Raw genomic sequence first — 57671 nt, 5'->3', positions numbered from 1 at the left:
TGCTCCACCTGGCGAACTGGGCCGAGTGCCTCCGCACGCGTGGCGTGCCGAACGCGCCGGTCGAAGCGGGCATTCGCGCCGTCCTCGCCGCGCACCTGGGGAACCAGGCCTATCGCACGGGCGAAGTCGTCGAGTGGGCCGGCTGAGTTGTGGCGGAGAATCGTGTTTTCGATTCTGATTTCAAACGTCGATGATCACCTGCGTAATCACGGTCTCCTTTGGGAGGGGCCGCACGGTTGGCGGCTGTCGCCAGCCTACGATCTCAACCCGACGCCCCTCGATATCCGGCCTCGAAGCTTAAGTCTCGCCATCAACGATCAGGAACACACGGCATCGCTGGACCTCGCTTTTGAAGTCGCCGAGTATTTTGGACTAGGCGAGAAAACCGCTCGGCAAATCGCGAGCGAGGTTGGCACTGCTGTCGCCACATGGCGCATCGAAGCTCAGCGTCTGGGCATCCGAGCGAGCGAAATTGACCGCATGAAATCGGCTTTTGAGCATACGGAGTTGCGAAATGCGACCAAGCACTCCTAGTTGCCGCCAACTGGAAGCGGTGACTTGAGCGGACTGCTTTTGTGAGAGATCAGCGAGCTTGAGGCCGCAAGGACCGGAAGAGAAGAGCGTGCTATTCGCTCACGGTCCCGCCACATTCTCCTCGCGCGGCATGGGGCGCAGGTAGGGTCGCATCCGTTCGATCGTTCGGGGGCCGATGCCGCGCACGCGCTGCAAATCGTCGTGATCGAGGTAAGGTCCGTCGACCTCGCGTGATTCGATGATGCGCCGTGCAAGTGCCTCGCCGATGCCCGGCACCTGGGCCAGCTCGGGCCACTCGGCCGAATTCAAGTCGACTTCGAATCGTGCGTGTCGGGGCTCGGCCCGTTCGATATCGATCAGGCCTCCTCGGTGTCCGCCGTGGGCCAGCCACCACGCGGCGATCCCCACGAATCCCGCCAACAAGAGCACGGCCACGCCCAATTGATCGGCACGTCGCAACCAGGGGGGGCGTTGATCGAGGGCGGGCTCAGTCATGGCGAAATGCCAGCGGACAAAAAAGCACTCCAGAAGCGACTGCTCCTAGTGTAACGCCGCGGCAGATTTGCACCACTTGGCGTGCGGCGCTACGATGACGATCGTCGGGACAAGTGGACCGTGTCGCCCGCGGTAGCGAGAAGAGGCCTTTCGTGTTCGGGCCCGTCTTTCGGTCAGAACTGATGCGCACGGCGCGGCGCCGCCGTCATCTGGTGGTGCGCGCCGGGTACGGCGCCCTGCTGCTGGCGGTGCTCGGCATCTCGTATCTGAGTGCGTTCCATACGCCGGGCGTCCATTATGCAGCGGCGCCGCCCGGCCTGCGTGCGCAGATTACCCTCGGACAGATGGCGGAGTTTGCGCACTACTTCACTCTGAGCTATGGAATGCTGCAGCTCTTCGTCGCGCTGTTGGTGACACTCTCGGTCACCGCCGGTACGATTGCCGAAGAACGTGACCGGCGCACGATCGAGTATCTCTTCGTCAGCCACCTGACCGACAGCGAGATCGTGCTCGACAAGCTCTTGGTGCGGCTGCTGCTCGTCTTGAGCCTGCTACTGGCGGCCGTGCCCGTGCTGGCACTTTCCATGCTCTTCGGGGGAGTGGATTTGTCTGCTCTGTTCGAGTTGGGAGTCCTCACGACCGGCACGATCGTGGCGACGGCCAGTGGTTGCGTTTACGTGTCGGTGACGACGCGCCGCGGCCGCGATGCGTTCTTGCGCAGCCTGCTGCTTATCGTCGCGGGGCTGACCGTGCCGGGCATGGTCTACCAGGCCCTATACAACTCAAACGTCGTGCTGCCAGGGTGGATCGACGAAACGCTGGTCCAACTTCGCGACATGAATCCCTTCGTCTACTTGATGCGGTCCGACATGCGCTACCAGGGAGGCGGCAGCACCAGTTGGGATTCGTTGTACGAGTTCGTGCGCAACACGGGCGCGCTCAGTCTCGTCTTTCTGGGCATGGCCGTCTGGCAGGTGCGGCGCGCCCACTTGAAGTCTGTTGCGGTGCCCGGCGCCAGCAAACGCCGGCCGCTGCGACTCTTTCGGCCGCCGCAGATCGGAAACTATCCCCTGCTCTGGAAGGAACTATTCGCCGAGCGATTCATCCAGCGCGAGCATCGTTGGTCGACCTGGATCGCGCCGGTGGGATTAGCCTTCGTGGCTCTGACGATCGTGGCCTATTATGGGCTCTGCCGGGCAGGTTTTCGCGATCTGCAAGAGTACGACTTTCTCGAAGGAGCGGACACGATCAAACTCTTGCTCGGTTGCCTGTTCATCCTGCTGGCCGGAGCGCGCGGCGCGATTTCCATTGCGCACGAGCGCGAGCAAGCGACCTGGGACACCCTGCTGACCACCTCGCTCGAGGCCCGCGAGATCGTGCTGGCCAAGACCTTCGGCTCGCTCTTCGTCCTGCGAGGCATGCTCGGCGTGTATCTCGTTGTCTGGTGGCTCGAATGCCAGTTGCGCCCCGACGAATGGCGGCGTGGGCTCAACATGCTGGGGACCACCTTGCTCTTGGGCCTGTGGATGGCATCGCTGGGCGTGCTCATCTCCCAACGCGTGAAAACCTCGACTTGGGCCATCACCACCGCGGTCGGCGCGACACTCATTCTCGCGGGTGGATATCTCCTGATCGCGGCCCCTCTCGTCTCGTATTTCATACACCACGATGGTTCCGAGATGGTTCTCGCCGGGGCGATGGTGTATCTCGAAGCGTTCTGGCTGTGGTACTCACCCCACCGCTACCAACATCGCTTCGATCCCATCGCGGTGTATCAACTGGGCGTCCTGGTCTATGGACTCGCGACCATCGCCGTGACGGCGGTCTCGATCCAGGGCTTCGAGCGCATGGCGCGCGAGTTGGGACCGAGACGATTCGTCATCCCCTCGCGAAGCGAGCCCCTCGCGGCGCCGACCGCAGGCAGTTGAAAAGCCCACGTGCCCTGCTGGCGCGACGCGCATGTCGCGGCACACGCGGCCCTAGTATGCCGCTACGCCACGTACCATGACGGTGTCGGTCAGATCGATCTCGCCGTCGCCCAGGCTGTCGATTTGGAGCGTGCGGCCAAAGACATAGCCCGTCTCGAAGCGCAGGCTGTTGCCGATCGAATTCTTGCGTTCGATGCCGAGGATGACGCGCCAGTCGTTGTAGGTGAAGCGATCCGATTGGCCAGTCGTGTCGGTGAAGGCCCAGCGTCCACCGCCGAACTCACCTCCGACGTAGCCCCACCACTCGCCCCCCGTGCAGGGATCGGGCAGGCCGAAGCGCTGCGCGATGCGCGGCTGCGGCAAGACCAACTCGAAGCGGGTCTCCTCGCGCGGAATCCACACCACGCCGCCAACCGGCAAGACGCTAATGTCACCACGGTTCACGTAGACGGCGCCGAGGATGATCTTGCTCGTCGGCGTCCACTCGATCGCCGCCAGACCGCGCCCCGTCAGACGGAAACCATTGTTCGTCGTCGATTCGAAGTCGCTGTATTGTCCAGGCGTGATCGAGATGTCCATGCCGACGCGCGGCGTGAGCTGTCGCAAGTAGCGGATGTCGAGATAGGCGTCGTAGACGTTCGGCGGCAGCTCGACGATCGCCGGACCGTCGAGGTAGTGTACGCCAAAGCCGGGCGTCAGAATCAGCGGCGTCTCGCGCTTGAAGAACGGAAATGCCAGGCTTCCGCGCAGCTCGAGGTCATTCATACCGAAGGCCCGCTCGCCACCGCCGCGCGCCAGATACGTGCCGCTGAATCTGACCTGCTGCAGCACGCCCTCTTTCGTGCCCGAGGGACGCGCCGGCGTGGATGCCGCCGGAGCGTCCACTTCGTCCTGCACGTCGAGACCGGGCTCTGCCGCGCTGGCAAACGCGGCGCCGAACACCTTCGCCGGTTGGCCGGTCGCCGGATCGATTCGATCATAGTCCTCGATCATTGCATCCGGCGGGGGATAGGCGATCGGCCCGCTGAACGTGGGGCTCGCGGCGGTGACCGGCGGCACGGGGTACCATTCCGGAGTCGCCGGCGGAGCATAACGCAGACCGTCGACCGGCGCTTGTGGCCGCCGCGCCTGCGCCGCGGCGGCGGGTGGCAAGGGACGAAGCGGCGACGAAGGAGGCGGCAAGGGCACGACGGGAGATTGCGCGCCTGTTCGTTCGCCTGGCACCAGCGTCACCATTCCCAACAACACCAAGGCAGCCAGGCGCCTGCCACGTGTCGGATGGAAACGACCTCGCGCGATGCGGACGTGCATGGAGTGTCCGTGTACCGGGCGCGAGTTGCCGTTAGTAAGAGACGCCTGCCCGCAACATCACGGTCTCGTTGGGCTTGAAGTCGGGGGTCCCGTCGAGGTAGACGAGCTCGCGATTCCACACGAAGCCGACTTCGAACCAGCCCTTCATGCCCGTGTGGCCCAGGAACTCGGTACCGATGAAAACACGTAGATCGTTGTAATCGACCGACGTCTCGCTGAGATCCTGCCGTTGGATGGCCCACGTGCCGCCGCCGTACTCCCCCCCCACGTAGAGCCACACATCGGTGTTGCCCCAGGTCGTGATCCGATTGGCCAGCTTGGGGTTGGGGAAGAGGATTTCCCAGCGCATGTCGGGGCTGGGTGTCCAGATGACACCCCCCGCCGGAAGAAGCTTGATCTGCAGACGATTGATGTAATCGATGCCCGCCACGATGGCGAACTGCGACGAGAGCGTGAAGATCGCCAGACCGCTACCGCGAATACGAATGGCTTCGCTCTGGTATTTCGACCAATCGCTGTAGTAGCCGACGCTCATGCGCAGATCGCCCGAGAGCCACTGCGTGACGACCGGCTTCCAGCCCGCCTCGATGAAGGCGTCGTAGGTGCGCGGCGGCATGTCGGGGGTGCCGGGCCCCTGCGAGACAGGGCCATCCCAGTAGTGGACGGCGAAGCCGGGACGAATGAGCAACGGCGCGGCGTTGTAGAGGAATGGAATCGCCAGGGCGCCGGAGAGGGCCAGATCGTCGATGCCCAGTTCCGAAACGCCATTACCGTTCAAGAAGGCATATTCGAAGCGAATGTCTTGGATCAGCCGCTGGGGTTCGCCCAGGGCCATCGTGCCGTTGGGCTGGATGAACCCCTGCTGCGGATAGAGCGGGGGTGGGGCCGCTTGCTGGGCGGCGTACGGATCCCACGCCGGATTCACCGGCTGAATCGATCCATCGAGCGAAACGGCCGGGGGCGTGCCATACGTCATGCCTGGCTGAGCAAATGTTGTCCCCGGCTGCGCGAAGGTCGTGCCGGGCTGCGAATAAATCGTCGGCGGTGGCGGCGCCGTGTAGACCGGCGCAGCGGTCGCGGGAACTCCCCCCGGGCTCGAGACCACCGACGGGAACTGCACGCGTTGCGCGTACACCGTCTGCGTCCCGGCCAGAAGCATGGCCAGCCACAGCAGCGCTCGCGGCGAAGAATGGTACGTTCGCAAGTTTCCCTCGCGGTTCGGTGGCCGCACGGGGATCGGTTCGGGCGACGCGCCCTTGGAAACGGGGCGTTGGGATACCAGGGGGGCCCAAGCCGGTCAAGACCGGTTCGCCCCACGGCGCGCTCCGCTACCTCGTGCTAGCAAGGCGAAGATCGGCCGTAAAACTAAGCGCCGAACAGGCGCGGCAGCACGCCCGACCAGAGAAGGAGATGCAGCGCCAGATTCGAATAAATGCCGGCGATCCAGTCGTCGGACATGATGCCCAGTCCATCAGGCAGGCGTTCGAGTTGTCGGGCCGGCGGGGGCTTCACGATATCGAACACACGATTGAGCAAGAACCCCGCGGCGATCACCTCCCAGCGTTCGAAGGGAATCGCCAAGAAGGTGATCGGCATGCTGACGATCTCGTCGAAGACGACGTAGCCCGGATCCTTCAGCCCGCCGAGACGCCGAGCCGCGGCGCTGGAGAGGGGGATGCCCGCAAGACACAAGGCCACGATCACGGCTCCCTGCAGCGGCAACCCCTGCAGCATCGCGATCGCCCAGGCCAGCGGCAGCCCCCACAAGGCCCCAAATGTCCCCGAGGCGAACGGGGCAAATCCAAAGTAGGAACCCGAAGCCAACCAGAGCACCCAGCCCCCCTGGCGTGCCACTTGAGAAAGACGTATCTCGATCGGAAGATCCTTGGTCATGCGGGGCATGCTACCCGAGCCGCGGCGGGGGTGTCCACCACGCCGACGATCCCGGAAACCGCTTGGATAAAAAGACTTGGTCCGCCGTTTTAGGGCCTCTGCGGTCGATTTGTCCGCGCGAACTCGGGTAGGAGGGAAGAGGTCCTATCGATATATTCGTTTGATCTTTCCCATTCCAATGACGATAATGATGCTAATATTAGTAATGAATGGCCTCGTTGCCGCGGCGATCTGTGACCGGGCACGGACCGTTCCTGCCTCAGGCGCCAAACCATGAGTGACGAGACGAAGCTGAGTCCGGTCGAGGGGTTCAAGACCGAAAGCCAATACCTCCGTGGCACGATCGCCGAAGAACTCACCTTGCCGAACGAGCCGTTCAGCAAGGTGAGCGAGCAACTGCTCAAGCATCATGGCACGTACCAGCAAGACGATCGCGACAATCGCGCCGCGAGTCGCGCCGGAGGCAAGAAGGCCGAGAAGGCCTACATGTACATGGTCCGCACGAAGATTCCCGGCGGCAAGCTGACCAGCTCGCAGTTGCTGTCTGAATTGGATCTCGCGGACGAAGTCGGCAACAGCACGCTACGGGTCACCACGCGCCAGGGTCTGCAGCTCCACGGCGTCTTGAAGACGAATCTCAAGCGCACCATCGCGCGGATCAACGAGGTGCAACTTTCCACGCTGGCCGCGTGCGGCGACGTCGAACGCAATGTGATGTGCTGCCCGGCGCCACATCATAACGATGGCGTCCATGCCGAAATGCAGGCCCTGGCCGAGCGTCTGGCCGAGCATCTCGCGCCGCGGACCCGTGCCTATCACGAGATCTGGCTCACCGATCTCGAGACCGGCTCGGAAGAACGCGTCGCCGGCGGCCCCGAAGGTTATGAAGTCGAACCGATCTACGGCCCCACCTACCTGCCGCGCAAGTTCAAGACCGCGATCGGGCTGTGCGGCGACAACTGCATCGACATCTACACGAACGATCTCGGGCTGCTCGCCGTCTGCGAGGACTACAAGATCATCGGCTACAACCTGCTCGTCGGCGGTGGCTTGGGCGTGACGCCCAGCGCCGCCAAGACGTTTCCCGCGCTCGCCCAGCGCATGGCGTTCGTGACGCCCGACCAGGTGGTGGACGTGGCCACCGAAGTGATCAAGGTGCAGCGCGACTTCGGCAATCGCTCGGACCGCAAGGTAGCGCGACTCAAGTACCTGATTCACAATTGGGGGATCGAGCGTTTCAAGGCGAAGGTCGAAGAATACTACGGCCACAAGCTCGCCGATCCGCACCCGGACGACGTGTGGGGATTCGACGACCACCTGGGCTGGCACGAGCAAGGGGACGGCCGCCTGTTCTACGGTCTGAACATCGAGAATGGCCGCATCAAGGACGAGGGTGATTTCCGTCTCCGCACCGCGCTCCGCGTGCTGTGCCACGAACTCTCGCCCGGCATTCGCCTCACGGCGCATCAGAGCATCCTCTTTACCGATCTACCGCCCGAGAGCCGGGGCCGCGTCGAGCAGATCTTGACCGAGCATGGCGTGCCGCTGTCGAGTCAGATCTCGCAGGCGCGTCGCTGGTCGATGGCCTGCGTCGCCTGGCCGACGTGCGGTCTCTCGATCACCGAGGCCGAACGAGCGCTTCCCAGCGTGATCGATCAGATCGAAGTCGAACTCGCCAAGCTCGGTCTCTCGAACGAAGAGTTCACCATTCGCATGACCGGCTGCCCAAACGGCTGTGCCCGTCCGTACAACTCCGACATCGGCCTGGTGGGCAAGGCGGCCGGCAAGTACACGATCTTTGTCGGCGGCCGCCTGTTGGGGAATCGTCTGAACACGATCTACCGCGATCTGGTGCCCGAGGGAGAAGTCGTGGCCGCGCTCGTGCCGATCTTCACGTTCTTCAAGCAATCGCGCGAGCCGAACGAAACGTTGGGGGACTTCTGCCACCGCGTCGGCACGAAGGCCCTGCTCGATTTCGCCGGCGTGACCGAAGAAGAGGCGACCGGCAAGACTCACGCCCATGCGCCGCACATCAACGGCAATGGCGCGAACGGTACGAATGGTGCCGCTGCCAAGCCGACTTCGGCCGAAGCCAACTAGTACGCCGTCCGATCAAGGAGGATCGCACGATGCCGCCGTTGTTGCCGTGGATGCGTTATCTGCTCCGCTTCGTGGCGGTGTACAACGTCTTGGCCGGCCTCTCGATGCTCGTCTTCTACCACGAGGCCTACAAGCTGATGGGCCTCGAGCAGCCCGAAGTGAAGATGCCGCTGCAACTGGTCGGCATTCTCGTGGGGCTCTTCGGCGTGGGCTACTGGCTCACCGCGTCGAACCCGATCGAAAATCGCAACGTGCTCATGCTCGGCTTCTGGAGCAAGCTGCTCGGCTCCTGCCTGGCAGCCTATTACGTGCTGCGTGGGAAGCTCCCCCCCGAGTTGATGATCGTCGTCTTCTTCGCCGACATCATCTACCTGGCGCCGTTCTACATCATTCTGAAACGGCTCTATCGGCTGGCGGCGCAACGCCCCGCGTAGGCAGGCACGCCGTACCTGACAAGAGCGAAGGGGCAAGTTCAATCCCTTCGATGGGACTCAGCCAACACCGGGTGCCACTGGCTCCGCCAGTGCTCTGCCAAGTCGAGCAACCGTATGCCAAGTCTGCAACGGCAGCCGCGCGCCAGGCTCGACTCGAACAATCGAAGAACCTCCTCACTTCAATTCACCAGACACTGGCCGTGCCAGTGGCACCCAGAGCCGAGCCGCGCTCGTCCGATCAAGTGTTAGGTACGGGGTACCTGACCAGAGCGATTGCCAATGTCGAGAACGCGTTTCCAACCGTGCGTCGACTGTTCTGCTTGGCTCCCCCCGTGACATAACGCACAATGGTGGCCACCCACCCTTGGAGCCCACTCCACATGTCCCCTTCGCGTCTTTGCGTCTTCGCGGTAATCCTGCTTCCCACAATCGCCCGCGCTGGTGAGCTGCCCGCCCAGTTGCAGGACTCGCGGGCCAAGATCATCAAGCAGATCGAAGAGGGGAATCTCCCCTCGCTCGCCGTGGCCGTCGCGCGCGATGGCAAGATCATCTGGGAAGAAGGCTTTGGCCTCGCCGATCGCGAGTCGGGACGCCAGGCGGACGAGCACACGATGTACTCGCTGGCCTCGATCTCGAAGCCCATCACGACGACGGGACTGATGATCCTCGTCGAACGAGGCAAGGTCGACCTCGATCGACCGATCGACGACTACCTGGGGGGCGCCAAGGTGAGCCCGCGCGTCGGTCATGCCGCCGATGCCACCGTGCGGCGCGTGGCCAATCATACGGCCGGCCTGCCGCTGCACTACCAGTTCTTTTACGTTGATGAGCCGGGGGGTCCGCCATCCCCCGCCGAGACGATCGCGCGCTATGCGAACCTCTACACCCCGCCCGGCGAGCGTTATCAATACTCGAACCTGGGTTACGGCATGCTCGACTACGTCATCCAGCAGCAGTCCGGCAAACCGTATGCGCAGTTCATGCGCGAAGAGGTCTTCGCGCCGCTTGGGCTCGATCACATGTCGATCGATATCCCCGAGGGCATGGAGGATCAGACCGCTACTCGTTACGCGGGCAATGGCGATGCCCTGCCCTTCTACACCTTCGATCATCCCGGCGCGTCGGCGGTCTTCGCCAGCGCGCACGATCTGGTGCGCTTCGGCATGTTTCACGTCAAGACGCCCGTCGACGGACAGAGCGCCATCCTGAGCGAGCAGGCCATTGACAAGATGCAGCGTCCCACGGCCGCCACCGATCCGGGACGTGGACGCTCGGGCTACGGCATCGGCTGGGGTACGTCGCGCAACCGACGTGGCTACACGCTCGTCTCGCACACCGGCGGCATGCCGGGCGTGGCCACGATCCTGCTGATGGTTCCTGCCGAAAGACTGGTTGTCGTGGCGCTCGCCAATGGTCCGACGAATCTGCCGGGTAATCTCGCGCATGCGATCGTCGATCAGTTGTTGCCCGACGAGGCCGACCCCGCGAAGCAATCGCCCGTCGCGCCTGAAGAAAAAGTAGCCGCCCAGGAAGAGCCGGCCGATGCGAACGGTGGTGGCGATGGAGAGGCCGCGAAAAAGAAGGACGCCAAGCAGCCGGAATGGGCGGATCTCGCCGGCGAGTGGAAGGGTGAGGTTGCCACGTATCAAGGAGCGAAGCCGCTACGACTCACCATCGACGCCGAAGGCAAAGTCGAGGTGCAGTTGAACGATGCCGCAGCCGCGCCGCTGAGCGAGGCAAATCTGCGGAACGGCGTCCTACGTGGCGACATTCTGGGCGAGCTCGGCACCGACGATTCACGACGCCTGCCGGGCAATATCTTCCTCGAGTTGCGACTCGTCGAAGGCAAGCTGCAAGGCAAGGCAATCGTCTTCTCGAACAACCGTCCCCGCGGCGGCAATGCCCTCACCCACTGGGTGGAGCTTACTCGCTGACAAGCGCATTAAAGCGCACTCTCAGTAGAATTTAACGCCAAGACACGAAGGCGCAGAGACGCCAAGAGTCTCACCAGCCGAGTATGTCACGCCTGACAATAGTCCGTTGTGTCGTCGTGTCGTTGTGGTCCATTGACCGTATTTCTTACCACGACGGCACTACGATACTAAGAATTGCCTTCCTTTGCGCCTCTGCGTCTTTGCGTTGAATCCTTTTCCTCAAGGCTTCGCGGCCTCATTTGGCGTAGCTGCCTTTTCGAGTTGCTCGACGCGTTTTTCGAGCGAGCTGTTTTCTCCCTGCAGCGTTTCGACTTCGCGGCGCAGGCTCGAGACCGTGCCGCTGTCGCGCAGCTTGGTTACCGCCTGATCGATCGCCGCCAGCGTGCGCGGGTGTCCTGGAATGGCTCGCGTGGCGAGTAGCGGCTCGATCGCGCCACGATCTCCTGTTGCACCCAGGGCAATCGCGGCGGCGCGGCGGATGTAATCGCGCGAGTCGTTCAATTGCCCGGCGAGCAGCTTGGTCACGGCCGGATCGCCGTTGCCGGCAGCGGCCAGGGCATCGAAGATCGCCGCCCGGCGTCGCGGAGTGCCGGGATTCTCGAGCAACGCCTTCAAACGCGGGAGAGCATCGACGGCGTCGGCTGCTGCCAACGAATTGCAGGCGGCGGCGAGAATCACCTCGCGGTCGCTCGTGCGATCGAGCGCCGCCAACAGGTCGGGCCGGCAACGGTCGGGATCGACCTTGGCCAATGTGGTCAAAGCATCGGCGGCGACGTAGTACGAGGGATCGTTCGCGATACGGTCACGCAGCGCGTTGTTGGTCGTGTCGCCGGGGAAGTCGACCAAACCCTTCATCGCCGCGCGTCGAACGTTCGAGCGGGCATCATCCTTGGAGCTCGCGACGAGTGCGTCGCGCACGGCATCGCCCGGGAAGCGTGCCAGCGACTTCACCGCCGCCTCGCGCACGCCCCAGAAGGCGTCTTCTTTCGCCGCCGCCATCAACGCGTCGCGTGCGTCGCTGTCGGGGCGATAGTCGGCCAATTGCTCGGCCGCCTGGGCGCGCGGCACGGTGTTGGGATCGTGCTTGAGTTGATCGAGCAACTCCTGCTTCGACTTTTTGAAGGTGAGCTTCTTCAGGATCCAATCGCGCGGATCGAACACGACGCGGCGCGGACGTTCGGGCAGCGAGAAGGTGAACGTCTCCTCGGCCTTGGCCACGGTGACCTTGTGCCGCGTCGAGCTGTCGCCCACGACCAGATCGATCTCGACCGGCATGCGAAATAGAGGCGTCAGCTCGTCGACTTTCTGCGTCTGCTTGACGGTCACGCGCACCAGCTTGTCGGCCTCATCCCAGTTGTACGAAACCTCATATTCCGGGTGGCCGCCGCGATGGACCCACTGGTCGAAAAACCAGTTTAGCCCCTGCCCCGTCGCCTCTTCGATCGCCACGCGCAGATCGGCCGTTTCGACGACGCCGTACTCGTGCTTTTTCACGTAGTGGTTGAGGGCCCGCCAGAAGTCGTCGTCCCCCAAGACGTAGCGCAGCATGTGCAGCACCCGTCCCCCCTTGGGATACGAATGGCGGTCGAACATCTGGATCGACTCGGGATAGCGGTACGTGACGATGGGCCGGCGATAGCGGCCACTGTCCTCGCCAAAGTATTGCTCCGCTTCGTCGCGGCGTTCCCAGGTGGCCTCGTCCCAGCCGAGATCCTGCTCGGTCCAGAGCGTGGCGAAGTAGGTGGCAAAGCTCTCGTTCAGCCAGAGCTCGCCCCAATCCTTGCAAGTCACGAGATCGCCCCACCAGTGATGGACCAGCTCGTGGGCGACGAGCCCATCGCTCGAACGATCGAGGTGGGCCTGTTCATCGTGCAGCGTGTCGAGCGTGAGCGTGGTGGCCGAGGTGTGCTCCATGCCGCCGCCGAATTCGTCGCAGCAGATCTGCGCGTACTTGGGCCAGGGGTAGCGGTAACCGATCTTCTCGCTGTAGTAGGCCATCATCGCCGCCGTCTTGCCGAACGAACGTTCGGCATCGGCCACGCGATCGGGAGGCACGTACGAGATGATCGGAATGCCGTCCCACGATTGTTGCACCGGCTCGAAGCGGCCCGCCACGACCGACATCAAATAGGGGGGATGCGTCTGCTCCTGCGTCCAGTGGGTCGTCTGCGTGCCGTCGTCATTGTGCTTGGTGCGGACCAGCGTGCCATTCGACAGCACGAAGAGATCCTCGGGTACCGTGGCGATGATCTCGCTTGTCACGCGTTCGTTGGGCGAATCGAAACAGGGAAACCAGCACCGGGCATCGTCGGGCTGGCAATGCGTCCAGACGAGCTTGCCTCGTTCCGGTTCGTGCCGGTCGGGCAGGACAAAATGAATGCCACGTTTCGGCTCGACGACGCGATAGTCGATCACCAGCTCGAGCGGCTCGCCGCGCTGGAACTCGCGCCCCAGCTCGATGCTGACGCTCGTCTCGTGCTGTGCGAACTTCAACTCCTGCTCTGCCGATTCCGATCCTAACAGGGCCACGCGCTCGATCTGCAACAGCTCGGCATCGAGCTCGAGTTGACGGAGCGCGGCGAGGGGCCGCAGTCGTTCGGTCGCCCGGCCTTGGACCGTCTTGGCGTCGAAGTCAAATTTCAGATCGAGCCGAATGTGCTCGGTATCGAAGGGCCGGCTGCGGACGGAGCGGGGCTCGCGGACGAATGGCTTGAGACGCTCTTGCGCGGGGGCTTCCCTGACGCCGGAAACCAGCGACATAAGAATCAGGCCGACAATCCAAACCGGGCGAAGGGGAGTGTAGCTCATCAACATGCGACCACGTGGGGATGGAGGGAATAGATGGAGCGTGGCAGGCAGGGATGCCACGGGGGGCCGTTGGTAAAACGGCAAGCGAGTGGCCAACTCGGGCAGCGGCACCTGCGGCAACGCAACCAGGGTGCGAAACCACGGCCGGGCACGGGCGGCTCCATTACTACCCACCGGCCGCGACGAGGCAAGTCTTTCTTGCCAGATTGGACCGAGAAGGCCGAGAAATCCCTGCTCCACACGCGGTAACTAGCGACGCGTGGACGGAGTGGCCGAAGGGCCGCGTGCGGTCTCGGCCGCGGCCGAGTTCTGAGCGGCGCTCGTGCGCGACAAGAGACGAAGCTGGTCGACTCCGCGATACACGGTGAAGCCCGCCGTCGACGTTCGACCCGCCGGTTCGACGATCCACTCCGGCAGTTGCGCGAGCTGCTCGACCGTGGGGGCCTCGACCACGGGACGGTCGAGCGCCAGCTCGAGCATGAGTCTCGTCTCGATCGGCAATCCTACGATGCCAACCTTCTCGTGCTCGACGTCGACCGCCGCGGCCAGCGTATCGATAGCATCCCAACGCCGGAAATAGTCGATGGCCCGGGGCATGTCGATCGCGCCCCAGTAGCCAATCGCCACCGCGAGATGAAACACGACGAGATAGGCCAGGATATTCATGCGATGTCGCGCGATCGGCTCGAGCGCATACCACAGGCAGACCGCCAGCAGCGGCGCGAGCGGGACGAGGAAGCGCCCCCCCGTCTCGAAGGGCCACGTCATGTAGAGCCCCAGGTAGAACGGCAAGGCCAGGGCCATGATGTCGCAGCGTGCGCGGACCATCCGCCACCAGCCGAACGCCACGAGTCCCGTGACGGCAACATAGAGCGGCATATTCGCGTTCAACCAACTTCCTGAGCGCGAGTAGGCCTTGAACATGCCGGGCACGACGACACGGCCAATGTCGCAAATGCGCATGCGAACACATTCAACAATCTGCGTGGCAAGCGAGCTGTCGGCAACGACGAACCCGTCGAGATAGGTATCCTCACCCGCCGAGGCCTGTACGTCGTTCTGCACGACGATCCACACGGCCAGGGCCGCCGGCAGACAGACCACGGTCAACAGAATCGCGGCGTGGGAAAACGATACGTGCCGACGCCCTAGATCGATCAACAGGGCCGTGCCGAATCCCGCGGCAACCGCCACGCCGGCTTGGCGCAAAAGACAAGTCGCCAGCAGCAGTGCCGCCGTTGGAACCGCGCGCCACAGCGCTGCGCGCAGCGAGGGGGCGGCAAGGGTCCATTGCATGGACAGCACGGTCCATACCACGGCGCAGAGAAAGGGCATTTCGCTCAGCGTGCGGCGATAGTGAATCCAGACGAGCACGTTGACAAAGGCGAACGCGGTCACCAGCAAGGCGCCTTCACGCACCGTCTGCCTGGCCCAGACATACACGCCCCACAGGGCAACCAATGCCAGACCGAATTGCAGCAACGAAATCGCCAGGAAGGGACGATCGCCAAAGAGGAACGCCGGACTGATCAGCAGGCTATAGCCGGGCGAATAGTAGAGCTGCTCGCGACCGAGGTTCGTCATTCCCTCGCCCGACACGAAACTGCGCGCCATCGAAAGGTACGACCGCGCGTCGGGGGTCGGATGCCACCAGGGGCCCACCTGCATCGCCAGGAGGACGATCAACAGCGTCAACCACGGCCAGGGGTGCGCATTCATGCGCAACAGCGCGATGCGCGTACGATCGGCCAGCGCCGGTCGAGGCGTGGAAACTGCCAGCGGATCGGCCGGAATAGATTCGTTCGGTTCGACGGGCATCGTGGTTCCTGTGGGTCGAGCGGGGCGGACTATAGTCGCCACGGCTCCCCTGAAAAAGACGAATCACGCAGCCTTGGCCAACGTGTGTGACTGGGGGGAATACGTCGATTAGAATTACCGGTGCTTGCTTTGCTGTCCCTCGCCCCCCCTGGACGCTGTCCGAGAGTTGATCGCCGATGAGATCCTGCTCGCTGATGCCCGTATTCCGCCCGGTTGTTGTTCTGTTTTTCCTCGCATGTGCTCTGAACAGCCTTTCCGGGGCGATGGCGGACGAAAAGCCACGTCGCCTCTTGTTGATCGGACAGGGGCCCGACGGGCATCCGCCAACGACCCATGAGTTCATGGCCGGGCTGAAGGTGATCGAAGCCTCTCTGGCCGGGGTACCGGGGCTCGAGATCACCACCAGCTTCGCCGAAGAACCCTGGCTCGAAGGCCCCGACCTGCTCTCGAAGGCGGACGGCGCCCTCTTGTACCTGTCGCAAGGGGCCCAGTGGATGCAGACCGGTCCGCGCCGCTACGACGCCCTGTCGAAGCTGGCGGCGCGTGGCGGCGGCCTCGTCGCGCTGCATTGGGCCGTGGGGGGCAAAGAGGCGCAATACCTGCCCGGCTATTTGCGCCTGTTGGGGGCCGCGCACGGCGGCCCCGACCGCAAGTATCAGAAATTGGAAACCGACATCGAGGTGGCAGACTCGTCGCATCCCGTCACGCAAGGCATCGAAAACTTCCGCCTCTATGACGAATTCTATTACCAGCTCAAGCTGCAGCCGCCGGCGGAAGCGATCGTGCCGCTGCTCCGCGCCCGGATCGATGGCGAGCCGCAGATGGTCGCCTGGTGCTGGGATCGCCCCGACGGTGGTCGATCGCTCGGCTTCGGTGGCCTGCACTTTCACAAGAACTGGCAACGGGAAGAGTACCGGCGTCTCGTCGCACAGGGCATCCTTTGGACGTTGAAGATGCCCCTCCCCGAGGCGGGATTGATGCTCGATCTCGACGAATCGATTTACGCCTTGCCCGAGGCAAAGCAGGACGACGCCAGACAGGATTAACCTTGCCGCGTTGTCCCGTGAGGACGCGATGACCACCAGCGGACGCCTGCGGACGATTGGCTTCGTCGTCTTGTTTGGTGGCGCGTTCGCCCTGACAAGGGTCGGGCAAACGCGGGCCGAAGAGTCCACGCCCGAGGCGACGACCGCGTCGATCGCGCCCCCCAAGTTCGTGGCCTCGTTCGGCGAACACGGCACGGAAGACGGCCAGTTCCTCTCTCCGATTGGACTCGCCTTCGATCGAGACGACTTTCTCTACGTCACCGATGCGCAGCAGAATCGCGTGCAGCGTTTTACGAGCGAAGGAAAATTTCTCGACAAGATCGACGTGGGCTTCTTTCCCAGCGGCATCGCCCTCGACGGCGAGGGATTGATTTACGTCGCCGTGATGATGGATCACAAGATCCGCGTCTATCGTCGCGTGCCTGCTATGTCGGAAAAGAGCGACGTGCCCAGTGCCTATGAGTTGGTGCGCGAGTGGGGTGGCAAGGGGACCGCGGCCGGGGAGTTCGATCAACCCGGGGGGCTGGCCTTCGACCGCGCAGGAGCGCTTGTCGTGTGCGATCAGGTGAATCACCGCGTGCAGCGATTTTCGCCTGAGGGGAAGTTCCTCAACCAGTGGGGCGAGTATGGCGACAAGCCAGGACAATTCGGCGCGCCGCAGAACCCCGTCAATCGCGTCGGTGGCCCTTGCCTGACGGCCGTGGACCCCGACGGGAACATCTACACCACCGAACCGACGCTCGGCCGCATCCAGAAATTCCAGCCCGACGGCACCTTTCTGGCCGCCTGGGGGAGCAACGAGGTCCGCGACGGCGCCTTCGGCGGAAACAAGACCCTCGTCGGACCGATCGCCCTACTCTTCGACCGGGCCGGACGACTCTGGGTCAGCGCCACGAATCATCGCGTGCAGTTATTCACCACCGAAGGGCAATACCTGACCGGCCTGGGCGTGACGGGCGAAGCGAGCGCCGAGCCGGGCCGATTCGACGTGCCCCACACGATGGCTTTCAATCGCGCGGGCCTCCTCTATGTCGCCGATACCTTGAACCAGCGCGTGCAGAGGTTCGCCCCGCGGCCGTGACACCGGGAAAGGTGCGGCTACGACGTGGCAGCGAACGAATGATCGCGCGTCCGCGTTGCCAGTCTGCCGCGGAAACCAAAGGGAGGATGCTCGGTTCGAGCATCCTCCCCATGTTGAACTCGCGATCGACTCGAAGCGGTACTTCAAACCGGTCCGGCCGTAGGAGCGATCGACTGCCTACTCTTTCTCTTTGGCAAGCTCGGCTTCGATCGCCGCGACGACTTCATCCGCATCGGGCGAAACGGGGGGGGCGAAGCGAGCGATCACTTTGCCATCGCGATCGAGCAGAAACTTCTCGAAATTCCACTTGATCGGCCCGGCAAACTTCGGATTCGTCTCTTCCGAGGTCAGGAACTCGTACAGCGGGCACTGCCCCTCTCCCTTGACCACGACCTTCGAGAACATATCGAACTTCACGCCGTAGTTCTTGGCGCAGAACTCGGCGATCTCGGTGTCGCTGCCCGGCTCCTGCTTGCCGAACTCGTTGGCCGGAAAGCCGAGAATCGCCAGTCCCTTGTCGACGTACTTCTCGTGCAGGGCCTCGAGCTTCTCGTACTGCGGCGTCAGGCCGCACTTGCTGGCGGTGTTCACGATCAGCACGACCTTGCCCTGATACTTCGACAGGTCGACCTCTTTGCCACTCAGACTCTTCATCTTGAAATCGAGCGCGGACGCCACCTTTTCCTCCTTCTCTGCGGCTAAAGCCGGCAGGACGAGCGTCGCACACACCAACAGCGACAGCGCGAGCAGCTTCTTCATGGCGGAACTCCTCTCCAAGGCGTGGGATGTCATACGCCAGCAGCGAAACGAGCGGCCTCGTTCGCCACGGCGCCGGCAGGCAGTTGCGGTACGTGACTACGAACGTACCGGCGGCGCCGGGCGATGTCAAAGAAGTGAAGGCCGCCAGAGTTCAAGTCCCGGGAGAAGCCGTCTCCTGGCGGTAGGGCCGCTGCGCTCGATAGAGGTCCAGCCGGCGCCGCAGCGGCCCATCTTCATCGTTTCGCCGGGCAGCCACCGCTCGTTCTGCCCAGGCGATGGCGGCCGCAAAGTCGCCCCCCTCGGCATGGGCGGCGGCCAAGGTATCGAGCGCCTGGGGATCCTGCTGGCGATCGGCCTCGACGACGATCGTGGCCCAACGTACGGCCGCTTGTCCATCGCGCACCGATGCCTCTGGACAAGTTGCCAGCAGCCAGGCAAATTCGCGCGCCGTCTCGGCATGGATGGGTTGCTGGCGCAGCGCCGCGCGATACCGCGTGGCCGCCGCGCTCCACTCACCGCGAGCCGCATGCACGCGAGCAATGCCGGCCAGCCCCTCGGGATATTCCCAATGCTCGGCGAGTACCGCTTCAAATTCGCGCTGCGCCTCATCGATACGGCCTTCGCCCAGCAGCGCATCGCCGAGCGTCAGTCGCGCGGGAATCGAGCCGGGGGCCGCCTCGAGTGCGGCGCGAGCGTGCGCTTCGGCCGAGGCGTACTTGTCGCGGCGCATTTCGAGTCGTGCCGCCTGCAGGTGCAAACCGGCAAAGTCGAACTCCGGATCGGTCGCCTTCCACTGCGCGAAGAAGGTGAAATCATCGCGGAAGTACGCCGCACGACCGTAACTGATTCCCGCCGCGAGCAAAATCAACACCGTCGCCGTGGAGAACGACACCACGCGCACGGCGCGGTGCTGCCAGCCCTGCGCCAGCACCGTGCCGATCAAAGCGACTACGCCGACCAGCGAAAGCAACTCGTAGCGCTCATCGAAGCAGGCCTCTTGATTGAGGATGTTTGCAGTCGGCAAATTGACGAGCACGATCCACGCCAGCCAGAAGAGCACACTCGATCGCATGCGTGGCCAGACGCGTGCCAGGGCCACCGCCAGGGCAGCCACGATCAACCAGCTCGCCCCCTGGCGCCACCACGAAAACCAGACCAGCGGCGTCGGTTCGTAGGTCAGTGGCACGAACGGCAGAAACGTCGTCTGCGTGGCATACATTACCGTGAGCAAGGGGAGAATCGGTTGCTCGGTGACGGCCAGCTTGTGCTCCTCGCCGGCGCCAAACAAAACCTGCCGCGTGCCCAGGTAGAACAGCACCATGACGACCAGCGGCGTATAGCGGCGGAACCACCACAAGGGCTCGTTGCCGGTATCGCGGGGAGACAGCCGCAGCACGTCGGCGATCAGCAGAATCACCGGCAAAACGATGGCCTGCTCTTTCGAGAGCAGCGCCGCGGCAAAAGTCAGCAGCGCCACGCCACGCCAAACGGCGCCGGCACGCAACCAGGCGCTGGTGCATAACAGAATGAAGAGCGCCGGCAACGACGTCTCGCGTCCCGAACAGATCGGGTACACGCACGAGGAGGCAATCGGGTGTACGCCGACGAGCAACGCCCCGACCCAGGCCAGCGCGAGGGGCAAGTGAAACACGCGGGTCCGCAATAGTAGAAACGCCGCCGCGGCAACCAATCCCATCACCCCGGCGTTGAAGGCGTGGTACGGCGCCGGGTTGTCGCCGTGCAGCATCTTCTGCGCGACCATCGTCAATCGTGCGACGGGTCGGTAATACGGCAAGTCGGGCCAGTGCCGTTCGGTAAAGACCTGCAGCAATTCGCCTGCCGATTCAGGGCGCCGCTGTTGCAGAATCAGCAAGTGATCGTCGAAGACGAAGCCGTTCGCCATCGAGGGCAGATAGAGGGCCGCGACCAGCAAGAACAGCCCGGCGGTGGCCAGCCATGCCCGGCGATTGCCCGGTTCCGTCGGCGTACCGGCAGCACAGTCGGGCTGAGGTTGCGCGGCGAGGAGCTCTGGCGTGCTGGACATATTATCTCGATTTTAGCCCGCCCCGGGCGCGACTGCGACCTTGCCCGTCCAACCCCGTTTCTGACGCAAACTATTGTCAACACAAGGACTTGCACCCTAGAGCCATGATCGGTGGCAGGCCAGCCTGCTGCCCAGGACCGAGCCGAAGGACGAGCGGTATCCGCTGCCGGGCTCAAGTCCGTCGCCGTGCGTGGACGATAATGCTGCCGCCAGGTCCGCATCGGGCGGTCCGACCATCGGTCGCGAATCCCGCAAAGTGGGCACAAGAAAACTTGACTTGGCAGCCGCGGGTTTGAAGAATGCGTGCGCGGATGGAACGGTCGCAAACGCCCCGGTTCCAGTTTCCCATGCAGTCGTGAGAGCGGGATGGGTATGCCATCGAAACGCATGAATCTCTGGCGAGTTGTGGCCACGGCGATCGTCGTGTGTGGCGTCTCGTTGGGGGGCGTACCCGGCCTGCAAACCATGAGTTGTCAGGCCGCCAGCGATGGTAAAACGTGCCACTGCTCCAACGGCTGCGGCTGCTGTCAGAAATCGCCCGGTCGCACCGCGAAGAAAAGCTGCTGCCATCGCGGCGACGCGAGCGATGTTGATTCCCCTGCGCTCAAACGCTGCTGCTGCAATCACCAGGGTGAGCAGCCCGGCTTGCCTACCGAGGGCAACACTTCGCAGCGTATCGAGCAGTTGACCATCACGGTCCTCTCGTCGCACGGCCCCACGGCCGTTGCTGCGACACCCTCGTTCTTGGGCAGCTTTCTTATTCACGGTGTTGATCTCCATCAACGTTCGGCGGGGATCGATCTGCATCGCAAACTTTGCATCTGGCAAGTTTGACCATTCTCGGCGGTGATGCTGCGCGCCTACATCGCGTCGGCATCGTCTCCGCTCTTTGAGAAAACGGCCGCGACGCGTGTTGCGCGGCTGCACGTGAACGCCGATCATGCCTCGGTGTGCGCCAGTTCGGAAATCACGAATTTGAATCGTCCGGTTATTCAACCCGAAAGGAAAATCGCCATGAAAGTTCGCCTGTTGAGCGTGGCCCTTTTTGCGGCCCTTATTGCCGTCGCTCAGCTCTCCGCTATCGGCGACGACAAGGAAGAGTTCTCGGCCAAGTGCGTCGTCTCGGGCGCCCCAGCCAAGGAAGCCAACTCGGTCGCTTACAAGGGCAAGAAGGTCTACTTCTGCTGCCAGAACTGCCCGAAGGCGTTCGAGGCCGATCCCGAGAAGTTCGCCAACAAGGCGGCGGCACAACTGCTCGCCACGAAGCAGATCGTGCAGGTCGCCTGCCCCCTAGCGGGCAAGCCGGTCAATCCCGAGCAGACGGTGGAAGTGGCCGGCTCGACGGTCGCCTTCTGCTGCGGCGGCTGCAAGGGCAAGGCGGCGAAGGCCTCGGGCGATGATCTGCTGGCGCTCGTCTTCGGCGACCTGGCCAAGGGCTTCACGCTGCAGACCAAGTGCCCCATCAGCAACAAGCCGATCGACGCGGCCGTTTCGGTCGAGCACGATGGCCAGAAGGTCTTCTTCTGCTGCGACGGCTGCCCGGACGCCTTCGAGAAGGATCCGGCCAAGTTCACGGCCAAGTTGCCGCAGTTCCAGGAAGCCAAGTAAGCAATCTCGTCACATTCGTAGCATGGTGTGACAAGACTGGGAGGGGGCGCCGCGCGAGGGTGGCGCCTCCTCCTCTTTTTTGTGGCTCCAGCAGATATGCGCAGGGCACGAGGGATCGATGGCGGAGAAAGCTTCCGTGCTCATCGTCGGGGGTGGATCGATCGGCGAGCGACATGCCCGTTGCTTTCTCGCGACCGGTCGATCCACAGTCAGCGTGTGCGATATTAGCGAGACGATCCGCTCGCGTCTGGCCAAGCAATATCCCCTGACCGCTACGTACGATTCTCTCGCAGCAGCGCTTGCCGCGCAGCCCACGGTGGTCGTGGTGGCGACCCCTGCCCACCTGCACGTGTCGCACGCGCGGGGAGCGTTGGCCGCCGGCTCTCACGTGTTGATCGAAAAACCTCTCTCGATTTCAGAACAGGGACTCGACGAGTTAGCGACCGAAGCGGCGAGTGCTAAGCGTTGCGTGGGGGTCGCCTACGTGCTCCGGCACCATCCGGGAATGCAATGGTTGCGACAGCAGCTCGTACAGCGCCAGCTCGGTCCCCCCTTGCAGTTGGTATACGTGGCAGGGCAAGACTTCCCACACTTTCGCCCTGCCTATCGCGAGATCTACTACCGCGACCGTGCGACGGGGGGGGGTGCGATCCAGGATGCCCTGACTCATTCGCTGAATGCCGCCGAGTGGCTCGTCGGGCCGACACGCCGCGTGGCCGCCGACGCGGCGCACCTGCATCTCGAGGGGGTCGCGGTGGAGGACACGGTGCATGTCCTCTCGCGCATGGCTTCGGAGAGGGGCGACGAGGTCCTGGCCAGCTTCTCACTCAATCAGCATCAAGCGCCAAACGAATCCACGCTCAGCGTCGTCTGTCGCGACGGACTGCTCCGTTGGGAAATGCACGCCAGCCGCTGCTTTTCGATGCGCCGCGGTGACGCGGCCTGGACGGTCCATGATCTCCCCTTGCAGGAACGAGACACGGGCTTCATCTCCCAGGCGCATTCGTTCCTCGACGCGGTCGAGGGCAAGTCGCCGGTGATGACTTCGCTGGCCGAGGCGCGCACGACGCTGCGCACGGCACTGGCCATTCTCGACGCGGCCGATCATCGCCGCTGGGTGAATGTCGAGCCTGTGGCGTAGAATCGTCTCCAGTAATCGGTCTACCGGGACGAACCTCTCCCTGCCGGAGTCGTAGGATGTCGGACGTGCTTTCCAAGTTCTCGCTCGCGGGGCGCGTGGCGCTCGTCACCGCCGGCGCGGGCCCCCTCTTTGGCTCGAGCATCAGCGAGGCCTTGGCCTCGGCCGGCGCCACGCTGATCACGGCGTCGCGCAGCCTGGAGCGAAACCAGCAGTTCGCCGACCGCCTGCGCCGCGCCGGACACGACGCCCACGGCTTCGCGTTCGATCTCTCCGACGTGACGTCGATCGCCCGCCTGCGCGACGACATCCTCGCCAGGTTCGGCCGGCTCGACGTGCTCGTCAATTGCGCCTTGGGTCGCGACGGCTACGCCGGCGGCTTCGACGAACAGTCGACCGATGACTGGCTCGCCGCGGCACAGGCCGACATGGTCGGTCTGTTCGGCGTGGTGAAGGCCTTTCTGCCGGCGATGGTCGACACGGGTCGCGGCTCGATCATCAACGTGGCCAGTATTTATGGCATCGTCTCGAACGACCCGGGCATCTACGCGGGCACCGAGATGCGGCAGCCGCCGAATTACACCTTCGTCAAAGGGGGGATGCTCAATTTCACGCGCTACCTGGCGGCGTACTACGGATGCCGAGGGGTCCGAGCCAACGCCCTCAGCCCGGGCGGATACTTCAACGATCAGCCGGCCCCGTTCGTCGAGGCCTACAATCGCCGCGTGCCGCTGGGGCGCATGATGAACCACGACGATATCGCGGGCGCCGCGGTATTCCTGGCCTCTGACGCCTCGGCCTATGTGAATGGCCACAACCTGGTCGTCGACGGCGGCTGGACGGCGATATGACGCTGTTGCAACACCTGCGTCGGATCATCGGCCAGACCGCGACGCGTCACCTGGACGCTGTTACGAACCGACCGGCAACTCGACATAGTCGACGACACTCGATGGCTGGGGTACGGGCAGCCCATCTGCTTCGAGTCCCTGCAGGTGCAGGACGATCGCTTCTCGAAGAAGCTGCTCGGTTTCGTGGAGCGTAGTCCCACTGGCCACACATCCCAGCAGAACTGGCACATAGGCCGAGAAATTCGAAACCGTTCTCTCGATGACGATGGCATACGCGTCATGACGGTGTCACCTTTTCAGCGAATGGCTCCGCCGTCGAGGCTCAAGCGATCGACAACCTCTTGCGGCACGCCGAAATTCGCCGCCACGAGGTCCGATGGATTCGAGGCCAGCCAATCGGCAAGCTCGATCGATTCGTAGCGGCCGCTATTGAAGGCGATCACCAGTTGCAAATCTTCCTGGCTGCTGTTCTCGATGTAGTGGCCAAATCCCTGCGGGATATAGGCGATATCTCCCACGCCTAGCTCCTCGGTGCGCGCATGACCGTGCGAGGCAAAGACCGTCACGCGGGCACTGCCGGCCACGACATATTGCCATTCGGCCGCGTGGGGATGCCAGTGCAGCGCACGGATCGCGCCTGGTTTGATCGTCATCGTTGCGCCGGTCATCGTTGTCGAGATGGGGAACTCGGCCGACGATACGATGCGCATCTCGCCCCCGGCAAAGCGACGCGGCGCTTGTGCTTCGAGCGAGAACTTGTGCGTCAGAGGACCGCTCCGTAGCGAGCCGCGCGGCGGATCAATTGGCAGTGGTCCCGGTGGAGTGCCCGGCACGATATAGACTTCCTCGCGGGGGAACCTGGCGAAGGTCGCCTCTGGCACGCCAAAATTCTTCGCCAGCACCTCGGCCGGCGTATGCCCCACCCAATCGGTCAGGCTGAACGTGCCGAACTCCGAAAAATGCCCATCGTCGAAGATCAGCAGAAAGTGGCAGCCGTCGGACAGGGCCTGGATCGAGTGGGGATACCCGCGTGGAAAGTACCACACATCTCCCGGCCCGAAATCGGCCACTTCGCCCGTGCCGTCGCCCGAGTAGACCGTGACCCGGCAATGACCGGAGAGCATATAGGCCCATTCGGCGGCAATCGCGTGCCAGTGCAGCTCGCGAATGCTGCCGGGCTCCAGGCGCATCGAAACCGCGGCGATCCCCTCGGAGATGGGAAACTCGTCGACGTTGGCCTCTTTGGCCGAGCCCGCCGCGCTGACGCGACCTTCCTGATCCTCCATCGCGTAGCGGAACGAGGGGATCGATTCTTCGTGCGGTTTCTGGGACGATGCGGCCTGCGACATCGAGCGATCCTTACGCAGTGAGAGAGAACTTCGAAGCAAAAACAAGGCCTAACGCCTGCAACGACGTCCGCCCGTTTCCGCCTACCCGTGCGACCGGACGTGCGTGCCGAGCATACCCGCCGCCTGTCTGGGCGACAACAAGACCGGCGAGTCGCCAGTCGCCGACGCAGGCCTGCGTTGACAGGGGCGCCTGCAGCGAACTACGATTTCGAGAGACCGAGACCATCGGGCGATTAGCTCAGTCGGCTAGAGCGCCACGTTTACACCGTGGATGTCGGGGGTTCGAGTCCCTCATCGCCCACTGGTGTTGCTTCCATGAGTTGTCGACGAAGCCTTAGCCATGGCCCCATCTGGCAAGCAATCGGCGCGACGGCCTGCGACCAAGTTCGCCCATCTGCGCAAGAAGCAGGAAAACCGCAAGCTGAGGGCTACTCCCCTCAAACGCGGGAAATAGTACACTGACGCCCTGAGGCGGAGGCGAGCGGTTCGCGTGCCGCATGGCCCAGGCACTCCGCGACTGCTCCTCCCTCCGCACCGCCGCGCGACACCTCCCGACCGCCGATGATCCTGCTACGCGTTGAATCGGTGACTAAGCATTTCGGGCCGGAGCCGGTGCTGGCAGGCGTGTCGTGCGAGATCCGCCCCGGCGACCGGGTTGGGCTCGTCGGCCCCAACGGCGCCGGCAAGTCGACTCTGCTGCGCATCGTCACCGGCCAGGAACAGGCCGACAGCGGCGACGTCGAACTGCATCCCTCGGCCAGCTTGGCCTATCTCGAACAACATCCCGAGTTTCTGCCGGGGCAAACGCTGTGGGATGTGGCCCGCGACGCACTCTCGGTGTGGATCGCCATGGCACACGAGGCCGAAGAGGTGGCCCACCGACTGGCCGCCGCCACCGACGACGCAGAACATCGCCGGCTGGCGCAGCAGTTCGACCGCCTGCAGCACGAGCTGCACCGGCACGATGCCTACAATCTCGATCATCGCATCGAGCGCGTGCTCGACGGCCTGGGCTTCTCATCAGACAGCTACCAGCAGCCTGTCGATCAACTCAGCGGCGGCCAGCAGAATCGATTACTGCTGGCGCGATTGCTGCTATCGGGGGCCGATTTGTTGTTGCTCGACGAACCTTCGAACCATTTGGACGTCGAGGCGACCCAATGGCTCGAAGGCTATCTGGCCGAATGCGAGCAGGCGATTCTGCTGGTCAGCCACGATCGCTACTTCCTCGATCGCGTGACGAATCGCACGTTCGAGCTCTACGACGGCACCGTCGACTGCTACACGGGAAACTTCTCGGCCTATTGGCGGCAAAAGGCAGAGCGCGTCGAAGTCGAACGCCGCACTTACGAACGCCAACAGGAGTTTATCGGCAAGACCGAGGATTTCATTCGGCGGAACCTGTCCGGACAGAAGCACACCCAGGCTGAAGATCGCAAGAAAAAGCTCGAACGCGTCGAACTCGTCGCGCCCCCCCGCATGATCGTGGCGCCACCGATGGGTTTTCCTCCCGCCTCGCGCACGGGGGACGTCGTCGTCCGCGTCGAGCATCTGTCGAAGGCCTACGATCGCCCGTTGTTCGACGATCTCTCGTTCGACATCCTCCGCGGCGAGCGCTGGGGCATCTTGGGGCCCAACGGCTCGGGCAAGACCACCCTGCTGCGCTGCCTGGTGGGTGAAGTCAAACCAGAAGATGGACGCGTGATCTTGGGGACCGGCGTGAAGCTCGGATACTTCGACCAGCGGCTGATCGGGCTCGACCCCGAGATGGAAGTGGTCGATGCGATCCGCCCGCACGGCAAGGAATTCGTGCTGCAACAACGGCGCGACCTGCTGGCGAGATTCGGGCTGACCGGCGACCAGGCACTGCAGAAGGTAGGCAGCCTGTCGGGTGGCGAACGGAACCGCGCCTCGCTGGCGCGACTGGCGGCGGCCGATGCCAACCTGCTCGTGCTCGACGAGCCGACGAACCATTTGGATCTCTGGGCGCGCGACGCGCTGGAACGATCGTTGAGCGCGTTCGAAGGCAGCGTGCTGTTGGTGAGCCACGACCGATACTTTCTCAATCGGGTCGTCGACCATCTGCTGGTGGTCGAGCCGCACCGTTTCCGCGTGATCGAAGGCAACTACGATACGTATCTCGCGCTGGTCCGTTCGGCAGCGACGAGCGATGCTGCTGCCGGTGTCACAGGCAAGGGGCGCGACACCGACGCGCCGAGCAAGTCAAAGGACTCCGCCGACGGCAACAAGAGCGCCACGCGCGACAAGTCGAAGGGGACGAAGCCGAAGCGCAAGTTTCCCTACCGCAAGGTCGAGGATCTAGAAGCTGAAATCATGCAACACGAGACGGCGATCGAAGAGATCCACGCCTCGCTCGCCAAGCCGGAAGTGTTGCGCGACGGCGACAAGGTCCGCCAACTCAACCGCGAACTGGACGAGCACCAGGCAGTGCTGCCGAATCTTTACGCCCACTGGGAAGAAGCGACCGAGTTGAACTGACAGAAATGGTTCACAGCCGGGCCACTGTGCAGGTATACTCAGGGCTATGAATCACCCCTTGCCCACCGACGTCTCACAAGCCATTCAATCGCTGATGGCAACGGGAAACTACCCGCCAATTTGATACATCGCCCGTTCGGGGCGGACGAATTCGTCGCTGTTGATCCCGTGAGCGCGACGTTTCGCCGCCACACAATCGCGGATCAGCTCCGCCAGTTCTTCTTCCGTGGCGCCACTACGTAGGGCGGCCCGGGCGTCCCATTCCACGGTGGAAAACAGGCAGTTACGAATCTGCCCTTCCGCCGTCAGCCGCAGCCGATTGCAGTTCGAGCAGAAGGGCTGCGTCACCGGATTGATGAAACCGACGCGCCCGCTCCCGTCGGCGTAATCATAGTCGGTGGCCGGCTGGCTGGGGTCGTCCGACCGATGTGCTACGAGACGGCCGAACTCGGCCTCCAGCAAACGGCGGAGATCCTCGCCGGCAAACACCTGCTCGCTCTGCCAGGCATCGTCCGCATCGAGGGGCATGAACTCGATAAACCGTAGCTCGAGCTGCTGCTCGCGCGCAAACCGCGCAAGCGGCACAACATCGTCTTCGGTGAGATGGCGAATGGCGACGGCGTTCAACTTGATCTTCTCGAAACCGACGCGGCGCGCGGCGGCGATCCCCACCAGCACCCGATCGAGTCCTTCGCGACGGGCGATCTGCTCGAAACGAGCAGGATCGAGCGTATCGAGGCTGACATTCAAACGGCGCAAACCTGCTCCTTTGAGCGCCGCGGCCTGCTCTTCGAGCAGGATGCCATTGGTCGTTAGGGCGATATCCTCGATGCCAGGCACGTGAGCCAGCATGCGCACCAGTTCGGCCAGCGATTGCCGCACGAGGGGTTCGCCCCCGGTCAGTCGCAACTTGCGCACGCCCAATCGCGTCGCAACGCGCACAAAGCGCGTGATCTCCTCGAACGTGAGTAATTCGTGCCGGGGACGAAAGGTGACATTGCCCGCCGGCATACAGTAGAAGCAGCGGATATTGCAGCGGTCGGTCACGCTGATGCGCAGATCGCCATGCACGCGGCCAAAGCTATCGACGAGCGGACCGGCGACGTTCATGGTTCACCTCGCAGCGAGGTGGGGCGCTCGCCGCACGAGGCCACACTGCCGTCCGTGCCAGGGTGTACCCAGGCGGTCGAGCCGTCGTCCCAATTCTCTTGCTTCCAGATCGGCACGACTTCTTTCAGCGTATCGATCAACCAGCGCCCCGCTTCAAAAGCGTCGACACGGTGAGGCGTGCTCACGGCGACCGCCACGCTCGCCTCGGCAAGCTCGAGATGACCCAGCCGGTGGACGAGGGCGCATTCCACGATGGGCCAGCGGCGGCGGGCCTCGGCCTCGAGTTCGCCCAGCTTCCGCTCGGCCATCTCGGGATAAGCATCGTAGTCGAGCGCCACCGTGCGGCGGCCATGCGTCAGCTCGCGCACCGTCCCCAGGAACAGCACGACCGCCCCCGCCTCGGGCCGGGTGACCAGCGCCAGCAGCTTTGCCGAGTCGATCGGTTCGCGGGTAAGCTCAATCATCGCGCAGCGAGGAAATCGGACCAACGTGCCAGGAAATGAGGTAGCGGCCGTTGCGACGCCCGCGCCAAGTACTCCGGCGAGGGGTCTCACAAAAAACCGGCCATCGAGTGCGGCGCCGGGAACTTTTTGCCCCCAGCATCAGTAATCTTACACGCGCGCCTCACCAGCGGACACGGGCGCGATGGAACCGAACGTCTGATTCAGCCGCCGCTTACAGGCGGAATGACGACAATTTCGGCCGTAGGCGCCACGATCGTGTCATCTCTGACATATTCTGCATCAATAGCGAACAACGACTGGGGCAACAAACTCGCGACTGCAGGATAGTTTTCGCCCAGTGCCTGGCGTAAATCGGCCACGGTGGCGCCTTCCGTCAGTTCGACTTCGACCTGCTCGGCGCCGACGAGTTGCCGCGCCGCCGCGAACATTCTCACCCGCACGATCATGTGACGATGAGCTCCTGGCCCGGCGACGTCAGCAGCACTCCGACGTCGGGCAACAGGCCGTACGAGTAGGCCAACAGTTTCAGCGGATGAATCGTGGGCTTGGTCGTGCCCTGCTCCATCTGCATCTTGCAGGTGCTGCACTCCGTCGTGCCCGCCTGCAAGCGGGTATCGCGCAGGCTGGCAATCAACGGCCAACCGGCACGCAGGCTATTGCGGAAATTCTCGCGTTTCATGCCCCACGTTCCGGCCATGCCCGAGCAGGAGTCGGCGGTGCGTCGCACGCGCAGGCCGGGAATCAGCCGCAACAGGTTCTCGCCGGGGCTGCCCACGTTCAAAGCCCGCAGGTGACAGGGCTGGTGATAGCCCAATATGGCATCGACCGGCTTGAAGTTGAGCGCCAACTTGCCGCTATGGTGCAGTCGCCACAAAAACGTGCAGGCCTCGGTCGCGTTCTCGGCCACCGTGCGGGCATCGTCGTCGTCGAGCAGGGCGGGATACTCCTGCGTCAGGCAGAGCGCGGCCGATGGCTCGGTGGTGACGATCTGGTAACCCTGCCGCACGGCCTCGGCGAGGATCGTCACGTTGTGGCGTGCCACCTTCCGCGCGGGATCGAGCGCGCCTTGTGAGATCATTGCCATGCCCGAGCCGATCTGCCGCGGATGCACATACACTGCGACCGCGTTGTGCTCGAGCACCGCCACGAGCGCCTCGCCGAGCTGCGGATCGTGATAGTTCGCGTACGTGTCGACAAAGTAGAGCACCTTCGGTCCCGTGCGGCGCGTGGGACGGGTGAGGCGTCGACGGCGTGCGCGGCGCAAGAATGTCTGGGGCGCAAAGCGCGGCAACTTGCGCCGCTGGGCGATCCCCAGCGTCTTTTCCATCAACCACCGTGCGCCGCGGTTCGTCAACGACCAGTTGGCCAAGGGCCGGAACATGCTGCCCAGCGAGCTGAGCCGGTCGATGCGTGAGAGAAACCAATCGGTCGGGCGGAGACCGTTCGTCGCCACGTAGGCCCCCTTGGCCTCGATCATCAGCCGCGGAATATCGACCACGGCCGGACATTCGAGCCGGCACATCTGGCAATTGACGCACAAGTCGGCCACCTCTTTGAACTCGTCCTTGACGAGCATCGAGGCGTCGAGCCGGCCGGTGACCACCGAGCGCATCAGATTCGCCTTGGCACGCGGCGAGGCCTCTTCGGCGGGGGAGATGCGAAAGATCGGGCACATCCGCAATCCCGGTTTCTGCGTGCGACAGGCGCCACATCCGTTGCACTGCGCCGCGGCATCGGCCAACTGGTCGAGATTCCAATTCAACTGCAGCGCCACGATGGGCGTCTGGGGAACATCGATTTCCTCGGCGGCCTCCTCGCCCGAGACGACCTCGAGCGGCGCCGCGTTGCGCAGATTGCGCGTCAACGAATCGGGAATGTCTCCCAGCTTCTTGCCCGGGTTCAGGATGTACTGCGGATCGAAGATCCGCTTCACCTCGCGGAAGACGGGATACAGTTCGCCGTACTGGCGCGCGACGAAGGGGGCCCGGCTGAGCCCGTCGCCGTGCTCGCCGCTGATCGTGCCGCCGACGGCGAGGACCTGCTCGTACAGGTCTTCGGCCAGGGCCTGCATCGTACGCACATCCACGGGATTCTCGACGTCGAGAAACGGACGCAGGTGAATCTGCCCATGCCCCGCGTGCGCGAAGAGAGGCGCGGTGACCTGGTGCCGCTTGAAGACGTTCTGCACCTGCACGAGAAATTTCCCCAGCACGTCGGGGGGCACCGCCACGTCCTCGACGAAGGGCAAGGGGCGCGTCGTGCCGCGCGTGCGATACAGCGTGGGAACCACGCTGCGCGCCAGTTGCCAATAGAACTCGGTTTCTTCCTCCTCGAACGTCTGCCGCGAATCGAACGCCCAACGCTTCGATTTCACGCGATCGACGATCTTGCGCAGCCGATCGCGCACCTCGGCGCGATCATCTCCCTGTTGCTCGACGAGCAGCAAGGCTTCGGCCTCGGGAGGAATGAGCAGGTCGTAGCGTGGTTCGGTCTCGCGCGCGAGGCTCAAATGCCGGCGATCCATCAAGTCGCAGGCGCTCGGCTCCAGGGCCACGATTTCGTGGACCGCCCGGGCCGCATACTCGAGCCGGTCGAAGAACAACAAGGCCACGCCACGATACTTCGGCGCGGGAACCGTACCCAACGTCATCTCGGTGATCAGGGCCAGCGTCCCTTCCGCGCCGCACAATAGTTTCGCCAGCTCGAGGTGTTCCTCGGTCAGCATGCCGTCGAGCACGTAGCCGCAGCGATTCACCAGGCTGCGCGGACGATACTTCTCGATGAGCGGGGCCTGGCGGCGCAGCAAATCGACCAGATCGCCTACCAGCTTGCGTTTGCGATCGTCTGGAGCATCCTCGACGGCCGGACTCGAAATCGGCTCTCGCCCCACTTCCATCACGCTACCGTCGGCGAGCACGATCTGCAGGCTTTCGATATGCCGGCGCGCCGATCCATAGCGCAACCAATGGCTGCCGCCGCTGTCGACGCCGACCACGCCCCCCAGGGTCGTCACATGACTCATGGCGGGATCGGGGCCGAACATGCGTCCCAATGGCGCGAGATGATCGTTCAGTCGTTCCAGGACCAGCCCCGGCTGCACGCGTACCGATCGTTCGCCGGTCTGCACGACGCGCCGCATGAAACGCGAAAAATCGACGATCAGCCCCGGACCGAGCGAATCCCCCGCCAGCCCCGTCCCGGCACCACGCGCATGCAGGGCAATCTGATTCGTGGCGGCATATTGCACCGTCGCGACGACATCCTCGGTGGATCGGGGCAGCACGATGCCCAGCGGCCGGATCTGGTAGAGACTGGCGTCGCTCGAATAGAGTTCGAGAAACAGGTCGTCGCAACGCACATCGCCCGCGAGTAGCCCGCGGAGATCGTCCTGGATGCGTGCTCGCTGTTCGTCCATACGAGATATGTTCGTTGGCGTCGTCGGAGCAAGCGTGCGGAATGCTCAACGAGGTGCGGTCGGTGTCTGCCTCACAACGCCACGTTCGGCCAGGCGTGCCGCTTGCTGCCGATAGCGTTCGTGCGTTTCGAGATTGAACGCGCCATGTTGCTCGTGCCCCAGGCACCCGCGGTAGATCGCCGCACAGCGATAACAGGACAAGGCATCGCCCACCGTGATGTACAACAGCAGATCGAGCAGCGCGGTCGCAAACAGCACGACGAACGTCGTGATCAACCAGTAATTGGCCCAGGTGAAACAGCTAATCGCGAAGCCGACGACGACGATGCCCACCCCCAGCCGCTGCGGAAAATCTTTCCGCACGAAAAGATCGGTGCTGGGACAAACCAGGCAGCGGCGCAATTCGCCGTCGACCAGGGCCTCGGCGGGAATGGCAAGCTCCTGCTCACAATTCGGACAGCGAAGCGAATGATCGGTCGCGGCAAAATCGACCCGGCCGGACTGCTGGCAGCGGGGACAAGAGAAAGTAACGTTCATCGGCAAGGCACTCGGACCGGTCCGAGCAAGGCGGTGCAGGTTCGCGCGGGCCCCAAACCCTCGATCATAAAGGATACCCTGCCCGGGCCGACAGTAGCTGCGAGGTCAATTCCCCCACGAACGTGCCAATCACGGTGACATAGAGGATGCCCGTCGCGCTCTGCGTATTCGGTATTTTCAGGGTCTGCCAGCTCATCCAGGCCAGGCCCAGGATGCCGAAAATGCCGGCTAGCCAGCGCAAGGCCAGGAACAACACCTGCTCGAAACGCAGGGTGCCCACGGCCGCGATTTCAAAGCCGAGCCCCGCCGCGCAGACGATTCCCCGCAACACGGCCGCGGCGGCCAGCAGAATCACCAGTCGCCGCAGGGGAATCAGGTCCATGGTGGGCGTGTTCAGATACCAGTGGCCGAGCAACATCGAGGCCATCGAAGCCCCTAAGAGCAAGCCGGCCGTGGGGGCATCGATCCATTCCAGGCACCACGCGACGAACGTCTGCCCCGCCCCAGCCCTAAGGAGAGACAACTTCCCCAACGGGAGCCACGCCCCCCACAGTGACGTGACCGTCACCGCCACGAGAAAGAGTTTCCCGGCTTTTGGCTTCTCGTATAGCCACGCCACGGCTCCCGCATAACTCAGCAGTGCGCCGGCAACCGGTGGCACAAGGTCGATCTGATCTTCCCCGCTCGTCGTTGCCACCAGCGTCGCCAAGACGTTCAGTCCCAGCAGGACGTACAGATGGACTCGGTAGAAGCCCGACGGCACAAGCCGCGCCGGCGTGATCGACATGGCCAGCGCCAGCCCAAAGGCCAGCCGGAAGACGAACTGAGTCAGAATCGCCACGGGTCGCGCCGCCGCCTGTTCAGCGTCGCTCCCCATAGATCAGCGTCATCACTTCCGAACGGCTCGACAGATTCGAGCGGAAGATGCCACGCATCGCCGACGTGAGGCACAGGCTGCCCGGCTTGCGGATGCCGCGGATGGTCATGCAGGTGTGCGTCGCCTCGATCACGACGGCGACTCCCTTCACGTCGAGTTCGCTCACCAGCAGATCGGCGATCGTCTCCGTCATGCGTTCTTGCACTTGAGGGCGCCGCGCGACGACTTCGACGACACGGGCCAACTTGCTCAGGCCGACGACCTTTCCGTTGGGCACATAGCCAATATGCGCCTTGCCCATGAAGGGGAGCATGTGGTGCTCGCACATGCTGTCGAAGCTGATGTCGCGCACCAGCACGATCTCGTCGTACTTTTCGGTGAAGAACTTCTTCAGGTGGATGCGGGGGTCTTCGTGCAGCCCGCTGAAGAGCTCGGCATACATGCGTCCCACGCGCGCCGGCGTCTCGCGGAGCCCTTCGCGATCGGGATTCTCGCCCACGGCAAAGAGGATCTCGCGGACGGCGCGCTGGATGCGTTCCTGGTCGACGGCCGCGTGCGCCTTGCCCGGCGCATCCTCTTCCTGCTCGTCGGCAAGACTGCCCGAGCCCGCTTCCGCGTGGCGTTGCGACAAAGTAGACATGCGAGCTGGTACTCCGACCAAAAACAAAACGGCCCTCGTAGAAGCCGGGCCGCACTGTCATTGTAAGTAGGCGCCCGCAGGGGGACAAGTTGCCCGCAGACGGCCGTTCACACAGCCCACGTGGCTCGTGGCGGTGCAGATTTCACCTGAGACGGGACACTCGTGGCGGCGAAACGGCTGACCTACAATCGCGCATCGTCCGGAAACTTTGGCACGACGAGAGATATCCCATGTCGACCCCCGCACGCCGCTTACGCGAGTTGTTGGCGGCACCACCGATCATTCGCAGCCTGGGCGTTTACGATGCCTTCTCCGCACGCATCGTCGAGGCCGCCGGCTGCGAGATGCTGTTTCTCGGCGGGTTCGGCGTGGCGGCCAGCCGGCTGGGACTGCCCGACCTCGGGCTGCTGACGCTCACCGAAATGACCGATGCCGTGCGCGCCGTGAGCCGTGCCGTGCGCGTGCCGGTGGTCGCCGATGGCGACACCGGTCACGGCGATCTGCTGAACGTCGAGCGCACGGTGCGCGAGTTCGAGTCGGCGGGCGCGGCCGGCATGCTCCTCGAGGATCAACAATTTCCCAAACGCTGCGGGCACTTCGAGGGAAAGCAACTCATTCCCACCGAGGAGATGGTGCTCAAGCTCCGCGCGGCACTCGACGCGCGGACCGATCCCGATTTCGTCTTGATCGCGCGAACCGATGCCCGGGCGATCGAAGGCTTCGAGGGGGCCGTTGAGCGTGCGCGGCAGTACGCCGCGGCCGGCGCCGATCTCTGCTTCGTCGAAGCTCCCACGTCGCGCGAGGAGATCGAGCGACTCCCGCGGTCGGTCGGTCATCCTCTGCTGGTGAACATGCTCACGGGCGGGCGCACACCGATTTTTTCCGCCGAGGAGTTGGAGCAGCTTGGCTATCGCATCACGGTCTGTCCGGTCGCACCGCTACTCGCCAGCGGCGCGGTGCTGAGGCGTCTGGCCACCGAGCTATTGAGCGCAGGCCGCGTCGACCATCTTGCCGACAAGATGATGACCTTCGACGAAGTGAAGCAGTTGCTCGGAGTGCCCGAGTTGCTGGGGCTGCGCGAACGTCTCGAACGCCGCCGGTGACCGAACGTGCCACGAGGCGGCCTTCCTGGCGAGAGGGTCATGCTAGCAAGGCGCGTCGCCGGAGTGCTAGCACTGCCCTTCTGCTCGTATTGACCCTGTTGGCGCACGACTGCTAGACTCCGCGCCGCCAGAATCAGGCGGATGGCTGGAGTTCTGGGGCCACGTTCGCTAGATGGACCTTCGAGGTGGACCGCATGTTGAAGACATTGGGAATCGTACAGGCGCGACTCGGCTCGCGCCGCTTGCGTGGCAAATTGGCTCGGCGTCTCGGAAACAAATCGCTGCTCGAGTGGGTCGTGCGCCGCGTGACCGATTGCGATCAGTTGGACGCCGTCATCGTGGCAGCGGGCAATGGCCCGGACGATGGTAATATTGCCGAGCTCGTTCCGTCCGACGTGCCGGTCTTTGTCGGCAGCGAGGACGACGTGCTCAGCCGTTTTGTCGCGGCGTTGGACTCGTATGCCGCCGAGGCAGTGGTGCGTGTCTGTGCAGACAATCCGTTCATCGACCCGCATTTGATCGATCGGCTCGTTTCGGCGGCGGCCGAGCACCCGGATTGCGATTACATCAGCTATCAATCGCGCTGCGGCCGCCCGGTAATCCTTTCGCCCCTGGGCGTGTTCGCCGAGTGGACGAGCGCCGCGGCGCTGCGCGAAGCGGCCGCGAACACGCAAGATCCGCTCGATCGCGAGCATGTGACCCGCTACATCTACTCCCACCCCGAGCGATTCAAGATTCGCTTGCTGCCAGCCCCCGATTCGATCGATCGCCACGATGTGCGTCTCACCGTCGACCTGGAGGAAGACTGGGAGCATGCCGAGACGATCTACGATGCCCTCGGTCCCGAGGCGCTCGACTACCAGCGCATTGCCCTGCTGCTCGAGCAGCAGCCCGCCCTACGCGAACGGATGGCGGAGTTGAACCGCGTCCATATCAAGGCTTGATGTCTCGCCGATTCGCGCGACGTGGCGCAGTCCACTCTCGCGTTGGGGGGACACGTGCCAGCTTTCGGAAGGGATTCTGAAGTCATGGCCGCCGCAGATATCTGTTTCGGCGCACGGCGACTCGTGGGCCCCGGCTGGCCGACGTTGGTCGTGGCCGAAATCGGTCAGAATCACAATGGCCGCCTGGCGCTCGCCGAACAATTGATCGACGCGGCGGCCTGGGCCGGCGCCGATGCCGTCAAGTTCGTCAAACGCGATCTCGACTGGGAACTCTCGGCGGCCGCGCGCGAGCAACCCTACACGAGCCCCCATGCGTACGGCGCCACCTACGGCGAGCATCGCCAGGCGCTCGAACTTTCGGCCGAGGAGCACGCCACGCTGCGGGCGCGCGCCGCCAGCCACGGGCTGCTCTGCCTCATCACGGCCAGTGATCCGCCGAGCCTCGATTTGGCACTGCAACTTGAAGTGGACGGGCTGAAGATCGCCTCGCGTGACCTGGCCAACACCCCGCTCGTCGAACGCATCGCACGAGCCGGCCGGCCGGTCATCCTCTCGACGGGCATGTCGAGTTGGAACGAAATCGACGTGGCGGTCGGTCAACTGCGAGGGGCCGAAGCGACTTTCGCGCTGCTGCATTGCACGTCGCTTTACCCCACGCCTCCTGGCGAGGTCCACCTGCGAAGCATGATTTCGCTCGCCACACGCTACGACGCGCTCGTCGGCTTTTCCGATCACACGATCGGCTGGCTCCTGCCTCCACTCGCCGTCGCCCTGGGCGCCGTGGTGATCGAGAAGCACTTCACGCTCGACCGCCGCATGAAGGGGACCGATCACGCCTGCTCGCTCGAACCCGACGAGTTGCGTCAGATGATCGCCGACCTACGCCAGGCCGAAGTCGCCCTGGGTCGTAGCGATAAGCCCATCTCTCCCGAAATCGGCGCGGTCCGCGCCAAGCTCGGCCGCAGCCTGGCCACGCGTCATGCGCTGCCTGCCGGCGCGCTACTCGATGAATCGGCCTTCGTGATGAAGTCGCCGGGGGACGGGCTGGGCTGGTCGGAACGAAGCCACCTCGTCGGGCGCCGCGTGGCTCGCCATATTCCCGCCGACACAACACTTACTTGGGACGATGTGATCTAGCCGGTAGCGTATCCCGCAGGCAGATGAACGCTGCGCAGCCAACGACGAGGTACATCATGGCCAGTTCAACCCGGGGCGCCGACGGTGAGCCTGACACACCGGCGCACGATTCGTCCGCGCGACTCGACGTCGCCTGCCTGGTCTTCGAGGCGGACAACGTCTTGTTCGATGCCACGCTCTGGCGGCGTTGGCTCCACCAACTGCTGGGCCGTTTTGGCGTGCAGGCCGACTTCGAGACCTTCTTCGCGCGATGGGACCGAGAATATCTCGCCGATGTCTACCGCGGCCGACGCGAGTTTGATGAAGCGTTTCAATCGTTCCTGCTCTCGTCGGGCCTGACGCCGGCACAGTTCGACGAAATCGAGGCCGCCAGCACGGCCAAACGCCGCGACCTGGCCATCAGCACACGGCTTTTGCCTGGCGTCCGGTCGGCACTGTGGCAGTTGCATGGCGCCGGCTATCGGTTGGCGGTGCTGACGAACGATGAGCGTTCGAGCACGCAAATCTCCACGCAACTCGAACGAAACGGATTGGGCGGCCTGTTTCACACGGTGCTGTCGTCGTTCGATCTTGAGCTCACCATGCCCGAGCCGGCTGCCTATGCCGCGATATTGACGACGGTCGATGAGTCTGCCGATCGGACGGCCTTCGTCTCCAGTTGTCCGGTATCGCTGCTGGGAGCGATCGAGCAGGGAATGCGCGGCATGTCGATCGGCGTGCGACCGGCCGCGACCGTACATGCGCACTTCGATAGTCTGGCCGACTTTGCCGCCTGGATGTCTGCCGCCGAACGATGCGCGGCCACTACGTAGGGGGGAGCACGCTTGAAAGTTTTCGCCCGCGCGGATCTGATTCCCGCCCATCTCGCTCCGCACGAGCCGGCCCTGCTCTGCGAAGGCTCGTGGCCTGCCCCTTTGCAGAGCGCCGCGCGATTTTCGCTCGACGACGCCATCGACGCGCGATTTGCCTGGATCGATCGCGAGGCCTCGCGTCTTGCCGAATGCGCCGCCGAGGCGCATGGCCAAGACAGCAGTGCGTTGTTCGCCTGGTTGAATGCGCTCGCCCTGCGTTACGAGCTGGTCAAATACATTCGTGTCATCGCTTTTTTCGAACAATGCTACCGGCCGCACCGCCGCGAGCCGCTCGAGCTTCATCTGGCGCGTGGGCGAGACGAAACGTATGCCACGCTGTTCCGCGAGGTGAGCCGCAGCTATCGCCTGGCACGCGTCGAGCGCTGGCACGACGCTAGCAGTGCCGAGTCGCTCGCGTTCCCGGCCAATCGCGCGTGGCGCCGTGGCATTGCGCGGTTGGCACAACGCAATACCGCGGACCCTACTTTGCCGGCGAGCGACCGACCGCGCGTCGTGCTCTGCGGCAATCCGCGCGTGCTCGATCCCGTCTGTCACGAGCTACTGGCCCGCGGCGTCCAGGTGTGGTGGCTGTACGATCGTTTCGCCGTGCGCGGCTTCGCGCGCTGGCGTATGCGCGGCGTGCGACAACTGGTGTGCGACTCCGATCTGGGGACGGCCAACGTCTTTGCCGAATTGAAACTGACGGCACGGCTCGCTTGCCGAGGTATCGACCTGGGACACACCATCGAGCGCTGGTTGGCCGATCGCGCGCAAGCATACGGCCCTCGTCACACGCGGCTGCTCGCCGAGGCCGAACGGCAGCTTCGCGCCATTCAGCCCGATGCGTTGCTCTGCGACGAAGACGCCACCCCCCTGCCCCGCGTGGCGATCCAAGTCACGCGTACGTTCGGCACGCAAAGTTACGTCGTGCAACACGGTGCGCCCTGCATTCGCTTCGGCTTCGCTCCGCCGGCAGCCGATCGACTGCTCGTCTGGGGCGAGTCGTCGCAACGGCAGCTCGCACGGTGGGGTGTGACGCGCGACCGCATTTCGATCACCGGCGCCACGATGGTCTCTACCACGGCTCTTAGCGAACGAACGTGCAAGCCCACGGCAGACGGGGTCGAAAAACCTGCGTCACAAAAACACGTCGTGCTGCTCGCCACCGTTCCTCCCAGCGATCGACGTCCCGACGCCGTCGAGTACCACCTGACGAGCAAGACGCACCGCGACATGCTTATGACAGCCTGCCAGGCAGTATCTCGACTGCCGCAGGCGCGATTGACCATTAAGCTGCATCCCCGCACGCGCGACACGAGCAGCTTCACCTCGGTACTGGCATCGTTTCCCGGGCTCAAGGCGACCGTCCTGCGTGGGGGCAACCTTGCACGGCTGGTCGATCGTGCCGATGTCGTGCTGAGCTGCGCCTCGAGCGCCGGCGTCGAGGCGGCCGCACGCGGCGTGCCCGTGATTCAACTGCTGCCGTCCGGTTCCATCGATCTCCTGGCGAATGATGCCTGGGGCTTCGTCGGTACCGCGCGCGGCGGGGCCGAACTCGAAGCATTGCTGGAACAGGCTTTCTCCGGCGCGAGCACGTCGCCGGCGGCGCCGGTCTTCGCGGCCGGTGGACAGGCCGCCGCCCGTCGTATCGCGGAGGTCGTGCTGGATCGCGTGTCGGTGCCAGTGGCCGTTCGCCACGAGACAACCATCGCTACGGATGAGCTCACGTTGGCGGGAGCATCGCCATGGCCACTGAGCTAGCCCCCTCGCCTTCCGTTGCCGCACGCGCCGACGCGCCCCCGCTTTCGAGCGCATCGGTCGCCGTGGCCCCACGTCCCGTGACTGGCTGGCGGCGTCTGGTGCGCGATTCCGTCGTCGCCAGCGGAGCGACCATCGTCTGCCAGGGTCTTGGCGTCGTTACGGCGCTCGTCTTGCGTATGTTGCTCGATCCCGCGCAAATGGGCGTCTGGCAGGGGCTCAAGCTCTTTCTGAGCTATGCCAATTACGCGAATCTTGGCATCAGCAAGGGGGCCACGCGCGAATTGTCGATCGCCCTTGGCCGGGGCGATGCGCAGGCCGCCGAACGCGGCCTCTCCATTGCCTTCACATTCAACACGATGGCCAGCGTGCTGTATGCCCTCTTGCTCGTCGCCGCCGCCTGCGTCGTCGCGGGCCATCCGCTCGACGTTGGGAGCAATGTCTGGAGCCTGGGCCTGATGGCGGTGGCAGCGCTCGCAATCGGACAACGTCATGTCACCTTCCTCGTCACCATCTTGCGGGCACGCCAGGCCTTCTCGGCGACGGCCGCGCTGTCGCTGCTCGAAGCGGTGCTCACGCTGGCCGCCTGTGCCCTCTTCGTGCATTGGTGGGGGCTGCCCGGCATGTACGCCGGCACGCTCGTCGTGCTGGCCGCCTCCGCGGGATTCTTGCACGCGGTCGAACCGGCACGGTTGCGCTGGATTTGGGACGCGGCCGAGAGCAAACGACTCGTGGCGATCGGCGCGCCGATCTTGATGTTCGGCGTGCTCGGCACGCTCTTTCGTTCGCTCGATCGCCTGATGATCCTGGCCTACCTGCCCGACCGCGAGTACCAGCTTGGCTGCTACTCGGTGGCGCTGCTCGTGACGGGGCAGCTCTACGGACTGGCGAACATGCTTTCGATCGTCATGGCGCCGCGCTACGGCGAGTTGTTCGGCCGCACGAGCTCGCCGCGCGACGTCGCGCGATTGGCCGCCCGGGCGAGCGAGCCACTGGCAGCGCTCACGGCCCTGCTCGGTGGCCTGGCGATCGTCGCGGGGGCACCGCTCCTTTCCTCCATGCTGCCCGACTACCGCTCGGGACTCATGCCCCTCGTGTGGCTCGTTCCCGGCACCGCGATTTCGGTGCTCGCGCTTCCGGCCAGTCAGTGTCTGATCGCCGTCGATCGCCAGCGTCGTGCCTTGTGGCCACTGATCCTGGCCTTGCTCGCCACGGCCTTCGGTAATCACGTGGCGCTGCGTGCCGGGTATGGCCTGACGGGTGTGGCGGTGGCCACTTCGGCCGGCTTTGTGTTGCATTTTCTGCTGACGGCGTTCGTGGCCCTGTGGGAAGATCTCTCGTCGCGCGAGCGGCAACGTTTTCTCCTGGGCGTCAGCCTGACGCTGGCCCCCACGCTCGGTCTGGCAATGACCTGCGAGTTATTCGATCGAAGCGCGGTCCCCAATCTGCTGCATGCGGCCCTCAAGTCGGTCGCCGTGATCGCCATTTGGGCAACTACCACATGGATCGGCTGGCATGCCGGCGGATGGCGCACGTTGGCGCGAGGTGCCGCATGAACGAATTACCGGTAAAAAACGCTCGCCCGACGCTTTCCGAGCTCGACCGCACCTGTCAGAAGCTCGAGCATAAGCGGCTCGGCAACTGGATGGCGCGCCATGTCGCTCGCCCGCTGGCGCTGCGGGTAACGTGGATCGTCGCGCCGTGGGGAATCACCGCGCACGCGGCAACCCTGGCGGCGTGGGGCTGCGGACTCGCGGCAGCGATAGCCTTTGCCTGCGGCTCGCCATTCGGCTGGGTGACGGGAGGGTTGCTGCTGCAGGCCTGGTACCTGCTCGACCATGTCGATGGACAACTGGCGCGCTGGCATCGCACCGAATCGCTCGACGGCGTGGCACTCGACTATCTCATGCACCACTGTCTGGCGCTCGTCGTTCCTTGCGGCGTCGGCGCGGGATTGTTCGTTGCCACGCTGAATCCCCTGTGGGCATTGGCCGGGTTGGCATGGGGCACCGCCACGTGCCTGGCGGGGCTGGCCAACGACGTCCGCTACAAGGCCATGTTCCAACGCCTCAAACGGGTCGATGGTCGACTGACGACGCTCGGCGGCGGCGGTGGTCGACCAGCCCCGGCGCCGCCTGTGCCGCGGTCGCTACGACAGTTCGTCGGCTGGCTGGCGCGCAAGTCGATCGAAGGTCACGTGGTGATGAATACCCTCACCCTCTTGGCCCTCGCCGTCTGGCGAACGGGTCGTGGCGATTTCTGGGGAGTGCGCCTTTATGTGGCGCTAGCAACAATGGCAGCCACCGCCGTGGCCGCCCGGGTACTCTGGAGCATGACCCATCGGGACGATGCCGAACGAGAGTTCGCGGCCTGGTTTCGGATCGAACCTGGCCATTCCCTGACCTATCGGCACGGGTGGTGGATGGTCGAGCCAGTCCAGCCACCGCTCGCTTCAGGGGTCGAGCCGCCTCGATCGGGCAGTCCGCAAAGGTCCTAGTTCGCCTCATCCCACACCATATAGACGGCGGGTTTGCGCGTCTGCGGGTTTGACCAGAGCGTTGGTCGTCTTGACCCTGGATGCAGTCTGCATCTATCGTGTGCCGCCCACCGGTATGGAATGGTCTCGCCCCAGGCGAAATGCCAGCAATGCTGGCGCCGGATCGAGCGTGGGGGCTGCGTTGCACGGATGTCACGCAACCATCGTCATAGGCGCACGATGCGCGTTCATTTGCTCGTACTGAACTACAACGGCCGCGACCTGTTGGCCGAGTGTCTTCCTTCGGTGGTGAGGGCTGCGCGCACTTCGCGCCATGCCTGCGACGTCACGGTGATCGACAACAGCTCGAGCGACGACTCGCTCGCTTTGCTGCAACAGTCGTTTCCGACGGTGACCGTTTCGTGTCAGCCGAACCTGGGGCTCGTCTCCTTTAATCCCGTCGTCGCCGAGTCCAACAGCGACATCGTCCTCCTGCTCAACAACGACCTGCGTCTGCGCGAAGATGCCCTCGATCCGCTCGTGGCGCCGCTGCTGCGCAGGGGACGCCGTCGAGACACTTGTTTCATGACGGCGCCACTCTGTTGGCGTTTCGATGGAAAAACATACGACGGTCAAAAAACGGCCGTGCGATGGCGATTCGGTCTCGTCGAGGCCACGTCCCTTTATGAAGGGCACGAACGCACCTATCGACGCCCCGGTGTCACGGCCTCGGCCGGCGCGGCGCTGGCGGTCGATCGACAAAAGTTCCTCGAGCTGGGCGGCTTCGATCCCCTCTATCTGCCCGGGCGACTCGAGGATCTCGATTTTGCCTACCGCGGATTCCAGGCCGGGTACGAGGCTCGTTACGTGCCCGATTCCGTGATGTATCACCTGGGGGCCGCCACGTTCTCGTCGGTTTATGGCTCGCAAGGATGCGATCGGCTCGCGCTGCGCAACACGCTACTGTTCCAATGGAAGAACCTGCGGGCCCCCGAACACCGAGCGCGACAGGTCGTGGGACTTGCCGCGCGGCTCTTGCGCGATGCCTGGCGTGCTCCCCGCGCGCCGCGCGAGCTTCGCTTCGCCACGTGGCGAGCTTGGCGCGAAGCTCGTGAAATCTGGAGCTCGCGTTTCGCTGAAGATTCTCTGCCGCACGTCGATCTTGCCCGCGAGCGAGCATTCTTTCGTCGATACCACCCCCGATCGATCGATCGGGTGGCGGTCGAACGTCGCCCCCCTGCGCTGGTTCCTGTCCCTTTGGAAAGGGCCACCGCATGAACGTCGTCGCGCAAGAAGCTCTCCCCGATGCCCGCGCCGCGAATTACCCACTGGCGCGCTGGTACCTGCGTCCGCTGGCTGGGGCGCTGGCCGAGGCGCTCGCCGTGACGCGCGTTCGTCCCTGGCACGTGACTTGCCTGGGGCTTTGTCTTGGTCTGACCGCCGCGCTGCTAGTGGCGACGGAACGAACACCGACGATCGTCGCCGCGGCGCTCGTGCTGGCCGCCTGGCTCTGCGATCGCACGGACGGCCAACTCGCTCGTCGACAACGCACGGCGAGCGCCTTCGGAGCGTGGCTCGATGCCAATGTCGACGAACTACTCGACGTCGCCTGGCACGTGGCGATGGCGTTCGTCGTGACGCAGCAGCTCGGCACGACGCATGGCTTTGCGCTACTGGGGGCCTTCCTGAGCGGAAAGTACCTCTTCATGTATGGACTGAGCGTGGAGCCGCCAGCGGCAACGGAAGAGCATCCTTCTCCGCCGGCAAACCACGCACGCTCGCTGTTGAAGACGCTCTACCACGCGCCGGCGAACGCCGACGTGCGCGTTCATCTCCTGATCGCGGCGCTTGCCACTGGTTGGCTTTCGACCGAATTGTTGGTGGTGGCCGTCTATTACAACTTGCGCTGGATCGCGCGGTATGCCCTGGTCGCCAGGCGACTCCTCGGGTCGCGGGAGGATGTCCGTGGCTAGGGCAACACTCGCCGCCGTGATGATCGTGCGCGACGAAGAGGCGAACCTGCGCGAGCTTGCCGCGCGCTACTGGCACGCCTTCGACGAGGTGGTCGTCGTGGACGGCGGGTCGAGCGATCGATCTACCGATATCGCCCGGTCGAGCAAGGTGCGTCTTTTCGAACGACCTTTCGACAATTTCGCGGCCCAGCGCAATTTCGCGCTGGCGCAGGTACAAAGCGACTGGTGCCTGTCGCTCGATGCCGACGAGCGACCAACGCCTGCCATGCTGCGCGAGACCCGACAAGTCCTTGCCGAGCAACGGGCCAGCGCGTTCCGCGTACCGATCCGCAGCACGATCTTTGGTCGCCGTTTCCGCTATAGCGGGACACAGAATGACCTGCCCATCCGGTTGTTCCGTCGCGACGCCGCCATCTGGCAGGGAGACGTTCACGAAGTTCTTCGCGTCAGCGGGCGCGTCGGGAGACTCCGCGCGGGACTCGAACACGATACGCTGCCCGATCTGCCATCGTTCCTGGCGAAGATGAATCGCTACACGGCGCTCGAAGCCGCGGCCCGCGTCGAGCACGCCCGCAGGCCGCGCCGCCACGAGCTCTACTCGGCGCCGCTCGTCGAACTGTTTCGACGCCTGGTGTGGAAGCATGGCTGGCTCGATGGCCCCGAAGGTTGGGCCTTCTGCGCGCTGAGTGGCTTGTCGGCTTATGTGCTGGCGGCGCGGCACCGTCGTCTATGGCATTTGTCCCCCTGTGCGACGCCTCCGCCGGATGCCGCATCGAGCGCAACGGTGCGCGTCGACAAGACTGCTACTCCATCGGCCCTATTAAGTGCGAGGGCCTGATGCCGAACACCTTGCCATTGCTGCCGTTGGTCCTCGACCGCACGCCCGAGTCGTTGCGAATCGCGCTCGCGCAAGAAGGGGTGGCTACCGTCGAGCGCGCCAGCGCGCCACGCGGCGGACGTTTCGTGCTCTGGGACTCGAAGCAGGGACGGCTCAATTCATTGCTGCCCGGGCAGATCGCTCTCGATATAAACGAGTTCCGCGCGACGCAAGCCGAGGATCCCTTCGTTGCGCTGGCCGATGAGCGAGCGGCGCGTGCCGGCTGGTGGGTCGAAGGGTTCGATCTGAGCGAAGAGGTGTCGCGCGTCGACAAGGGGACCGTCCGTCGCCGACTCATGGCGGCCCTGGCCGCGCGTCTCCAGGCGGAAGGTGGCGTCTGGCTCCGCACGAGCCCCTACCCCTTCCCCTATCGTACGGCCTTCAACTTCCGCCTCGATCACGACGATTACGTGGCCGACGATTACGACGCCACCCTCGACGCGATACGCGGGCACGAGGCTGCCACCACGCATTTCGTCTGCGCTGCCGATTTTGTCGAGCAACCCCAGGCACTGGCACGACTGCGCGGCATGGACGTCGGTTCGCATGGCTACCGGCATCACACGTTCCGCGATGCCGAAGAGAACCGCACGAACATCGCTCGCGGCATCGAGGCGCTCGAGCGGCACGGCATTCACCCTTGTGGCTTCGCCGCCCCGCACGGCCGCTTCAATCGAGGCCTGCTGGCCGTGCTCGAATCGCTCGGCGTGACACACAGTTCGGATTTCGCGCTCGCTTACGATGATCTCCCCTTCTGGCCGTCGGGAAGCCGGGTGCTCGAGATCCCCATTCACCCGATCTGTCTTGGCTTGTTTGTCGAAGCGGCCGAGCGTCGCTCGCCGGGGGATCGCGCGGTGCGCGAACGGGGGGTCGCGGCCACCGCCGAGCATTTTCGGCGCATCGCTCGGTTGAAGCATGACAGCGGCGAACCGATTTTTCTGTACGGTCATCCGACGGGCCGCTTGGGGCGTTATCCCGAGGTGCTCAAAGCGGCCTTCGATAGCGTCGCCACGCTCGGCGCCGTGTGGCACGTCTCGTACCGCCAGTTTGCCGAGTGGTGGCGCACGCGGCACGCGCTGCGTTACTCGGTCGTCGAGCAGGACGATCGGCTGCGCGTGGTATTCGAAGAATTGCCCCGCACGCACCGGGTGGCGGCCGAGTTCTGCCGCGGATCGCACGTGGCGCGTTTTTCGCTCGAGGGGTTGCAAACCGATTTTTCGCCGCACGCGCTCGCGTTCGAGGGTCGGCGCCGCAGTCCCCGCGCCACGGTGATGCGCGTCGACCGGCCGCATGGACTGAAGCGCCGCTTGATCGAACTGCTCGATTGGGAACGAGTCACCCCCGTCGAGGAACTGCGGGGCGACACCTTGCGGCGGCGCGTGAAGCGCTGGCTGCGACAAATCCGCGATTAACACGTCGGCACGGCGTGAAGGAAGCAGGGAAGATGAACGTCAAACTGAGACGCGGCCCACGCGGGCTCGACGTCAGCCAACGTCGTCGGCGCCGGGCAGGCGAGATGACGCAACTTTTGCGCGCGGGCATGTCCGGCGAGGTGGGCCTCGTAAAGCGATCACAGCGAGTCTTTCTAGCGGGCGGGGCCGCCGCGATGCTTGCTCCCGGCGGGGGCGAAACGCAAATGGCGGCCACCGCGCAGGCGCTGCAAGAACTCGGGGTAGCGGCCCGGCTGTGGCGCCCCTGGGAAGACGAGCTCGCGGCGGGAGACGTGCTACACCTGTTCGGCAGTCTGCCGGAACATCTCGTCACGGTCGAACAGGCCCAACGCCGCGGCGTGACGACCGTCTTGTCGACCATCGCCTGGTTCGATGTGGCCAGCCGCTGGCACTCGGGCGAGTCGCTCGCGCGTCGCACCTGGAACTGTGCCAAGGTCGCCGGACGACGTGCCTTACCATGGCTGTCTCACTGGCGGCGCGATCTCTACGAGGCGGTCGACCTGCTGCTGCCGAACTCGCAAGCCGAAGCCGCGCAGCTTGCCGAGCAATACGACGTCCCCGAGGAACGTATCCGGATCGTGCCGAACGGGGCCTCTCCCCGGTTTGCCGCGGCCGATGCCGCCACGTTCCACGAGCTGGCTCAGGTGCGCGACTTCGTGCTCTATGCCGGACGTATCGAGCCCCGCAAAAACCAACTCGGTTTCTTGCGTGCGATGCGCGGCGCGGCGGTGCCGATCGTCGTGCTGGGAGATCCCGTGCCAGGACACGAGCGCTATTTCGAGGCCTGTCGCCGCGCGGCGGGCAACCTGGTGCAGTTCGTGCCGCGACTCGCCCACGACGATCCCCGGCTTGCCGGCGCTTATGCCGCGTGTCGTTGTCTCGCACTGACCAGTTGGTTCGAAACGCCGGGCCTGGTCGCGCTCGAAGCCGGCATGTCGGGCGTGCCTTTGGCGCTGACCGACCGCGGTCCGACACGTGAATACTTCGGCGAGTTGGCCACCTACGCTTCGCCGGCCAATCGTCAGTCGATTCGCCACGCCGTGCTGGCGGCATTCGATTCGCCGCGCAACCCACAACTGGCGCGACTCGTGCGCGAACGCTACACCTGGAGGGCGGCCGCGGCCGCGACGCGCGATGCGTACCGAACGCTCGTTTGACCCGCAGACCCTCGAGTATCGCTACGTCCGCCGACGTTGGCACGTGCTGCTTCGTGCCATCGACACGCTCGGACTGATCGTCATGCGTTTGCTTGGTGGGGGCAACGCTCGGCTGGGATCTCGCACGGCGGAATCGTCCCCCCCCGATCCCGCGCAGGTTCGCTCCATGCTGCTGGTGCAACTCGACCACTTGGGCGATGCGGTCATCACGACGGCCATGTTCGCCCCGCTGCGTCGGCAGTTTCCGCATGCTTCGATCGAAGTTCTCTGTGGACCGCGCGGCGCCGAGGTCTTTCGCGGCGTGCCCGAGGTAACCCAGGTACACGTGTCGGGGGTGAACCGTTTTCATCGCCGGCTGGCCGGTCTGTGGATGGTCTCGACGCTGTGGTGGGGTTGGAAGCTGCGGCGTCGCAAGTTCGACCTGGCGATCGACGTGCGTGGCGAACTGCCGATGGCCCTGCTGATCGCGCTCACGGGCGCACGCCAGCGGCTGGGCTGGGACGCCGGTGGCGGTGGATTCATGCTCACGGCGAGCCCGCCGTACGTGCCTGGTCGCGCGGAGTTGCATTCGCGCGCCGCGTTGCTCGAGTTGCTCGGCGTCGTGGTCGATCGAGAGAACTTTTTCCCTTCCTGGTCTCCCAGCGTGGCGATCGGCTCGGCAATCGACTGGCGCTTGCGCAACGCCGGTTACGATGCGAAGCGGCGCTTGATCGTGCTGCACCTCGGCGCCGGCACGCAGGCCAAACGCTGGCCGATCGATCGCTGGCGTTCGCTGGTCTGTTCGCTCGTTTCGCGCGAACTGGGCGAAGTGATTCTCGTCGGTTCCGCCGCGGATCAAGCCGCGGCGCAAGAGATTGTCGGCGGTTTTGGCAGCCAGTACGTGCGTGACTGGACGGGGCAACTCGACCTCGCGGAATTGGCCGCGCTATGCGGCCGGGCGGATATCGTCGTGGGGGCCGACTCGGGACCTGCCCATCTCGCGGCAGCGCAACGCACGCCGGTGGTGGTTCTCTTCAGCGGCACGAACGACGTTGAGCAGTGGCGGCCGCGCAGCGGCCGCGTGGCGATCTTGCGCGAACCGGTTTCTTGCTCCCCGTGCCATGCCACGACGTGCCCCCTGGCCGATCATCCCTGCATGCGCGGACTCGATCCGGACGCCGTGCTGCAAGCGGTGGCCGAGATGCTCGACGAGCCGATGCTCGCCTTTGCCGACTTCCGCAATCGCCTCGAGCGCAGCCAGCCGCGTCGCGACTCCTGGAGGAGCATTGCATGATCGCCCCCTTGCGCCCCACCGAAACTCGCCAGTCGCCCAAACGTCGTTCGTTTGTCGAAGCACGACGCGCGATCGCCGCGGCGCTCTTGCGCGGGCAAGAGATGCCCGCCACCCCACGGCTCGTCTCCCACTGGAAGGCCTGGGCGATTGCCGCCTGGATGGCGGGGATCGCGTTGACCTACGTCGCAACGCTCATCGGCCCTCGACTCTTCTGAGCCGTCCGCCGTTCGCACTGTCTCCAACCCGACAGAACCTGTCATGCTCGAACTTCTGGCCACCTGGATCGTCTGGATCGCCCTCTTCGCGGCCACGTTGGCCGTCGGCCGGCCCTTGGCGCGCTGGCTAGGAATCGAACGCGACGACATCTTTGCCACGCTTGTCTGGAGCATGGGCCTGGGATTGCTCGCCTGGGGCATGCTGCTCACGGGACTGGGATTGGCGGGCATGCTCTATCGCACGGCGATTGCCATCCTCACGGCCGTCGCCGCCTGCTGGGGAACCGGCGAGGCGTTTGGCCTCCTGGCGACCTGGCGCACTCGCCACCTGGCGCGCGAGGAACAGGCATCTGCCGAATCGAACCTTTCGCCTTGTCCGCCGCCGGCGCCGTGGTGCTTGTGCGGCGTGGGCCTGCTTGCCTTGATCGCCGTGGGAGCGTCGTTCATTTCGGCCTGCGCGCCCCCGACGGCCGGCGATGCGCTGTGCTACCACCTCGATCTGCCGAAGCAATTTCTGGCCGAGCACGCCATCGTCGACGTTCCTTACAACGACAACGCCACCTATCCACTCCTCGTCGAGATGTGGTACGCCTGGGGGCTCGCGCTCGAGGGGGGCGTGTCCGCCCAATTGTTTCATTGGGTGCTCGGTCTGCTCTTTGCCGGGGCCACGGTCCTGCTGGCCCGTCCCATTCTGGGGCACGACTGGGCATGGATGGCAGGCGCCGCGGCGCTGCTCATCCCAGGCGTCACCAATCAAATGACGGCGCCGCTGAACGATATTGCCCTGGCTGCGCTGACGACCCTTTCGCTCGTCGCCTGGCGTGCCGCCAGCGATCCGAGCGACGACGGCCTTTCCCCGCGGCAACGAACGCGTCTCTATGTCCTGGCTGGACTGATGTTCGGCGCAGCAATGTCGACCAAGTACGTCGCGATGCTTTTCGCCCTGGCGGTCGCTGCCGAGTGGGGATATCGACTCTACCGGCAGACCGATCGCCGACGCGAGTATCTCAGCGGCGCGTGCCTCACGCTCGCCGCCGCCATCTGCGTGGCTGGCGCGTGGTACGCCCGAGCTTACTGGCTGCGGGGCAATCCGGTTTATCCCTTTTTGGGAACGGTAATGACCTTCGACGGAGCGGAGTATGTGACGGGAGCCGATAAGACACCGCTGTCGCGAACTCCCTGGTCCTTCGTCGCGGCGCCGTTGCTGGTGACATTCCATCCCGACCGCTTCGGCGGTCGTGGTCATGAACTAGGTCCGCTGCTGCTGGCCATGCTGCCGTGCCTGATCTTCGTGCGTCGGTTGCGTGGCCTGACGTCCCTCTTGGCGATCGCCGGCGTCTACGGCCTGTTGTGGTTTCTGCTGCGACAGAACGTGCGCTTTCTCTACCCGGCGGTGCCATTGTTCCTGGTCGCCGCCGTGTGGTTGTGGATGGAGCTGCCACGACTGCCGCAGCCGCCGCGAGCCGTTGCCGGCGGCGTCTTGACTTTCATGTTGCTGCTGGGCGCGGTTTGGCCCCTCTATCGCGCCCGAGACAAGTTCGCCGTGGCCGTGGGGCTCGAGTCGCGCGAAGCCTTCCTGCTACGAATGGAACCGACTTATGAGGCCGCGTTCGTGGTCAACCACCTGTTGCCGCGCGGGGCCCACGTCTTGAGCCAGGACTATCGCGGTTTCTATTTCAACTGCCCGGTGACGCGCGAAAGCATCTACCGGCGCGAGACCGCCTACGATCGGAGTCTGACCGAGCGGACGGATCCGGATGCCCTGGCGCACGAGTTGCGCCGGCGCGGCTTCACGCACGTGCTCGTGGCGAGCAACGAAACGAACACGGGAATTCACTACGAGCCGACGCTGGCGCGACTCCTCGCCGGGACTGATTCGCAGCCGGCGGGACGTTCACTGGCCCGTCTAGCCAACTATGGCTTTCTCGACACCGACGGCGCCCGGCGGCGCTATCAGCTCTACCTGCTGCGCTAACGCGACGCTAGCATCGCGCTGCCAGCAATCCGTATGGAACTGGGGTTGGTCGCGCCTTCCCTTGGCGGTTATAAAACCCGCCGCGACGTGCTAGCACCCGGGCTGGCACGCGCTTGCCGTGTGTTCCCTCCCGAGCGCGGATGTCGACCATGGAAGGTCTACGAGCCGAGATCGTACAGGCGCCGGTCGCGCCCCCGCAGGCCGGCTTCCGCGTCAGCGTAGTATTGCCCGCGTTCAATGAAGAACGGGCCATCGTCGGCGTCTTGCGCGAGATTACCGAGGCGCTCGTCGAGCTCAACTTTCAATACGAGATCCTCGTCGTCGACGATGCCTCGACCGATCGTACCGCGGAGCTGGCCGAACAGTTTGCCGTCGATTGCTGGATGTGTCCGGTGCGCGTGTTGCGTTCGACCGAGCGTCGTGGCGCCGGAGGAGCGCGCAAGCAGGGGATTCGCGCCGCGCAGGGCGAGATCGTCGTCATGCTCGACGCCGACGGCACCTATCCGGCGGCGAGCATCAACCGGCTGCTCGAGCATTTTCCCGAATACGACCAGGTGAACGGCGCCCGCACGTGCGAAGCGGGCACGTGGCCGTGGCTGCGCGGGCCGGTGAAGTGGCTTATTCGTCGCCTGGCCTGCCGGTTGACGGGCCGCGAGATCCCCGACCTGAACACGGGCCTCAAGGCCTTCAAGCGCGAGGCGATGCTCCCCTGGCTGTGGATCGTGCCCGACGGATTCAGTTGCGTCACGACCATGACGCTCACGTTCCTCACCAACGGGTACTCGGTGAAGTATGTGCCCACGGAATACCGCCCCCGCATCGGGCGCAGCAAATTCCATCCGCTGCGCGACACGTACCGCTACGTGCTGACCGTGCTGCGCATGGCATTGTATTTCCGACCGATGAAGATCTTTCTGCCTTTGGCCGGCCTGATGGCGGCCACCGGCGCCGCGCGGATGTTGCTCGACTGGCAGCCTGGCGCGCGCACAGACGAAGCTTCGCTCGTGCTGTTGGGCTGCGGCCTGATGACCTTCGTCGCGGGTCTGCTGGCCGAGGTGGTGGCGGCGCATCGTCCCCGTACCTGACGCGAAAGGGGCTGCTCGATCGATGACGCCTTCTTCGGCAGCAGCCTCTCCGCTCTTCACCGCCGCCGCGCGGCCGGCCCACGATCGTGTCGCGCGCGATCCCGCGCAGCGATTTTGGTATGCGCGCGCGGCGCTCGTACGTCTGCCACGTTTACTCGGCGCGATCGATCGCAATCCTTACCACGCGACGTACGGTTGCCTCGATCGCCAGTTCTGGCACTATCGCACGGCGGCGTTTCCCTCGGAGATGTATCAAGAGGGGGCGCTCGCCTTGGCGCTCGCCTTTACGACGCCACTCCCCGACAACCGCTGGTTCGGCGCTCCGCGCGTGCGCGAGCTAGCCATCGCGGCCCTGCGCTTTTCGGCGCGGTACAGTCATGCCGACGGCTCGTGCGACGACTATTATCCCTACGAGCGGGCCCTGGGGGCGGCGGTCTTCTCGCTGCAGGCGGCGACGCGCGCGTACGAAGTCCTGCAACTCGACGACGCCGAGTTGCGGCGAGCGTTCGCGCGGCGCGCGCAATGGATCGCCGCGCACGATGAATCGGGACGTTTGAGCAATCACCACGCCCTGGCAGCGCTGGCGCTCGCACGGACGGGGCGCGTTCTGGACTGCCAGGAATGGCACGACGCCGCCGAAGAGCGGCTGCGGCGTTTGCTCGCGTGGCAAACGGACGAAGGCTGGTTCGAGGAATACGGCGGCGCCGATCCCGGCTACCAAACCGTCACGATCGACTGCCTGGCCAAGTACCAGCGTTTGACCCCCGCCCCCTGGCTCGACGAACCACTGCGTCGCGCGGTGAAGTTCGCGCGACTGTTTCTCCATCCCGATGGCGGCTACGGCGGCGAATACGGCTCTCGCGGCACGTACCATTTCTATCCCCACGGCATGGAATTGCTCTCCGGCGGTCAGGCGGATGCGGCGGATCTGGCCGATGCGTTCCTCGGCAGCCTGGCACGAGATCGGGAGGCATCGTTCGACGACGATCGCTTGATCGCCCATCGCCTGGCCAATCTCGTCGAGGCCTACGAAGACTGGTCGTCAACGCGACCGGCGCGCCCCGAAGACACTTCACAAGACACGGATCGCTATCTGCCAGGCTGCCGCATGCTCATCGCGCGCCGCGCGCAACGCACGACGATCGTCTCGGCGGCACGCGGCGGCAGCTTCAAGCACTTTGCAGGCGGGGCGACGCCTGTAGTCGATAGCGGACTGGTCGTCGAGTTCAGCGACGGCCGCGTGGCGGTTTCGCAACAGCACGATCTTGCGCGAGACGTTGCCTGGCGCGGCGAAGGGGTGCTCGACATCCGCCAGGCACTCACTTGGGCGCGACACGAAACGGCCACCCCCACGAAACAGGCAATCTTTCATGTCGGCATGGCGTTCGCCGGACGCTGGTGCCGCGAGTTGGTGCGGCGGCTGCTTCAGCGGCGACTCATCACGGGCAAGAAACGCTGTCCGGTCCATCACACGCGGCGCATCGAGCTGGCGGCGGTCGAATCGAACGACGGCCCTTCGTTGCGCGTGACGGACACACTCGAGATCGTCGATCGTCGTCTTACGGTGCGGCGACTCTCGATCGGCAGCGATCATCAATCGGCGTACGTCGCCGCGACGAACATCTATCACGACGATGTTTTGTGTCCCTGGATCGATTTATCGACCTACGTCGACGAACTGAACCGGACAAGGCGCGTCACGATCCAGCGAGAGTTCCTCTGATGTGGGCCCAGTGCAAAACGCTCCTGAAGTCGCGTGCCGTGCGGCTGGCGCTGACCGTGGTGCTGGCGGCCAGTCTCTACTGGGCAGCCGATTGGCCGCGCGTCGTGGCCACGCTGGCCCGTCTCTCGCCCGGCTATCTGCTGTCGGCGATGTTGCTCTTCGTGCCGCAAACGGTCGTTTCGGCCATCCGCTGGCGAAGCGTCGTCGTTCGTTGGACGAAGATTTCCGTCCTCCAGGGAGTTCGTCAGACGCTCCTGGCCGCGGCGGCCAACCTGGCGCTGCCATCGAAGCTGGGAGATTTTTCGAAGAGCGCCATGCTGCCGAGCGACGCGGCGCGCCCCGCCTGGGTCGGCCCGCGACTGGTCGTCACCGAGAAAGCCGCTGATGTTGTCGCGTTGCTCGCCGTGCTGGCGCTGGGTCTGTCAGGATTCGCGTGGCCGATGCTGCTGAGCATCGTCGTCGTCTTGATCGCCGCGGCCTGCTTGCTGCCGTCGTCCAACGCAGGAATGGCGTGGGACGAAAGCGCACCCGGACGGACGACCGGTCGTACCTGGTTAGCGATTGCCGCCAGCAGCCTTACGCTGTGGTGCTTGCACCTCTGGCAGATCGAGCTCTTTCTGCGGTCGGCGGGCATCTTCGTTTCGAGCGAAGTGGCGGCGGCGAGGATTCCGCTCGCGTTGTTCGCCGGGGTCGTCCCCCTGTCGATGTGGGGAGTGGGCACGCGCGATGCCGCCTTGATCGCGCTGTTTCGCGACGTCACCGACCCCGCGCCGTTGGCAGCGGTGGGACTTCTGACGGCGCTGCGCTATCTCGTGCCGGGCGTCTGCGGTTTGCTGCTGCTCGCGCGACGCTCCGCCAACTCCACGCCCGATGACGTGTCGCACGACACCGCTGCGGTCCCCTCGCTGGGTCGGCCGGCTACCGCGGCGTCGATCCGATAGATGCGGAAATCGTCGCCCGAGCGCACTAGCTCGAACGTCTCGAGCAACTGGCGACAGGCGGCGTTTCGCTCGGCACGGTCGACGTCGGCCAGCGCCAGATATCTTGCTCCCTGCCGACGATAATCGTCGATCGTCTCGGTCAGAGAATCGTGCTCGGGTGGCACTGCCCAGCCGCGCCGGTCACAATAGTAGAGCAGATCGATCGTCGAGCCGTGCATCGTCACGATCGGTTCGCCACGTGGTGCGAGACGCTGCACTTCGGCCGCGGCGGCCAGCACGCCGCGATCTTCGGCAGGAGTCACGAAGGCCGGTCCCACCGCATAACGCAACGCACAGGCCAGCGTGATGAGCATCGCCAGTCCGACCCAGACGCGGCGAGGCTGCCAGCGTTCGAGGCACCACGCATATCCCAACCCCACCAGCAGCGCCAGTGGGGGCAACACGACCAGATAGTAATAGTTCAACTCGTGAAACTTGCGCGGCAAGAGCACGACGAGCGCCGCCATGCTCAACAGCCACGGAAGATGCCGCTTCCAATCCGCGCGAAAGCAGGCGGCGAGGGCCAGCACGAGCGGTATCGGCGTCAGCACCATCGTGGCGAGGTTCAACATCGCCCTGCCGTAGAAAGTGCCCTCGAGCAACAGCGGATGCGGCCACCGATTCGCCCCCGCACTATAGGCGAGCGAGTAGTGAATCTCGCCCGCGCGGGGATGATCGGGGTGCGTTGTGGCGAAGACAAAGGTACACCATACGACCGCCGGCAGCGTGGCCAAGAGCGCTCCACCTGCGGCGCTCCACCAGCAAGATTGACGTCGCTCGAGCGTCGCGGCGCGCCAAACGGCTCCTCCTAGCGGAAGCAACAGGACCAGCATGTAGATTTTCGACAACAAGAGCGCCGCGAAAGCCACGACCCAAATGAGCCATAACCAGCCGCGGCGAGTCTCGAGCCAGACGTCGAAGGCGAGGAAGATCGTCAGCGTCAGAAAGACGATCGAGGGTTCGAGCAGAAACCCCTGGCCATAGGCGATGCTCGCCGGTGAGAAGCCCATGACCAGTGCCGCGACGAGGGCGACCCGCGGCCCGTGCCAGCGACGGGCGAGAAAATAGATCAACACCACGGCCGCGCCCGAAAAGGCGATCGCCGTGAGGCGTCCCCAGAGGTCGAGCGAACCTCCCCCCCACCGCCACGCCAGGCCGCTCAAGTAGGCGGACAGCGGTACCTCGACCAGGTGCAGCCCCGGCTTGCCGTCGCAGAGACAGTCGACCGTGGGTTCCCAGACCGAGGCCTCGTCCAAGGCCCAGTTCCGCGCGATCATGCCATGAATCGTCATCCGCGAGGCAAAGTTGCCCAACAGCGGACGCGCCACGCCAGGCAGGCGCACCAGCATGCTACCTGCTAGCAATAAGGCCACGACGACGAGAGTCTGCGCAAGGGGCGCAGAAGACACGGCAGACCGATGAACTGATTCCGACTGCATGACAGTAGACGGCCGCGGAATCCGTAGAATTGTGCGGGTCAGGCAAGCTTTCCGGCCGAATATACCGTTGAGCGACGACACGACACAGATCGGTTCCGCGCCGCGCACACCATCGCGACGACGATTCGACAGTGCGTGCTCGTCCCGTCACACTGCTGGGCCTGTCGGCAGTGCCACCCTATTCGAGTTCGAGGGCTGCTTGCGATGGATCGCAAACTTCTCTGGCAAATGCGACTCCTGGGCCTTTGTGCGGTCGCCACGCTGGCTACGGCGCTCGGTTGCAAGCAGTGTGCAAGCCCCTACGATTACTGCCCGCCGACCTTCACGGGTCCGGGCTGCGACGTGCCGTGCGATGCGCGTTATCGCGCGGGATCGATTCTCGACGGTTCGTACATGTACGGCGATGGCACCTATCTGGGCGAAGGTGAATACGAGGGAGAGTACGAACAACTGCCAGCCGGCATGTCGAGCTTCGACGCCGAGATGTACGACTCGTCGGGCCGGCCGGCCGAATTGCATTTGACCGCGGAAGAGGCCTACACCTACGAGACGCCCGAATATGCCCGGCGTCCGCCGCGTCT

General features: G+C 64.4%; 49 protein-coding genes and 1 tRNA gene (2 of these 50 cut by a window edge). 31 read left to right on the top strand and 19 right to left on the bottom strand.

Translation table 11 applies throughout. The features are described from left to right. Positions 1 to 146, top strand: the 3' end of a protein-coding gene (locus KF708_04755) for a Gfo/Idh/MocA family oxidoreductase (protein ID MBX3412006.1). Its footprint begins 1081 nt before the window's first position; only the last 146 of its 1227 coding nucleotides appear in the window; its start codon lies off the left edge, out of view; it ends in the stop codon at positions 144 to 146. A 16-nt stretch (positions 147 to 162) separates the two neighbouring features. Continuing rightward, complete coding sequence (locus KF708_04750) at positions 163 to 534, top strand: HipA domain-containing protein (protein ID MBX3412005.1); 372 nt, start codon at positions 163 to 165, stop codon at positions 532 to 534. Positions 535 to 633: 99 nt separating this feature from the next. Here the strand turns inward: KF708_04750 and KF708_04745 are convergent, their stop codons facing one another. After that, on the bottom strand, positions 634 to 1029 hold the full coding sequence (locus KF708_04745; GenBank protein MBX3412004.1) for a helix-hairpin-helix domain-containing protein: 396 nt from the start codon (positions 1027 to 1029) through the stop codon (positions 634 to 636). Positions 1030 to 1181: 152 nt separating this feature from the next. On the opposite strand from KF708_04745, the gene KF708_04740 reads away from it, so the two are divergent. Then, positions 1182 to 2957, top strand: a complete 1776-nt coding sequence (locus KF708_04740) for an ABC transporter permease subunit (protein MBX3412003.1) — start codon at positions 1182 to 1184, stop codon at positions 2955 to 2957. A gap of 51 nt (positions 2958 to 3008) precedes the next feature. On the opposite strand, the gene KF708_04735 is transcribed toward KF708_04740, so the two are convergent. From KF708_04735 to KF708_04725, 3 genes are all read right to left on the bottom strand, one after another. Beyond that, a complete protein-coding gene (locus tag KF708_04735) occupies positions 3009 to 4268 on the bottom strand; it encodes a hypothetical protein (GenBank protein ID MBX3412002.1) in 1260 nt (419 codons plus the stop codon). 31 nt (positions 4269 to 4299) lie between these two features. Then, a complete protein-coding gene (locus KF708_04730) occupies positions 4300 to 5472 on the bottom strand; it encodes a hypothetical protein (protein MBX3412001.1) in 1173 nt (390 codons plus the stop codon). 161 nt (positions 5473 to 5633) lie between these two features. Next, the gene (locus KF708_04725) at positions 5634 to 6161 is read right to left on the bottom strand and encodes a phosphatidylglycerophosphatase A (protein MBX3412000.1); all 528 of its coding nucleotides are present in this window, start codon (positions 6159 to 6161) and stop codon (positions 5634 to 5636) included. 273 nt (positions 6162 to 6434) lie between these two features. On the opposite strand from KF708_04725, the gene KF708_04720 reads away from it, so the two are divergent. The 3 genes from KF708_04720 (at position 6435) to KF708_04710 (ending at position 10629) form a co-directional block, all read left to right on the top strand. Further along, positions 6435 to 8261, top strand: coding sequence for an NADPH-dependent assimilatory sulfite reductase hemoprotein subunit (locus KF708_04720; protein ID MBX3411999.1), 1827 nt, complete (start codon positions 6435 to 6437; stop codon positions 8259 to 8261). A 29-nt stretch (positions 8262 to 8290) separates the two neighbouring features. Continuing rightward, entirely contained in the window at positions 8291 to 8695 is a 405-nt protein-coding gene (locus KF708_04715) for a hypothetical protein (GenBank protein ID MBX3411998.1), read from the top strand. 380 nt (positions 8696 to 9075) lie between these two features. Further along, positions 9076 to 10629 (top strand): beta-lactamase family protein, encoded by a 1554-nt coding sequence (locus KF708_04710; protein MBX3411997.1) that lies wholly within the window; start codon positions 9076 to 9078, stop codon positions 10627 to 10629. A gap of 219 nt (positions 10630 to 10848) precedes the next feature. On the opposite strand, the gene KF708_04705 is transcribed toward KF708_04710, so the two are convergent. Then, complete coding sequence (locus tag KF708_04705) at positions 10849 to 13437, bottom strand: HEAT repeat domain-containing protein (protein ID MBX3411996.1); 2589 nt, start codon at positions 13435 to 13437, stop codon at positions 10849 to 10851. 249 nt (positions 13438 to 13686) lie between these two features. After that, positions 13687 to 15255, bottom strand: a complete 1569-nt coding sequence (locus KF708_04700; GenBank protein MBX3411995.1) for a hypothetical protein — start codon at positions 15253 to 15255, stop codon at positions 13687 to 13689. A 263-nt stretch (positions 15256 to 15518) separates the two neighbouring features. Between KF708_04700 and KF708_04695 the strand changes: the two genes are divergently transcribed. Beyond that, positions 15519 to 16301, top strand: coding sequence for a ThuA domain-containing protein (locus KF708_04695; protein ID MBX3411994.1), 783 nt, complete (start codon positions 15519 to 15521; stop codon positions 16299 to 16301). A gap of 28 nt (positions 16302 to 16329) precedes the next feature. After that, entirely contained in the window at positions 16330 to 17382 is a 1053-nt protein-coding gene (locus KF708_04690) for a hypothetical protein (protein MBX3411993.1), read from the top strand. 177 nt (positions 17383 to 17559) lie between these two features. On the opposite strand, the gene KF708_04685 is transcribed toward KF708_04690, so the two are convergent. The 3 genes from KF708_04685 to KF708_04675 form a co-directional block, all read right to left on the bottom strand. Then, the gene (locus tag KF708_04685; protein MBX3411992.1) at positions 17560 to 18141 is read right to left on the bottom strand and encodes a glutathione peroxidase; all 582 of its coding nucleotides are present in this window, start codon (positions 18139 to 18141) and stop codon (positions 17560 to 17562) included. 151 nt (positions 18142 to 18292) lie between these two features. Continuing rightward, positions 18293 to 20185, bottom strand: coding sequence for a tetratricopeptide repeat protein (locus KF708_04680; protein ID MBX3411991.1), 1893 nt, complete (start codon positions 20183 to 20185; stop codon positions 18293 to 18295). 96 nt (positions 20186 to 20281) lie between these two features. Continuing rightward, positions 20282 to 20992, bottom strand: a complete 711-nt coding sequence (locus KF708_04675; GenBank protein ID MBX3411990.1) for a hypothetical protein — start codon at positions 20990 to 20992, stop codon at positions 20282 to 20284. Between the two features lie 207 nt (positions 20993 to 21199). Here KF708_04675 and KF708_04670 point away from each other — a divergent pair, with 207 nt between their 5' ends. The 3 genes from KF708_04670 to KF708_04660 all read left to right on the top strand — a co-directional run bounded on the left by KF708_04670 (position 21200) and on the right by KF708_04660 (position 23782). Further along, positions 21200 to 21793: a YHS domain-containing protein gene (locus KF708_04670; protein ID MBX3411989.1), complete on the top strand. Its 594-nt coding sequence runs from the start codon at positions 21200 to 21202 to the stop codon at positions 21791 to 21793. Positions 21794 to 21911: 118 nt separating this feature from the next. After that, positions 21912 to 22934 carry a Gfo/Idh/MocA family oxidoreductase gene (locus tag KF708_04665; protein ID MBX3411988.1) on the top strand — a complete coding sequence of 341 codons (1023 nt, stop codon included), beginning with the start codon at positions 21912 to 21914 and terminating at the stop codon, positions 22932 to 22934. A 56-nt stretch (positions 22935 to 22990) separates the two neighbouring features. After that, positions 22991 to 23782, top strand: a complete 792-nt coding sequence (locus KF708_04660) for an SDR family oxidoreductase (protein MBX3411987.1) — start codon at positions 22991 to 22993, stop codon at positions 23780 to 23782. A gap of 60 nt (positions 23783 to 23842) precedes the next feature. On the opposite strand, the gene KF708_04655 is transcribed toward KF708_04660, so the two are convergent. Both KF708_04655 and KF708_04650 read right to left on the bottom strand, forming a co-directional pair. Beyond that, positions 23843 to 24049 carry a type II toxin-antitoxin system HicB family antitoxin gene (locus KF708_04655; GenBank protein ID MBX3411986.1) on the bottom strand — a complete coding sequence of 69 codons (207 nt, stop codon included), beginning with the start codon at positions 24047 to 24049 and terminating at the stop codon, positions 23843 to 23845. 29 nt (positions 24050 to 24078) lie between these two features. After that, complete coding sequence (locus tag KF708_04650) at positions 24079 to 25131, bottom strand: cupin domain-containing protein (GenBank protein ID MBX3411985.1); 1053 nt, start codon at positions 25129 to 25131, stop codon at positions 24079 to 24081. A gap of 227 nt (positions 25132 to 25358) precedes the next feature. Here KF708_04650 and KF708_04645 point away from each other — a divergent pair. Continuing rightward, positions 25359 to 25432, top strand: a tRNA-Val gene (locus KF708_04645). Positions 25433 to 25716: 284 nt separating this feature from the next. Then, a complete protein-coding gene (locus KF708_04640; protein ID MBX3411984.1) occupies positions 25717 to 27630 on the top strand; it encodes an ABC-F family ATP-binding cassette domain-containing protein in 1914 nt (637 codons plus the stop codon). A gap of 108 nt (positions 27631 to 27738) precedes the next feature. Here KF708_04640 and moaA read toward each other — a convergent pair whose 3' ends face one another. The 7 genes from moaA to folE form a co-directional block, all read right to left on the bottom strand. Continuing rightward, on the bottom strand, positions 27739 to 28740 hold the full coding sequence (gene moaA / locus KF708_04635) for a GTP 3',8-cyclase MoaA (protein ID MBX3411983.1): 1002 nt from the start codon (positions 28738 to 28740) through the stop codon (positions 27739 to 27741). Next, a complete protein-coding gene (locus KF708_04630; protein ID MBX3411982.1) occupies positions 28737 to 29204 on the bottom strand; it encodes a molybdenum cofactor biosynthesis protein MoaE in 468 nt (155 codons plus the stop codon). The genes moaA and KF708_04630 overlap by 4 nt, the downstream gene beginning before the upstream one ends. Positions 29205 to 29404: 200 nt before the next feature. Continuing rightward, complete coding sequence (locus tag KF708_04625) at positions 29405 to 29650, bottom strand: MoaD/ThiS family protein (protein MBX3411981.1); 246 nt, start codon at positions 29648 to 29650, stop codon at positions 29405 to 29407. Further along, the gene (locus tag KF708_04620; GenBank protein MBX3411980.1) at positions 29647 to 32619 is read right to left on the bottom strand and encodes an anaerobic glycerol-3-phosphate dehydrogenase subunit C; all 2973 of its coding nucleotides are present in this window, start codon (positions 32617 to 32619) and stop codon (positions 29647 to 29649) included. Before KF708_04620 ends, KF708_04625 begins: the two co-directional genes overlap by 4 nt. Before the next feature lie 45 nt (positions 32620 to 32664). Beyond that, positions 32665 to 33156, bottom strand: coding sequence for a hypothetical protein (locus KF708_04615; GenBank protein ID MBX3411979.1), 492 nt, complete (start codon positions 33154 to 33156; stop codon positions 32665 to 32667). Positions 33157 to 33220: 64 nt separating this feature from the next. After that, entirely contained in the window at positions 33221 to 34033 is an 813-nt protein-coding gene (locus tag KF708_04610) for a hypothetical protein (GenBank protein MBX3411978.1), read from the bottom strand. After that, positions 34017 to 34673 carry a GTP cyclohydrolase I FolE gene (gene folE, locus KF708_04605; GenBank protein MBX3411977.1) on the bottom strand — a complete coding sequence of 219 codons (657 nt, stop codon included), beginning with the start codon at positions 34671 to 34673 and terminating at the stop codon, positions 34017 to 34019. Before folE ends, KF708_04610 begins: the two co-directional genes overlap by 17 nt. Before the next feature lie 230 nt (positions 34674 to 34903). Here folE and KF708_04600 point away from each other — a divergent pair, with 230 nt between their 5' ends. The 17 genes from KF708_04600 to KF708_04520 all read left to right on the top strand — a co-directional run bounded on the left by KF708_04600 (position 34904) and on the right by KF708_04520 (position 54671). After that, complete coding sequence (locus tag KF708_04600) at positions 34904 to 35776, top strand: isocitrate lyase/PEP mutase family protein (protein MBX3411976.1); 873 nt, start codon at positions 34904 to 34906, stop codon at positions 35774 to 35776. Between the two features lie 194 nt (positions 35777 to 35970). Then, on the top strand, positions 35971 to 36720 hold the full coding sequence (locus KF708_04595; protein ID MBX3411975.1) for an NTP transferase domain-containing protein: 750 nt from the start codon (positions 35971 to 35973) through the stop codon (positions 36718 to 36720). An 84-nt stretch (positions 36721 to 36804) separates the two neighbouring features. Continuing rightward, positions 36805 to 37857: an N-acetylneuraminate synthase family protein gene (locus tag KF708_04590; GenBank protein ID MBX3411974.1), complete on the top strand. Its 1053-nt coding sequence runs from the start codon at positions 36805 to 36807 to the stop codon at positions 37855 to 37857. A gap of 56 nt (positions 37858 to 37913) precedes the next feature. Then, positions 37914 to 38669, top strand: a complete 756-nt coding sequence (locus tag KF708_04585) for an HAD hydrolase-like protein (protein MBX3411973.1) — start codon at positions 37914 to 37916, stop codon at positions 38667 to 38669. A gap of 12 nt (positions 38670 to 38681) precedes the next feature. Next, positions 38682 to 40469: a hypothetical protein gene (locus KF708_04580; protein ID MBX3411972.1), complete on the top strand. Its 1788-nt coding sequence runs from the start codon at positions 38682 to 38684 to the stop codon at positions 40467 to 40469. Continuing rightward, a complete protein-coding gene (locus tag KF708_04575) occupies positions 40454 to 42022 on the top strand; it encodes a lipopolysaccharide biosynthesis protein (protein MBX3411971.1) in 1569 nt (522 codons plus the stop codon). The genes KF708_04580 and KF708_04575 overlap by 16 nt, the downstream gene beginning before the upstream one ends. Next, positions 42019 to 42963 (top strand): CDP-alcohol phosphatidyltransferase family protein, encoded by a 945-nt coding sequence (locus KF708_04570; protein MBX3411970.1) that lies wholly within the window; start codon positions 42019 to 42021, stop codon positions 42961 to 42963. The genes KF708_04575 and KF708_04570 overlap by 4 nt, the downstream gene beginning before the upstream one ends. 219 nt (positions 42964 to 43182) lie before the next feature. Continuing rightward, positions 43183 to 44220 carry a glycosyltransferase gene (locus KF708_04565; GenBank protein ID MBX3411969.1) on the top strand — a complete coding sequence of 346 codons (1038 nt, stop codon included), beginning with the start codon at positions 43183 to 43185 and terminating at the stop codon, positions 44218 to 44220. Beyond that, entirely contained in the window at positions 44217 to 44915 is a 699-nt protein-coding gene (locus KF708_04560) for a CDP-alcohol phosphatidyltransferase family protein (GenBank protein MBX3411968.1), read from the top strand. Before KF708_04565 ends, KF708_04560 begins: the two co-directional genes overlap by 4 nt. Then, on the top strand, positions 44908 to 45753 hold the full coding sequence (locus KF708_04555; protein MBX3411967.1) for a glycosyltransferase family 2 protein: 846 nt from the start codon (positions 44908 to 44910) through the stop codon (positions 45751 to 45753). The genes KF708_04560 and KF708_04555 overlap by 8 nt, the downstream gene beginning before the upstream one ends. Beyond that, positions 45753 to 47204 carry a polysaccharide deacetylase family protein gene (locus KF708_04550; GenBank protein MBX3411966.1) on the top strand — a complete coding sequence of 484 codons (1452 nt, stop codon included), beginning with the start codon at positions 45753 to 45755 and terminating at the stop codon, positions 47202 to 47204. The genes KF708_04555 and KF708_04550 overlap by 1 nt, the downstream gene beginning before the upstream one ends. Positions 47205 to 47236: 32 nt before the next feature. Further along, positions 47237 to 48400, top strand: a complete 1164-nt coding sequence (locus tag KF708_04545; GenBank protein ID MBX3411965.1) for a glycosyltransferase — start codon at positions 47237 to 47239, stop codon at positions 48398 to 48400. Beyond that, complete coding sequence (locus KF708_04540; protein MBX3411964.1) at positions 48378 to 49673, top strand: glycosyltransferase family 9 protein; 1296 nt, start codon at positions 48378 to 48380, stop codon at positions 49671 to 49673. Before KF708_04545 ends, KF708_04540 begins: the two co-directional genes overlap by 23 nt. Then, positions 49670 to 49888 carry a hypothetical protein gene (locus KF708_04535; GenBank protein ID MBX3411963.1) on the top strand — a complete coding sequence of 73 codons (219 nt, stop codon included), beginning with the start codon at positions 49670 to 49672 and terminating at the stop codon, positions 49886 to 49888. The genes KF708_04540 and KF708_04535 overlap by 4 nt, the downstream gene beginning before the upstream one ends. A gap of 43 nt (positions 49889 to 49931) precedes the next feature. Continuing rightward, positions 49932 to 51863, top strand: coding sequence for a glycosyltransferase family 39 protein (locus KF708_04530; GenBank protein MBX3411962.1), 1932 nt, complete (start codon positions 49932 to 49934; stop codon positions 51861 to 51863). Between the two features lie 149 nt (positions 51864 to 52012). Beyond that, entirely contained in the window at positions 52013 to 52948 is a 936-nt protein-coding gene (locus tag KF708_04525) for a glycosyltransferase family 2 protein (protein MBX3411961.1), read from the top strand. A gap of 22 nt (positions 52949 to 52970) precedes the next feature. Next, complete coding sequence (locus tag KF708_04520; GenBank protein MBX3411960.1) at positions 52971 to 54671, top strand: hypothetical protein; 1701 nt, start codon at positions 52971 to 52973, stop codon at positions 54669 to 54671. Between the two features lie 805 nt (positions 54672 to 55476). On the opposite strand, the gene KF708_04515 is transcribed toward KF708_04520, so the two are convergent. Beyond that, positions 55477 to 57000, bottom strand: a complete 1524-nt coding sequence (locus tag KF708_04515; GenBank protein ID MBX3411959.1) for a glycosyltransferase family 39 protein — start codon at positions 56998 to 57000, stop codon at positions 55477 to 55479. A 294-nt stretch (positions 57001 to 57294) separates the two neighbouring features. On the opposite strand from KF708_04515, the gene KF708_04510 reads away from it, so the two are divergent. Beyond that, a protein-coding gene (locus tag KF708_04510) for a hypothetical protein (protein ID MBX3411958.1) crosses the window boundary here: on the top strand, positions 57295 to 57671 show its 5' portion. The gene runs 13 nt beyond the window's last position; only the first 377 of its 390 coding nucleotides appear in the window; its start codon is at positions 57295 to 57297; its stop codon lies off the right edge, out of view.

The organism is Pirellulales bacterium, assembly GCA_019636335.1.
In the GTDB taxonomy this organism is placed as follows: Bacteria; Planctomycetota; Planctomycetia; order Pirellulales; family JAEUIK01; genus JAHBXR01.
This window is presented reverse-complemented; position numbering and strand designations above follow the sequence as displayed.

Coding starts and splice junctions, on each gene's coding strand:
- KF708_04560 (MBX3411968.1), top strand. CDS start 44,217: ATGAACGTCGTCGCGCAAGAAGCTCTCCCCGATGCCCGCGCCGCGAAT.
- KF708_04690 (MBX3411993.1), top strand. CDS start 16,330: ATGACCACCAGCGGACGCCTGCGGACGATTGGCTTCGTCGTCTTGTTT.
- KF708_04565 (MBX3411969.1), top strand. CDS start 43,183: ATGCGCGTTCATTTGCTCGTACTGAACTACAACGGCCGCGACCTGTTG.
- KF708_04615 (MBX3411979.1), bottom strand. CDS start 33,156: ATGAACGTTACTTTCTCTTGTCCCCGCTGCCAGCAGTCCGGCCGGGTC.
- KF708_04680 (MBX3411991.1), bottom strand. CDS start 20,185: ATGTCCAGCACGCCAGAGCTCCTCGCCGCGCAACCTCAGCCCGACTGT.
- KF708_04585 (MBX3411973.1), top strand. CDS start 37,914: ATGGCCAGTTCAACCCGGGGCGCCGACGGTGAGCCTGACACACCGGCG.
- KF708_04735 (MBX3412002.1), bottom strand. CDS start 4,268: ATGCACGTCCGCATCGCGCGAGGTCGTTTCCATCCGACACGTGGCAGG.
- KF708_04665 (MBX3411988.1), top strand. CDS start 21,912: ATGGCGGAGAAAGCTTCCGTGCTCATCGTCGGGGGTGGATCGATCGGC.
- KF708_04685 (MBX3411992.1), bottom strand. CDS start 18,141: ATGAAGAAGCTGCTCGCGCTGTCGCTGTTGGTGTGTGCGACGCTCGTC.
- KF708_04710 (MBX3411997.1), top strand. CDS start 9,076: ATGTCCCCTTCGCGTCTTTGCGTCTTCGCGGTAATCCTGCTTCCCACA.
- KF708_04575 (MBX3411971.1), top strand. CDS start 40,454: ATGGCCACTGAGCTAGCCCCCTCGCCTTCCGTTGCCGCACGCGCCGAC.
- KF708_04525 (MBX3411961.1), top strand. CDS start 52,013: ATGGAAGGTCTACGAGCCGAGATCGTACAGGCGCCGGTCGCGCCCCCG.
- KF708_04595 (MBX3411975.1), top strand. CDS start 35,971: ATGTTGAAGACATTGGGAATCGTACAGGCGCGACTCGGCTCGCGCCGC.
- KF708_04520 (MBX3411960.1), top strand. CDS start 52,971: ATGACGCCTTCTTCGGCAGCAGCCTCTCCGCTCTTCACCGCCGCCGCG.
- KF708_04725 (MBX3412000.1), bottom strand. CDS start 6,161: ATGACCAAGGATCTTCCGATCGAGATACGTCTTTCTCAAGTGGCACGC.
- KF708_04660 (MBX3411987.1), top strand. CDS start 22,991: ATGTCGGACGTGCTTTCCAAGTTCTCGCTCGCGGGGCGCGTGGCGCTC.
- moaA (MBX3411983.1), bottom strand. CDS start 28,740: ATGAACGTCGCCGGTCCGCTCGTCGATAGCTTTGGCCGCGTGCATGGC.
- KF708_04625 (MBX3411981.1), bottom strand. CDS start 29,650: ATGATCGTGCGGGTGAGAATGTTCGCGGCGGCGCGGCAACTCGTCGGC.
- KF708_04610 (MBX3411978.1), bottom strand. CDS start 34,033: ATGGGGAGCGACGCTGAACAGGCGGCGGCGCGACCCGTGGCGATTCTG.
- KF708_04670 (MBX3411989.1), top strand. CDS start 21,200: ATGAAAGTTCGCCTGTTGAGCGTGGCCCTTTTTGCGGCCCTTATTGCC.
- KF708_04545 (MBX3411965.1), top strand. CDS start 47,237: ATGAACGTCAAACTGAGACGCGGCCCACGCGGGCTCGACGTCAGCCAA.
- KF708_04745 (MBX3412004.1), bottom strand. CDS start 1,029: ATGACTGAGCCCGCCCTCGATCAACGCCCCCCCTGGTTGCGACGTGCC.
- KF708_04515 (MBX3411959.1), bottom strand. CDS start 57,000: ATGCTGGTGCGCCTGCCTGGCGTGGCGCGTCCGCTGTTGGGCAACTTT.
- KF708_04700 (MBX3411995.1), bottom strand. CDS start 15,255: ATGCCCGTCGAACCGAACGAATCTATTCCGGCCGATCCGCTGGCAGTT.
- KF708_04650 (MBX3411985.1), bottom strand. CDS start 25,131: ATGTCGCAGGCCGCATCGTCCCAGAAACCGCACGAAGAATCGATCCCC.
- folE (MBX3411977.1), bottom strand. CDS start 34,673: ATGTCTACTTTGTCGCAACGCCACGCGGAAGCGGGCTCGGGCAGTCTT.
- KF708_04695 (MBX3411994.1), top strand. CDS start 15,519: ATGGCGGACGAAAAGCCACGTCGCCTCTTGTTGATCGGACAGGGGCCC.
- KF708_04550 (MBX3411966.1), top strand. CDS start 45,753: ATGCCGAACACCTTGCCATTGCTGCCGTTGGTCCTCGACCGCACGCCC.
- KF708_04530 (MBX3411962.1), top strand. CDS start 49,932: ATGCTCGAACTTCTGGCCACCTGGATCGTCTGGATCGCCCTCTTCGCG.
- KF708_04705 (MBX3411996.1), bottom strand. CDS start 13,437: ATGAGCTACACTCCCCTTCGCCCGGTTTGGATTGTCGGCCTGATTCTT.
- KF708_04675 (MBX3411990.1), bottom strand. CDS start 20,992: ATGCAGATCGATCCCCGCCGAACGTTGATGGAGATCAACACCGTGAAT.
- KF708_04590 (MBX3411974.1), top strand. CDS start 36,805: ATGGCCGCCGCAGATATCTGTTTCGGCGCACGGCGACTCGTGGGCCCC.
- KF708_04535 (MBX3411963.1), top strand. CDS start 49,670: ATGATCGCCCCCTTGCGCCCCACCGAAACTCGCCAGTCGCCCAAACGT.
- KF708_04600 (MBX3411976.1), top strand. CDS start 34,904: ATGTCGACCCCCGCACGCCGCTTACGCGAGTTGTTGGCGGCACCACCG.
- KF708_04720 (MBX3411999.1), top strand. CDS start 6,435: ATGAGTGACGAGACGAAGCTGAGTCCGGTCGAGGGGTTCAAGACCGAA.
- KF708_04620 (MBX3411980.1), bottom strand. CDS start 32,619: ATGGACGAACAGCGAGCACGCATCCAGGACGATCTCCGCGGGCTACTC.
- KF708_04570 (MBX3411970.1), top strand. CDS start 42,019: ATGAACGAATTACCGGTAAAAAACGCTCGCCCGACGCTTTCCGAGCTC.
- KF708_04630 (MBX3411982.1), bottom strand. CDS start 29,204: ATGATTGAGCTTACCCGCGAACCGATCGACTCGGCAAAGCTGCTGGCG.
- KF708_04715 (MBX3411998.1), top strand. CDS start 8,291: ATGCCGCCGTTGTTGCCGTGGATGCGTTATCTGCTCCGCTTCGTGGCG.
- KF708_04540 (MBX3411964.1), top strand. CDS start 48,378: ATGCGTACCGAACGCTCGTTTGACCCGCAGACCCTCGAGTATCGCTAC.